Source organism: Lentzea sokolovensis (genome assembly GCF_033949975.1).
In the GTDB taxonomy this organism is placed as follows: domain Bacteria; phylum Actinomycetota; class Actinomycetes; order Mycobacteriales; family Pseudonocardiaceae; genus Lentzea; species Lentzea sokolovensis.
The window spans coordinates 1-57671 of the sequence record NZ_JAXAVU010000004.1 but is presented as its reverse complement, the minus strand read 5'-3'; the positions used below and the strand labels follow the sequence as shown (position 1 = coordinate 57671).

Below are 57671 nucleotides of genomic sequence, written 5' to 3'. Positions count from 1 at the left end.
TGCGCGAGTTCTTCGCCGCCCACGTCGTCCGCGACGCCGACACCGCCTCGTCCTTCCTCACCGAGGACGCGGTGATCGTCGACCAGGACGAGACCTTCCGCGGCAAGGAGAAGGTGCACGCGTTCCTGCGGGACGCCGGCTCCGAGTTCGAGTACACGACCGAACAGATCGGCGCTCGCCGCATCGACGACAACCACTGGGTGGTGACCGTGCGGCTCGAGGGCACCTTCCCGGGCGGCGTCGCCGAACTCGACTACCGGTTCGCGTTGCGGGACGGCCTCGTCGCCGAACTCGTCATCGCCAACCACACGGCCTGACCGAACCCACCTCACGCCAACCATCAAGGAAGAGAGAGAAATGTCTGGTTCGGATCGCGATCGTCTCGACGGTCGCCGGGTACTGGTCACGGGCGGCTCGAAGGGCGCGGGCAAGGCCGTCGTGCAGAGGCTCCGGGAACTGGGTGCCGACGTGTACGTGACGGCCCGGACGATGCCCGACGGGTACGAGTACCCAGACCGGTTCATCGAAGCGGACACGACGACGGTCGAGGGCACCGACGCGGTGGTCGCTCGTATCGCCGAGGGCGGCGCGCTCGACGTCCTGGTGCACGTCGTCGGGGGCGCGTCGACGCCGGCCGGCGGGTTCGCGGTCATCACCGATGACCAGTGGTTCACCGAGCTGAACCTCAACTTCCTCGGTGCGGTGCGGCTCGACCGGGCCCTGCTTCCGGCGATGATCGAGGCCGGGGCGGGCGTGGTGCTGCACTTCACCTCGATCCAGCGTGAAATGCCCCTGCACGACGCGTCACTGGCCTACGCGTCGGCGAAGGCCGCTCTGCGCACGTACAGCAAGGGACTTGCCAACGAGCTCGCGCCGCGCGGCGTGCGGGTCAACGCGATCAGCCCCGGCGGCATCGAGACCGAGGCCTACGAACAGTTCGTCGACCGGATCGCCGAGGGCAACGGACTGACCCGCGAAGAAGCGAAGCAGAGCATCTTCGACTCCCTCGGCGGAGTGCCGCTGGGCCGGTTCGCGAACCCCGCGGAAATCGCGGACCTGGTCGGATTCCTGGTCTCCGACCGCGCCTCGGCAATCGTAGGCGCCGAGTACGTGATCGACGGTGGGACCGTCCCCACCGTCTGAGCCAGGAGCCGGTCGCGAGCAGCGGCTCGCCGAACAGTTCGACCGGCAGATGGTGGACAGCATCCGCCACTGACATTCATCGATCACCTGTGACCTGCGGCAGGCGGTCGTCCCGTCGCCTGCCGCAAGGAGAAGAAATGACCACACACGTCACTGACCGTCCCTCCGCCCAGCCGGTCGGGCCGCCACCCCCTTTCGACCCGGAGCTCGCTCCCGTCGTCGAGTCGCTGGCCACCCTGTTCCCGCCCGACGCGTACCGCCCGGACAACATCGCCGAGATGCGCAAGCCCGTCCCCGGGGTGGAAAAGCCGACCGACGAGGTCCTTTCGCGCGGCGGCGCCTACAGCGTGGAAGAACGGACGGTCCCAGGGCCGGACGGCGAACCGGACATCTCCCTGCTGATCTGCCTCCCGAAGCACGCGGCGACCCCGACCCCGGCGATGTACCACGTCCACGGCGGCGGCATGATCGTCGAGGACAACCGGTTCGGCATGGTCGAGATGCTGGACCTGGCCGAGCCGATGGGCATGGCCGTGGTCTCGGTCGAGTACCGGCTCGCCCCCGAGACACCCCACCCCGGTCCCGTCGAGGACTGCTACGCCGGCCTGGTGTGGGTGTCGGACCACGCCCACGAGCTCAACATCGACCCCGACCGCATCGTCATCGGCGGTACGAGCGCCGGCGGCGGCCTCGCGGCGGCTGTCACCCTGATGGCGCGCGACCGCAACGGCCCGGCCGTCCTGGCCCAGCTGCTCCTGTCGCCAATGCTCGACGACCGCAACGACTCGCCCTCCGCCCGGCAGATGCGCGGCCTCGGCATCTGGGACAGCTCCTCCAACGAGACCGGGTGGAACGCCCTGCTCGGCGCCGGCGTTCCCGGAGGACCGGACGTGTCCCCGTACGCCGCGCCTGCCCGCGCCACAGACCTCTCCGGACTGCCACCTACCTTTGTCGACGTCGGGTCGGCCGAAACGTTCCGGGACGAGGACGTCGCCTACGCGAGCCGCATGTGGCAGGCAGGCGGCCGCGTCGAACTGCACGTCTGGCCCGGCGGGTTCCACGGATTCGACGTCGTGGTTCCCCATGCCGTGATCTCCCAGGACGCCATCGCCGCCCGAGCGGCATGGCTGCGCCGTCAGCTGGGGCGCACCTCCCGGTGAGGCGCTGGTTCAGGCCTCTGGTTCGGACCGGCTCAGCCGCGTGCCGGGCGCGGTGGTGTAGACGTACAGCATCGTGTCCGGATCTCCTGCCAGCACGAAGGACTCGTAGTCGACGGTGAGGTCGCCGACCAGCGCTGGTGGATAGTCGGCCCGACCGCGCACCCGACCCATGCCTGGGTCACCCAGGCTGTCCGCAACTTGCTCATAGACCTTGAGGACACCGGATACGTCGCGCGGATCAGGTTCCTCATTCGCGACCGCGGCGGCAAGTACCCCGCACTGATCAACGAGATCCTCGGCGGCGCGAGATCGCGACGATTCTGACCGGCGGAACGCTGGGTCACGACGCTGCGCGAGTACGAGCGGCACTACAACCAGCATCGCACCCACCGATCACTCGCCGCCGGAGCACCCTTGCGAGCCCGGCTCCAGCCCCTTGGACCTGACTGGATCGAACGCCTCGCGGTACTCCGACGGGACCGTCTCGGCGGAGTCCTCCACGAGTGTCGGCATGCCGCTCGACCTGTACGGACGCAATTTTCGGCACGCACAGGCTCAGCGTGCCATGGTCGAGCGGATAGGATGACCTGTGGCGGATGCGCGGATAGATACCGCGGTGGACACCGTGTTCGAGCAACAGTTGGCCGACCCGTACCGGTGGATGGAGCAGGACGGCCCGGAGCTGCACGAGTGGCTCGACGCGCAGGCCGACATGGCGGCCCGGTATCTCAGTGGCCTGCCGGGGCGGGCCGAGTTGCGGGCGCGGGTGGCCGAACTGAGCGCGGCCGTAGTCACCGTGAGCCGGTTCGCGATGGCCGGCGAGCAGGTGTTCTTCCTGCGGCAGGACGGTGACGCCGCGGTCGCGGTCCTGATGGTGCGCACCGGGAGCGACGAGCGTGTCCTGCTGGACCCGGCCCGGTTCACCGCTGGGGAACACTGCCACATCGACTGGTACGTGCCGAGTCCGGACGGGCGGCGCATCGCCTGTGGTGTCTCGCAGGGTGGCTCCGAGCTGAGCGTGCTGCGGGTGGTGGACGTGGCGACCGGACAGTTGGACGATGTCGCGATTCCCGGGACCTTCCACGGTGTGGTCAGCTGGCTGCCGGACGGGTCCGGATTCGTCTACCACCGCTACCGGGAACCGGCGACGGACACCGAGACGGCGCTGCGCCGCCGGGACAGCGCCACCTACCTGCATCGGTTGGGGCGGCCCGAGGACACGCTCGTGCTGGCGCGCGGCCACAACGACCGGATCACGATGGCGCCGATCGACCGGCCGTTCCTGCTGCTGCCGGCCGGTTCGGACTGGATGATCGCGGTGATCTCGCACAGCTCGCTGACCGGATCGATCACCGAGCGGATCAGCGACTGTTCCCTCTACGTCGCGCCACGCTCGGCCTTGGCCGATCCGGTGTCGTGCCCGTGGCGCCGGCTCGCCGGCCCGGGCGACGGTGTGAGCGGGTTCGCTGTGCACGGCGACACGTGTTACGTCGTGAGCCATCGGGACGAGCCGCGCTCGCACGTGCTGGCGTGGTCGTTGGTCGAGGGCGGGTCGACTGTGGTGGTCCCGGGTGGTGAGCGTGCCGTACAAAGCGTCCGGGTCGTCGGTGACTGGCTGCTGGTCCAGGACATCGACGGTGGTATCGCGCGGCTGCGGCGCGTTCCGCTGGCCGGTGGCGCCGTCGAGGACGTGCCGTTGCCGGTCGAGGGCACGATTCTGGAGTGGACGGTCCATGCCGACGGAGTGTCCGCGCTGATGGTGCTCAGCTCGTGGACGACGTCACCGATGGCTTATCGGTACGACGAGACCTGGCAGGACACCGGCTGGATTCCGCCGTCCCCGGTGGATTTCAGCGGCATCGCGGTGACCGATCTGGCGGTGGTGGCCCGCGATGGCGTGCGGGTGCCCTTGACCGTGTTGCACCGCAAGGACATGGTGCTCGACGGCGACAATCCGACGCTGCTGACCGGATACGGGTCCTTCGGCTACGTGCGGCCACGCGCGTTCAAGCCGGAGTTGTTGGCGTGGTTGGAACGCGGCGGCGTGTACGCCGTGGCGGGTCTGCGCGGCGGCGGTGAGTACGGCCGAGAGTGGCATCAGGCCGGTCGCGGCGCGCACAAGGAACGCACGATCACCGATTTCATCGACTGCGCCGAACACCTCGTCGCGGCCGGCTACACGCGACCCGAGCGGCTGGCAGGGGAGGGAGCCAGCGCCGGTGGCATCCCGACCGGCGGTGCCCTGGTACGTCGGCCGCAGTTGTGGGCGGCCATGGTGATGCAGGTGCCGGTGACCAACCTGACCCGCCAGGAGTTCAGCGAGAACGGCCCGATCAACGTGCCGGAGTTCGGTTCGGTGACCACCGAGGACGGCCTGCGCGACCTGCTGATCGTGGACAGCTACCTGCGCGTGCGGGACGGAACGCCCTATCCCGCCGTGCTGCTGACCGCGGGCCGTAACGATCCGCGGCTAGCCGTGTGGCAGCCGGCGAAGATGGCCGCGCGACTGCGGGCGGCTACGAGTTCGGGCCAGCCCGTCGTGTTGCGTGTCGAGCGGCACGCCGGCCACGGCTTCGGTTCGACCAGAGCCCAACGCGACACGCTGACCGCGGATCTGTACGCCTTCCTGCTCACCCACCTGGCAGACCCGTGAACACCCTCGGTCAGGGTGCTCACCTGTGCGGTGATCGCCATACGCGTCAGTTCAGGTCCATTGAGGACTGTTCCGGTATGTTCAATGCGCAGAGTTGCTCCCAATCTGCTCCCACTCCGTGCTCCCAAGGCCCATCGGCTCTGTCTCGTCTGAGGCTGGTGTGGATTCGACGGATGATGGTGCCAATGTCTTTGACCACAAGCCACCCGTCCCGCACAGTCGGCGGACTGTCCATGCCGACCTGAGGGGCGTGTGAGCCTCTCGAAGCTCAACAACGATCGGCTTCATGTGTACGCGGCCTACTGCGCTGCGGCCGAGGCCGTGTTGAAGAGGCGCCTGCCGGTCCATGTGGTGGACGAAGGGCGCCGCTACCGCCTGAACGTCTACGGGAAGCTCGTGCAGGTGTTCAGCAAGCGCTCCACCGAGTGGCAACTGGCGGACGCCCTGATCGTGACTGGTGAAGGGGTGTTATTCGTGACTTGCACTATTCCCAACTAGAGCGGCGAGCAGCGTCCCCTTCGTCATCGCCAACACCCGTGTGGGGTCGAGACTGCGGAGCGCGCGGATCCTCTGGGACACCGTGGTCCGCGTGATGACCCGCCCGTCGGTGTCCAGGTGGAACAAAGTTCCGGCCGTGCCAGCGACCACGAGTCCGTCGTCTACCGGAATAACCTGATCAAGCAGAGGTTGCCGGACATCGACCCTGCGCAACACACGACCATCGACGGGATCCCTCATGATGAAACCTGCCCTACGGTCGTGCGTCCAGAGCAGATCGTTGACGTGCGCTGGCGCCGAGAATCCGAGATCACTTCCGGCGAGAATGAACTCGCGCACCGTCCCTTCCGAGGGCACGATTTCCACCACGGAACGCGAACCGCACCGCGCCAGGAAGCGGTGACCGTCGATAGTCGTGAACGCTGCCCGATTGTCGTGACCGACAAGCGGTTGCGGCAAGAACCACGAAGAAGTTTCCCGGAGCTCCTGTCGGTCAACCAGCCTCACCATCGGACCGTCAGGCTCACCAATCAGGAAGCCACCCTCAGCGACTCCAGGACGCACGGTGTGCACGCAGTGATCCGTTTCCCACCGCAGCTGTCCTGTAGCCGTGTCCAACAGTCGAAGGGGCGTGTATCCGCGCCAGCCACCGACGAGGACCGTATCGCCAGCCACCACGAGGTGCCCGGTCAACGGGTGGAGATCGCTGCTCCAGATACGTTCACCCGTATCCAGGTCCAAACACAGCAGCTGGTTGGTGTCCTGCGGCAGCACCAGGCAGCGCTGGTCGGCGATGGCGACCGCTCGGGGCCAGGTGCCGACGTGGACGTCCCATCGCGCAGACCCATCCGCTGGATCGACACCGACCAGCCTGGTGCATCGCTCATGGACCACCAGGGCGCCCGCAGCAACCGCGAGGCCGGCTTCCGAGCCGGCCTGATGCAGCTGCCTCGCCCATCCGATGTCGATCACCTCGATAGTGCACCAAACCGCCGCCGTTCAGGGCAATCTGCTTTTGAACTCCCACCCGCGCCCCCACGGAACCTGCGTTCGACAACTCATTCTCAGCTTGGAAGGGGTGCGCTATTCGGTGTCTGGCAGGTTGCGGGCGAACCATCGAGTGGTAGCGGGGCTCAGTGACCTGCTGCTGGATGAGTGCTGCAAGCTTGGGCAGCAGCAACACCGGATTCTTTCCCATGGTGAGGAAAGCCGCGTCCTGGCCGCGTTCGAACTTTGTCGGCGGCGGTGAGCGCGGCGGCCAGTGGACGCAACTGCGGGACGGGGTTGCCGTCGGTGTCGCTGAGCAGGTTGTGGACGCGAGTGCTGACTACGCAGCGGGCGCAGCAGCCGTCGGCGTGCAGGCGGCCCGGGGCGCCGCATCGCTGGCAGGTGAAGTCCACGCGCGAGCCCGAGCACGGGCCGCAGATGTCCTGTCTTTCTGGGGTGCGTCCCACGAGCACTCGGACGGTGCCGCATCGTGCGCAGGCGGCAGGGTGTCGCAGCCGGAGGTAGTAACAGGTGTCGCAGACCGTTCCTCGGGGCCAGTCGGCTCGGACAGCACCGACCGCGCCGCAGTCGTCGCGGCGCCCGTGCCGCCGCGGGCGGCATCGCGTGCAGTGGAACGCGCGGCCACGGCCGACTCCGCTGCCGCAGCCGACCCGGCCGCACTTGACGCAGGTGCCGGTCTGCTTGTGGCACTGTCCGCACATGTCCGGCTGGTCGCCGCGAGCGCGGACGCGGACCGGTCGGGTCTGACCGCAGATTCCGCACGGCCGGGCCGGGCACTGGTAGCAGTTGCGGCAGATCGGGCCGTCCTCGGTGACGGCCGCCGTGCGGCGGTGGTCGCCGCATCGGACGCATTGGCGCAGATGCTTGGGCGCGCAGGATTCGCACAACGGCGCGCCGTCAGCCCGACGCTTGTAGAGAAGCCGGTGGCGTCCGCATGTAACGCAGTCGTCGATCAGGTCCGTGTCCGTGCTGTAGCAGCGTCGGCAGATCGGACCTTCGGGGCGGCGTGTGGCGACAACGGCCTCCTGTCCGCGCCACGCGCAGGGGCGACGTTTCGTGCTGTGCTTGCACCAGTTGCAGCACCGGCCTTCCGGCGTCCGGCACTCCAGCGGCCGGTCCGAGCGCCCGCAGATCACACAGACGGGAACAGTCACCGAGTAGCCGGCGGCGGCGATCAACTGCAACAAGCGGCCCACGGCTGCTGGGCAGTCCGGCGGTGGGTCACTCAACGCGGTGGGAACCTGGGCGAGATATCGGTCCAGCTCGGTGGCCGGCTGGTTCTGCTCGGTCGGTCCTCGGCGGTCAAGGACGTCGGGTTGCTGGTGTTGCGGCATGAGGTTGCGGTGTTGCGTCGTGGCTGCGAGAGCACCGGTTGGTGTCTCCGGGCACTGTGCTGTGGTGGCATCGGCGCTTGGTTGCGAGGAAGTGGACCTACCCGAACCGGGCTGGGCGCCCGCGGGTCGATGAGACCGTCGGGGCGTTGATCGAGCGGATGGCGCGTGAGAACGACGTGTCGGCCGGACGGCTCGCCAGCAGGGCTGTTGACCGGTCCTCATGTCGTTGCGCAAGCGCAAGTAGAACAGTGCTATGAGTTGAGACGGTTCTATCGCATCGTCGGCCGCAGGCCCGACGTTAGACGCCGCGGGTCCAAAACTCCTGTGCCGACCCGGTGAACGGCTCCGGATCGCCGGCGAGGAAGAACTCGTCCCACGTCGGACCGTCCGAGAGCTCCCAGTGCTCGACGGCCAGGCCGTCCTTGAAACGCCACGCCCCCATGCCGACGCGGGTCCAGGTCCAGTCGCCGCGCGACGTGCGGAAAGTGCCGTGCACCACGCCGTAGTGGTCGTCGGCGAGGATTTGATCGAACTGGACCGGTTCCACGTTGGCGTCGGCGAGACCCGCTCGCCGCTTCATGTACCGGCGCATGAAGTCCATCCCGCCGGTCGCCGCCAGGCGCACACCGCCGGTGTGGATCACCATGTCCGGGGACATCTTGTCCATCACCTCGACGGTGTGCTCGTGCAGCCGCTGGATCTTCTCGTCCTCGCTCAGGCCTGGATCGGCCGAGATCGCCGCTCCGCCCCGGTACAGGTCGGCCAGCCACACGGCGTTGGGGTGGGTGTCGGACAGCAAGATGCGCCTCCTCAGGACTGAATTATGTGAGATGACTCTATCATTCAATATTGGGTTCTCATGGGTGTGATCAGGAGGGCGTCGAAAGGCACAGTTTGGCTCGACACGCCGTGCTCTGCGAGGAAGCCGAGCCACTCCGCGGCGGACACGGCCGTCGCCCGGTGCGGGCCAGGCGTGGTGCGGCCCACCGGCACCTTGGCCACGCTGCACGCCAGCGTCACCGACCGTCCGCGCCATCGCCGTCTCGCCGGACTCGTCGACGTACTCGCCTGACCAGCGCCGCCCGTCCCGGTCTCGACGGACAGAATGAGGGGAAGGGACCACGCGGTCCAGGTGACCGTCGTTCATCAGGTACTTCTCGGCCAGTTGCGCCCCCAGTGCGACGACCTGGTCGTCGTCACCGTCGCGCACCAGGATTCCGCCGGGTGTCGCAGGCGTCATTTCGTCATGGCGAACTCCGGCAACGTGAGAGCCGAGTGGGCGTCGCGTCCCTGCGCCGGAGGCAGGGCGCTGAGACCACGCAGCCTCTCGTTGCGCCGCTCGAGGTCCTGCGCGGTGGTGGGGAAGAGCGTGGCGCCGCCCTTGCCGACCAGGTCCTGGTTGAGGGTCACGAACTCGCGGGTGCTGTGCTCGTAGCGCCGGAAACCCTCGGCGTGCTCCTGGCCGGCGAGGCTACCGGCGAGCATGTACGCGCCGACGAGCGCGAGGCTCGTGCCCTGGCCGGTGAGGAACGACGGCGCGTACGCCGCGTCGCCGACCACCGCGACCCTGCCGGACGACCAGTGCGGCATGCGGATCTGGCTTACCGCGTCGAAGAACAGGTCCTCGGCGCCGCGGAGGGCGGTGAGCATGCCGGGGATCTCCCAGCCCGCGTCCGCGAAGACCGAGGTGACCAGGTCCCGCTGGGCCGCGAGGTCGCCGAACGCGTCGAACGGCGGCTGCGGCAGGGCGAAGTTGAGGAACGCGTGCACCTCGTCGTCGTCCCCGGTGGCGTAGAGCGCGGCCGCCTTGCCCGGTGCGTTCCACATGACGGTCTCGTGCGAGAGGCCGAAGGTGTTGCGCATGGTGAAGATGCCGAAGCAGTAGCCCAGGTACCGGTGGAACTGCTCCTCGGGGCCGAACACCAGCTCGCGGGTGCGGGAGTGCGTGCCGTCCGCGGCCACGACGACGTCGAACGTCCGTGCGGCGCCGCTGTGGAAGGTGACGTCCACGCCGTGGTCGTGCTGGTCGAGGGTCGCGATCGAGTCGTCGAACAGGAACTTTACGTCGTCGCGGACGGCCTCGTGCAGCGCCTCGGTCAGGTCACCGCGCCGCACCTCGAGGTCCCGCCCCTCGACGCCGCCGCTGATGGCGTGGGGGTGCAGCGCGGCGACCCGGCTGCCGTCGCCCTGCAGGAAGGTGATGCGGCGCAGGTCGATGTGGGCCTCCCGCAACCGGGGCAGGAGCCCCATCCTGCCGAGGACGTCGAGGGCGGTGCCGCGGACGTCGATGGGGTAGCCGCCGCTGCGCGGGGCGCTCGCCTTCTCCACCACGGTGACCGCGTCACCAGCGCGGTGGAGCCAGTACGCGAGGACCGGGCCTGCGACGCTGGCGCCGGAGATCAGGACGGTGCGGGTCATGAGCGGGTTCCTTTTCCGGTGGTGCGGACGACCAGGAGGGACAGTGCGGTGACGACTCCGGCGATCACGAAGCCGGTGACGAAGGCGGACTCGGCGGGGACGTCCGAGCCGGGAGGGGTGCCCGCGGTGAGGATCGCGCCGCAGACCTGGATGCCGACGGCGAAGCCGACCACACGCGTCACCAGGACCAGGCCGGTGGCGATGCCGGTGTCGCCCTCGTCGACGGAGGTGGCGGTGCTGGTCAGCATCGCGGTGATGCACAGGCCGTTGGCGAGCCCGACGAGCGCCTTGCCGACGATCAGGTGCCAGACCTCGGTGTGCACGGCGGCCATGGCGAGCAGTCCGACGGTCAGGAACACGGCGCCGGAGGCCACGACGGCACGCGAGCCGAAGCGCCGCGCCGCGAGCCCGCCGAGCGGTCCGGCCAGGGTCGCGGCCACCGCGCCGGGCAGCAGGTAGAAGCCGATCTGGGTGGCGCCGGCGCCGAACCCGTACCCGTCACCGGAGGCGGCGAACAGCTGCGGCACGAGGTAGAGCGCCCCGGAGGTGCCGACGCAGATCACGAACGTCAGCAGGCACGACCTCCACACCGCGGGCTGGGCCAGCATGCCCAGGTCGACCATCGGAGAGGCCGCGCGGCGCTCGACGGCGACCCACCCCGTCGCGAACACGGCCAGCAGGACGAGCAGTCCGACCAGCACCAGCGGCTGCGACGCCATCTCCGGTGCCAGCGCGAGGACGAGCATGAGCGTGACGAGCGTCAGGCTCAGCAGCGCGAGGCCCGCCCAGTCGATCCCGCCCTCGCGGGGGTGACCCGGCTCGTCGCCCGGCATCAGCTTGCCGAGCAGCGCGGTCGCCGCGATGACGGCGAACGTGGGCAGCGCGAACATCCAGTGCCGGGACAGCTGCTCGGCCACGGGCCCCGCGGACAGCATTCCCGCCATCCCGCCGCCCACGAACAGGCCGCTGACGACACCGATGGCCACTTTGGACCTGTCAGTGGGAAGGTGCTTGCGCACCAGGATGAACGACAGCGGCAGCGCCCCGACCATCGCGCCCTGCAGCACCTGGCCGAGCAGAAGCACGGGCAGGTTGGGTGCCAGCGCCGACACCAGGCCGCCGACGCAGACCACCGCCATCAGCCGGATCAACACGCGTTTGCCGCCGTAGCGGTCGCCGAGCTTGCCCGCGATCGGGGTGACGAGCGCGCCGGTGATCAGCAGCGCGATGCTGAGCAGCGCTCCCTGCGCGGGACTCATGTCCAGTTCGCGTTGCAGCAGCGGCAAGGTCGGCGACACCACCGACTCCAGCGCGCCGGTGGCGAGCGCCAGCAGGCCGAGCGCCCAGAGAGCCGACTTCCTCATCGTGGCTGGGGGGACCGGGGTGGTGGTCATGGGCGTCCTCCTGGTCGTTGTGCGGTGACGGGACTTCTCGTCGGGGACGAGGACGATCTGGTGGAGGCGGACACGTGGCCGAAGCCGGTGACGGCGAGCACGACTGCCGCCGCCGCGGTGACCGCGAGACTTTCGTGCACGAGGCACAGAGCCGCGCCTGTGGCGGCACCGAGCACGAGGAGCACGACCACGGCCACGCGCCGGCCCGCGCCCTGGCCGCGGGCCGCTCCCAGCCGGGAGTCGGCGGCGAGTCCGGTCAGGGTGGAGGTGACGACCACGGTGGTGACGTCCTTGACGCCCAGATGGCGGGCCATCGCCGCCTGCGTGCCCATGGCCAGCGCGAGAGAGGACGCCATCACCACGGAGGCGCTCGTCCCGATGAGGGCCAGGCCGAGCGCGGTGGCGGCCAGCACGAGGCCGACGCCGGCCAGCAGTGCCGTGCAGCGGTGGCCCCAGCCCGGCGCGGCGGTCCGCAGCACCCGTCCGCCCGCGGCCGCGCCGGCGAGGAAGAACACGAGCGCCAGGGCCGGACCGAGCACCGGGAGCCCGGTGCCTCCCACGGCCGCCATGCCGAGGATGACCACGTTGCCCGTCATGTTGCCGGCGAAGACCTGGTCGAGGCGCAGGTACCCGACGGCGTCGACGACACCGGTGGAGAAGGTGAGGGCCAGCACCAGGTGCACCGGCGTGACGCGGGCGGTCACCGGCCCACCGCGTAACCCTGGGCGCCACGGGGGTTCGCCGCCGCCCCGAGGGCGCCGGTGTCCGGATCGCGGGTGACCACCGACAGCCGGCCCTGGCTCCACGGCCCGGACACCGCCACGTCGTGCCCGCGTTCCCGCAGACCGTCGACGACGGCGGCACCGGCGCGCTCCTCGACGACGAGGCTGCCGGGACTCCAGGTCCGCGGCCAGAACGAGCTCGGGAACGCCTTGGTGTGGAAGGCCGGCGCGTCGATCGCCTCCTGCGGGCCGAGGCCGAACGCGAGCGTGCGCACCAGGTAGAGCAGTTGCCACTGGTCCTGCTGGTCGCCACCCGGCGTGCCGAGCGATGCCACCGGGCGTCCGTCGCGCAGCAGCAGCGTCGGGCTCAGCGTCGTGCGGGGCCGCCGTCCCGGCTCCAGGCGTGACGGCGCGGCGGGGTCGAGCCAGGTCATCTGGAGCCGTGTGCCCAGCGCGAAACCGAGGTCCGGCACCGCGGGCGACGACTGGAGCCAGCCTCCCGACGGCGTCGCGGAGATCATGTTGCCCCACCGGTCGACGACGTCGATGTGGCACGTGTCGCCGCGGGTCTCGCCGGTCTGCTGCACGGTCGGTTCCCCGACCCCTTCCGCGGGGACGGCGTCCTGCGCGGTGACGAGCGGCGGTGCGTACGGCGGGACGCCGATGTCGCCGGGCCGGAACGCGGTCGACGCGACCGGGCCGATCAGACGGGCCCGTTCCTCGCTGTAACCAGGGCGGAGCAGTTGCCGCACAACGGATTCCGCCCGCGCCGGGTCGAGGTGTCCGTAGAACGCCTCGCGGTCCGCCATGGCCAGCTTCACGGCCTCGGCGATCGTGTGGACGCCCTGCGCGGTCGACGGGTCGATCTGCTCGTCGTCGAAGTGGTCGAGCAGGCTGAGGGCCTGCAGCAGCACGGGTCCCTGCGACCACAGGCCCGCCTTCGCGACCGTGGTACCGCGGAACTCCGCGGTGACGGCGGGTTCGAGCGACGGCACGAAGTCGGCGAAGTCGGCGGCGGTGATCACGCCGGCGTGGTCGGTGCCGCTGGAGTGCCGGTGGGGGACCGCGGCGAACTCGGCCACGGCGTTGGCCACGAAACCGGTGCGCCAGGCCCGGCGGGTGGAACGGATGCGGGCCGCTCTCGACCCACCGGTGCCCGTGGCGCACAACCGGCGCAGGGTCCGGGCGTAGGTGGTGTTCACGACGGTCTCGTGCGCACGGGGCACCCGGCCTTCCGGCATCCACAACGCGTACGAGGTCGGCCAGTGCGTGCGGAAGAGGTTCTCGACGGTCGCCAGGACCCTTGCCAGCTGGGGCACGACCGGAACGCCGTGCTCGGCGTAGTGGATCGCGTAGGCCAGCACCTCGGGCAGGTCCCAGGTGCCGTGCTCGGCGAGCAGCCACAGCCACGAGTCGACGGCGCCCGGAACCGCGGTGGCCAGCGCGCCCGCGCCGGGCACGTGGTCCAGGCCCTCGGCCAGGAAGTGCTCGATCGTCGCCCCGCGCGGTGCGTGGCCCTGGCCCGCCAGCACGACGGGGGACGGGTCGCCCGCGGTGGCGAGCACGGCGACGAGGTCACCGCCCGGCCCGTTGAGGTGCGGTTCGGCCACGTGCAGCACGAAGGCGCCCGCCACTGCCGCGTCGAAGGCGTTGCCGCCGCGTTCCAGCACGGACTGGGCCGTCGCGGAGGCGAGCCAGTGCGTAGAGGCGCACATGCCGAACGACCCGCGGAGCGTGGGACGGGTGGTGTGCGGGTCGGTGTCGGTCTGGGGTGGACCGGCCATGGACGTCGTACTCCGTTCAGGGGTGGTGGGTGGCGTGGTGGGCGGCCAGGACGTCGCCGCCGAAGTCGGCCTCCGGGTCCCGCCACACGGCGTGCGCGTGGTTGGCGCCGCGGTGGACGTTGGTCCACTCGACGAGCAGCCGCGGACCGAGTAGGCGGTAGTAGTGCGGTTCGCCCGCCGCGGTGGAACCGGCCCAGGCGAGGTGCACGGCGTCCAGCGCCGCCGGGTCGTCGTAGCGGGACAGCGGGGAGACGCCGTCCGGGACGCGGCCGAGGTAGGTGCCCAGCAACGCCCGCAGCAGCTCCCGCTGCCCGGTGTCGAGCTCGCTGCCCGGCACGCCCTGAGGCTCCCGCGTGAGGGCCAGCGCCCGCTGGTCGGCGTCGTTCAGGCCGGTGACCGGGTGGTCTGCGCGGTCGGGCACGTGCCCGCCGGGACGCCACAGCTCGCGCCGCCGCAGCACGCGGTCCCCGACCCGGGAGCTGTTGCCCGCCACGACGTCGTTCGGGGCGGTGGGCAGCAACACCGTTCGGGCGGCGAGGTCGGGGTGCAGGGACCGGACCAGCTCACCGGCCAGGTCCTCGGCCGCTCCCAGCGGGCGCAGCGCCGTGCCGCCCAGCAACGGCGACGCGGCCGGGTCGGCGCCGAGGAAGCACGGCGTGGTCGCGACGACCCGCCCGTCCACCACGAGGTTGTTGAGCGAGACGTGGTGGCCGCCGAACCTCCACCCCCACGGCCGCGGCCCGCCGGGCTCGCCGAAGACCCGCAGGTAGTAGAGGCCGGGGTCGCGGGTGCGCTCCCGGCCCCAGTCCACCGAGAAGCCCTCGACGCGGTCGAGGACGTTCTCCAGGCCCAGCACGGTGGCGACGGTGGTGTAACCGGCCTCGGACAGTCCACTCGCGACCAGCCGCATCACCATCCGGTGCTGGGCGGGGCGTTGCTCGTGGAAGGTCAGGCCGCCGTGGTCGGTCGGCGTGTAGAACCACCGGGTCCGTTCGGCCTCGGTCTCGCCGTCGGCGCCCGGTGCCGGCCCGACCGCCACCTCGCGCTGGCCGGGGTCGAGGGAGTCGAGCCACGTGCCGGCCGCCCCCGCCATGCGCTGCGCGACTTCGGCGCTCGCGTCGCTCATGCGTGGGCCACGCGGACGTCGTGGTGGCGTGCGCTCTGCCCGGGAGTGCGCGCGGTGAGCGTCCGGGTGGCGAGGTCACTCGCTCGTGTGGTCGCACCGGACATGACGGCTCCTTCGTTCACGGATGGCAACTAACGTATTGATTGAGATGGTTCTATCAATTAAAGGGCGCGCGGAGGCTCAAGTCGGGGAACGGATCAGGTGGTGACGTGGGGCCGCGCGGGGGCGGTCAGCCGACGCGGGCCCAGCCGCGCAGCGCGCCGCAGAACGCCTCGGTCAGCCGGGTGACGATCTCCCGGGGGGACAGGCTCGTCTCGTTCATGAGGTCCAGGACCTCGCGCGGGTCGTAGATCATGTTGTTGAGGAACAGGGCGTGCTCGAGCATCTTCGCCGGCAGCTCCAGGTCGCCGAGCAGCGCGAGCACGGGCTCCGACCAGGCGTTCCGCATGGTCTCGATGATCTCGTTGCCGTTGTGCAGCCGCTCCAGGTAGCCCCGGCGGGACCGCAGCTGCACCAGGGCGGGACCGTGCTCGACCAGCAGGTCGAGCCACTTGTCCACGGCGGCGTCGAAGAGCGGCCTGCCCTGTGCGGTCGACTCGGTGGTGAACTCGTTCAGCTCTTCGACGACGCTGAGCACGTACGCCGCGAGCACCTCGTCCAGCGAGGAGTAGTACCGGTAGGCGGTGGCGGGACCGATCTCGGCGCGCGACGCGACGGCCTGCATCGTGAGCTCGTCGGGTGCTTCCCTGGCGAGCTCGCGCACGGCCTCGAACAGCCGCCGGCGGTTGCGCAGGGTGTCACTGCGCAGCTTGCGCCCGCCTTGTGGGGCGGCCTGCCGATCGGACACGGGCCTCCTGCCCTCGTAGAAGTGCACGCGAAGCCTATCGCCTTCGATCATGGCGGGCCCGGCCGCTCGGGTGCGAGGTGGCCGACGATGCGGTCCAGCCCGGTCCGCAGGTCGTCCTCGGAGGCCGCGAACGAGATCCGGATGTGCCCCTCGCCGGACGGCCCGTACTCCGATCCGGCGCGGACCAGCACCTTCCGTGCGGCGAGCGCGCGGGTGACCTCCTCGGACGGGCGGTCGGCGGTGTAGCGGAGGAAGCCGTAGAACGCGCCCTCCGGTGGCACGAGGTGCAGGCCGGCTACGCCCGTGAGGCGCTCGACCACGAGGTCGCGGCGCTGCCGGTAGGTGTCGACCATGGCGTTCACGACGCTGTCCGGCAGGGCAAGAGCGGCGAGTGCGGCGCGCTGGACGGCGGTGTTCACCGACCCGTTGAGGGTGCGGTGCACGTGCGCCGCCGCGTCCACGACCGCTCGCGGTCCGGCCAGGTGGCCGATCCGCCAGCCCGTCATCGCGTACGTCTTGGAGAACGTCTGGACCTGGACCGTCCGGTCCCGCAGCGACTCGACGGACAGCGCCGACCTCCACTCGTGACCGGGGTAGACCAGCCGGTGGTAGGCCTCGTCGCTGACGACCAGCGTGCCGGAGCCGCGGAGCAGCTCGCCGAGCGCCTCCAGCTCCTGCCCGCGGTGCACGACGCCGGTCGGGTTCGACGGGTTCGAGAAGATCATCATGGCGGCACCGGGCAGCGCGGCGGCCAGTGCGCCGAGGTCCCAGTGCAGGTCGGGGCCGAGCGGGACGAAGTCCACGGTGCCGCCCGCGAGGACGACCAGGTCGGCGTAGAGCGAGTAGGCGGGTTCCGGGATGACGACGCGGTCGCCGGGCCCGACCATCGCGAGCACCACCGCCGCCAGTGCGCCGGTGGCGCCGTGGGTGACGACGACGTCGTCCGCGCTCCACGTCCGGCCGGGGTGTTCCGGCAACCGGGACGCGAGCGCGGCGCGCAGCTCCGGCAGTCCTTTCTGGTCCGCGTAGTGGGTGTCTCCCGCCCGTAGCGCGGCCGCGGCGGCCTCGACCACCGGCGCCGGCGTGGGGAAGTCCGGTTCGCCCAGCGCCAGGGACACCGAGCCGGGGGAGGACTGGCCGAGGGCCGGGCGCCGGGAGAAGTGGCGCAGCTCGTAGACCCGGACGGCGGTCATCTCGCCACCGCCGGGCGACCGGGACGCGCGGCGAGGATGCGCTGCCGCAGCGCCTCTTCCTTCTCGCCGATGCCGTCCAGTGCGCCGACGGCCTCGCGCAGCCGGTGCCGCGGGACGACGACCACGCCGTCGGAGTCGCCGACGACGACGTCACCCGGCGCCACCACCACGCCGCCGACCGCCACCGGGACACCGATCGCGCCGGGCCCGTCCTTGAACGGACCGGCCGGGGTGACCGCCCGCGCGTACACGGCGAGCCCCATGCCGGCCAGCGCCTCGACGTCGCGGACCGCGCCGTCGACCACGGCACCGGTCACCCCGGTGTTCACCATGATCTCGCCGATGAGGTCGCCGACGAGCGCGCGCGTGATGTCGCCGTGGCCGTTGACGACGAGGACGTCGCCGGGCCGCGCCTCGTCGAGCGCCCGGTGGACGGCGAGGTTGTCGCCCGAGCGCACGTCCACTGTCAGGGCGGTGCCGACCAGCGGTGACCGGCCGGCGAACCGCCTGATTCCGCCGTCCAGCACCGTCATCCGCCCGAGCGCGTCCCCGACGTTGGCGGCCGGCACCTGCCCGAGGCGGTGTGTCTCCGCGGCCGCCGGGCGGAGCCAGTCGGGAGCGAGGGACACGCTGTCCGTCGCCGCAGCGATGTACATAGTGAAGGTCCACCTCTTAAATAAGAGACATCTATCATTCTGGGCGTGACGATAGCGGGTCGCAGGCCGGGCGACAACGGTTCGCGGCAGACTTGTTCAGCGGCGAGCGATCAGGCGGTGCTCGGCGACCGCCGCAGCTGCCGTTGCCGGGGGCGATGACGGCGGGAATCTGATCGGAGGGGCGGCCGGTCGGGGCGAACAGGTGCGACTCCGTACCCGTCGCCCGCTCGCGCTCGATGACCGGCGACGACGCCACGGGAACCGGGCTCGGCCCGGCGGTCGGCTCACCCGCGGTGAGCAGCCGAGCTGGGCGCTGGAGGCGGCAGACCACGGCGGCCGATGTCGCGCCGCCAGGGGGCTCGAACCGGCTCGGCACAAATCCGAAGACCCGGACCGCCGCCGCGATGGTGCGGCTCCAGGCCTCGCGAGGTTGGTCTTCTCAGGGTTGGCGTCCACTGTGGAGTTGCTCCGGTGGTCGACAGAGCCGGGGCCGCTTCTGCGTGAAGGCGGCCCCGGCCGTCATCACCGCACGAACGTGCCGACGGCCGGCACGGCCAGTCCCGGCATCAGCGCGGAGCGATCCCGGCGAGCGGGACGGCGAACACGATCCGCTTGTCGATCAACGTGTTCGCTGCGTTGAAGGCGTGCTCGGTGGCCGTCCACAGCAGCCCGCTGCCATGCTCGTAGTAGAGGTCCTCACCGCCGACCGCCCAGCTGTAGGTGTTCATGTCCGCAGATCCGGCGAACATGAAACTGTGCTTGTCGGCCGAGCTGCGGCCCAGGTAGTACTCGCCCTGCCACGTCTGCGCGCCCTGGACGTTGCTCTTCGGCGTGGTCACCGCCCTGCTCGGCACGGCCTTGCCCGAGGACACCGCGAGTTTGCGGGTGGACGCGTCGACGTCGTAGTGCACGACGCGGCCGCCGTCGATGGACAGGTCGGTGCTGCGGCCGTCCCGGTACTCGCCGACGACCAGCGTGTCCGGCGTCGTGCTGCGGTCCAGCGCCAGCGAGGAGTAGCACAGCGCGTTGGGCTGGGGCACGCACGGGGACGGCGGCGTGATCGCCTGCCGGTACGTTGCCACCTGCGGTACGACGTAACGGTAGCCGTAGGCGTAGTACTTGCTGCCGCTCTTGCCGATCACGTCGTCCTGGTCGGTGGCCACCTCCAGCACGCGTTCCATGTCGAACACCCGCAGCCCGCGCGAGGTGTCCGCGACGTAGAGGTAGCGCCCCAACCACGCCAGGCCGCCCGCGTGGATCGGCACCGCCCGGAAGTTCGACGAGCTGGTCGGCTCCACCAGTAGCACGTGCCGGTACTTGCCGCTCACTCGATCCACCAGCGACAGCCGCGCCCCGTGGTCCGTCTGCGTCCCTGCCTTCCCGGTGTCGTAGTGCCAACTCACGGCCATGACCTTGTTCGGTCCCCACTGGCCGTCATCGTCCGCGTCGGACGATCCGGTCACGCCCTGAGGCACCCAGTAGGACACCTTGCTGTCGCTGTCGTCCCAGCAGAACCGGTCGCTGCTGTGCAGGATCTGGTTTGCTTGCAACGGGATGTCCGTGCGGTCGTAGAACTCCGGCTGAGCCTGCTTGCGACTGGTGGAGCAGTCGTTCGTGGACCGGTTGGCCGCCGCCAGCACGTCCGACACCGGCAGGCGCGAACCGAGCGTGGACGCGAGCCCGGCGGCCTGCGTGTCCAGTGACCAGTCCGGCGTGAGCGAGAACGCGGAACCGTCCCGTTCCGTGATCTGGTTGGGCGCTGCTGCGGCCGGTGTGCCCGTTGTCAGCAACAACATCGCGACGATGAACCCGAGTCGTTTCACGGCGTCCACGTTCATCCGGAGGGAGTTGTCCAGCAACGGTTGATCGGTCTGGACAATCATTCGCAGTCGAACAGAGGAGGTGCGGGTGGGACGGCCAGAACGTCCGCTCGACCCGAACGAAGGCCCGGTCCAGCGCTTCGCGTGGGAGTTGCGCCTGCTGCGCGAGAAGGCCGGATCTCCGAGCTACCGGGAGTTGTCCAGAAGGGCTCATTTCTCGTCCACGGCGTTGTCCGAGGCGGCGGGCGGCACGCAACTGCCGACGCTGGCCGTGACGCTCGGGTACGTCGAAGCCTGCGAAGGGGACGCGGAGCACTGGGAACGGCAGTGGCGGGAGGTGGCCGCCGAGATCCTCGCGCCCGGTGACGAGAGCGCTCCCTATCTCGGCCTCGCGGCGTTCCAGCCCGAGGACGCGTCGCTGTTCCGCGGGCGCGAGGAACTCGTCGAGCATCTGGTGGGGGAGGTGGGGAAGCGGTCGTTCCTGGGGGTTTTCGGGGCGTCCGGATCGGGGAAGTCGTCGTTGCTGAGGGCCGGTCTGGTGCCCTCGCTGTCGTTGTCGTCGGTCGTGCTGACGCCGACCGCCCATCCGGTGCGGGAGCTGACGGCCAAGACCGCGGACCGGCCGGAACTGGTCGTCGTGGACCAGTTCGAGGAGACGTTCACGCTGTGCGCCGACCCGAACGAGCGCGACGCGTTCGTCGCGGCGTTGTTGGCGTGTGACGCCAAGGTGGTCATCGGCTGCCGGATCGACTTCCTGGACCGGTGTGCGGCGATCCCCGCGCTGGTCACCGCGCTGCGGGACGCGCAGGTGCTGGTCGGGCCGATGACGCCGGAGGAGTTGCGGCGGATTGTCGTCGAGCCTGCCACCTGCGCCGGGCTGAAGGTCGAACCGGACATGGTGTCGGCGGCGGTGATCGACGCGCACGGTCAGCCGGGCGCCTTGCCGTTGCTGTCCCACGCCTTGCTGGAGACGTGGCGAAGACGGGAGAACAACAGGCTCACCCTGGCCGGGTACCAGGCGAGCGGCGGGGTGTCCGGTGCGATCGCGGCCACCGCCGAGCAGGCGTTCACGGAGCTGGGTTCCGCTGATCAGGCCGCGGCTCGTTCGTTGCTGCTCCGGCTGGTGCAGCCCGGTCAGGGCGCCTACGACCTGCGGCGCCGGGTCGCGCTGGACGAGGTGATGGGGCCGGCGTTGAACGCCCTGGTCACCGCGCGGCTCGTGGTCGTCGCGGACGGCAGCGTGGAGCTGGCGCACGAGGCGTTGACCAGGGCCTGGCCGCGGCTGCGGACGTGGCTCGAGGAGGACCGCGAACGCCTTCAGCAGCACCAGGACCTCACGACGGCCGCGCACGCCTGGGACGCCGTCGACCGCGATTCCGGTGCCGTGTACCGAGGTGTGCGGCTGGAGGTCGCGCGGTCGCTGGCCGCGGACTCGCCGGTCGCGTTGTCGCAGCTGGAACGGGAGTTCGTCGCGGCGAGCGAGGCGCACGAGACCGCCGAACGTGCCGGCGTCCGGCGGCAGTCCCGGCGGTTGCGCACCCTCGTCAAAGCCCTGGCCGTGTTGCTGGTGGCGTGCCTGGTGATCACGGGTGTGGCGGTCGTCCAGCGCCGTGCCGCCGTTGCCGGGGAGAAGGTCGCGTTGTCCCGGCAGCTCGCGTTGCAGGCCCAGGACCTCAGCGGGTCGTGGCCGGACGCCGCGGAAGCCCTTGCCGTGCAGGCTTTCCGCACGTCACCGACGATCGAGGCGCGCGGTGCGTTGCTGAGCACCGCCGCCTACAAACCGCCGCGGGTGACGCTGAAGGATCACCGCGGTGCGGTGCGGGCGGTGGCGTTCAACCAGGACGGCACGCTGCTGGCGTCCGCAGGGGACGACCGATCCGTGCTGGTCCGCTCGCCTTCCGGGACCGCTGCGCCGATCGCGTTGACCCAGCACTCGAAGCCGGTGCGCGCGCTGGCGTTCCACCCTTCCGCTCCGGGGCTCGCCTCTGGTGGTGAAGACGAGCAGATCGTGTTGTGGGACCTGAACACGAACGCCGCCGCGCACGTTCTTCCCGTGGCGCACGGCAGGATCAACAGCATCTCCTACAGCGACGACGGCCGGCTGATGGCGTCCGCGTCGCAGGACGGCACGGTCATCCTGTGGGAAGGCGCTCGGGAGGTGCTGCGGATCCCGCATTCCCTCGGCGAGGTCCACGACGTGGCGCTGGGCGGTGACCTGGTCGCGGTGGCGGGGCAGAACGGCGTGCTCGTGCACAACCGGACCACGGGCGCGCAACAGGTCTACCAGGACCATCGCGGACCGGTGCTCGCGGTGGCGCTGAGCAGGGATGGCGGTGCGCTGGCCAGCGGTGGTGCGGACAGCCAGGTCGTGTTGCGGGCCGGGGGAGAGCCGAGTTTCCTGCGGCGGCACACCGCGGGGATCAGGTCCGTCGGGTTCGGACCGGACGGCCGGATGCTGATGTCCGCGGCCGACGACGGCAGCGTGCGGTGGTGGTCGGTGCCTGGCGGCGGCTGGCTGACCGGGCTGATCTCGCGCACCGGGGCCTTCTTCGCGGCGGGGCTGAGTCCTGACGGGACGAAGCTGGCGGCGGGTGGCGACGACAGCGTGAGCGTCTGGCAGGTCGCTTTGCCCGCGTTCACCGGACATGCGGCTCCACCGTTCGGTGTCGCCGCGGCGGCCGACGGGCGCATCGCGACTGGCGGCGCGGACAGGTCCATCAGGGTCTGGGACCCGTCCGGGACGCAGATCACCGAACTCGACGCGCCCGCGAGGGTGAAGTCGGTCGCGTTCCACCCCGACGGAACCCTGGTGTCGGCTGGGGAGGACGGCGCGGTCACCGCGTGGGACCTGGAGTCGCGAAAGCCGGTGCGCACCATTGCTGAGCACGACGGTCCGGTGACCAGCCTGGTGCTGGCGGGGAACGTGGTCGCCTCCGGCGGCGCCGATCGCACGATCAGGCTGGTGGACCCGGCTTCCGACGCGCCGCCGCGCAACTTCCCGGTCGCGCACACGGCCGAGGTGGAGGCGTTGGCCTTCAGCCCCGACGGCACGGTGCTGGCCTCCGGGGGCAACGACGGGCGGATCGTGCTCTGGGACGTCGAGCACTCCCGTGAGCTCGCGGTTCTAGGTGAGCTCGGGAACGCGTTGCGGGACATCGCGTTCACGCCCGACGGCCGGACGCTGATCACCGGGGACGCCAGTGGCGCGGTGATCTTCTGGAACGTAGCGGCCCGCCGGCAGAGCGCGACGCTGCCAGGCCAACGCGGTGCGGTGCGGGAACTAGCGCTCAACGGCACCGGAACACTCCTCGCGGTCGCCGGCAGCGACACGGTGATCACGTTGTGGGACACCACAACCCGCGAGCAGGTGGCCACGTTGACCGGCCACACCGGTCCGGTCAACTCCGTCGCGTTCAACGGCGACACCCTGGCGTCCACCGGCTCCGACCCCCGCGTGATCAGGTGGGACCTCGACCCGGACGCCGTGATCGCCCGCATCTGCGGCGCCCGCGTTGGCCGCTGTTGATTGGCCAGGGCGGTGACCTGCTGCTGGACAACTCCGCGACCCCTACGAATGGCGGTGCACAAACCCGTTCTACGGAAGGAAAACGGATGAAGCGCACCTTCACGGCACTCGCGGTCCTGGCCAGCACGATGGGTCTGGTGCTGGTGGGCGGCCAAGCCGGCGCGGCCCCGGAGTCGCAGGCGAGATTCGAGCTCGGCATCCAGTCGGCCGACGCCGGCATCAACGTCTACCGAGGATCGGACCTCGCGGGTTACGGCGACTTCAACGCCGACCCGGACGGCAGCGTGCCCGGCGACGCGATCCGGGCCTGCGACACGCTGGCGGACGGCTGGGGCATCGAGACCCAGCTGGACGTCAACCCCGGTGCGACCTGGGACACCGACCGCGTCGTCAACACTCGCGGCCACGCGTCGCCCTACTGCAGTGGCTGGGCGAGCGGCAACATCGGGGAGAACACCCCGGTGGCCATCCGGGTCTGCCTGGTGAAGTCGGGCGAGACCCCGATCTGTTCCGGCAGGGCGTTCGGCGAGTCCTGACGCGAACTTCTCGTGGGTGTTCCCTCGCAGGGAACACCCACGAGGATGGTCAGCACCACAAACCCGGCAGGGCCGAGCGTTCGTCCCGGCCGCGGCCTGCCGACGTGCTGGTCGCCGGGAGCGTCGTCAGCAGCTGAACGTGGTCGCGGGCTCGTCCAGCGCGATCGCCGCGTTCGGTCGCAGCGCTGGACGACCATCGAATCGGCGTGCGCGGATCAGTCGTCGAGGCCGGGCAGGTGGTAGCCGGTGTGGTCGTCCCACTCGATCTCGTAGTCGTCGAGGGTGAAGGCCCAGTCCGCGTCCGGCACAGTGCTGCGCAGCGCGGTGACCGCAGCCAGCCAGTGCACCAACGACGAGACCGCCCGGTCATCCGCGGCAGGCAGCTTGGTCGACCCGTCGAGCACTGTTCCCGGCTCCAGCTGGTCGTAGAGGTACAGCCCCTCTTCTTCCAGGGAGAACGGCGCGTTCGCGTTGCAGGTGTCGACGACCTGGCCGACCGCCGTGAGCTCGGCGTCGGACAGCGGGGCCGCGCGGCGAGCCGTGTAGTAGAGGGAAACGCTCACGCGAGCCACCCTAGCGGGCTCCGCTCAGGACAGTTGCGGTACGACAGATCCGCGCGGCCGGTCCGCGGGACGCGAGAAGTGCAGAACGCTTGGCTCTGCTGTGGACACCGGGTTGTTCCGAATCGATCCGTCTTCAAGGGTGCCCGCGGCTTGATCTTGTGGTCGGCGAACGGCGGACTCGGACTCCTCCACGGTGACATCGCCTGATCGGGGGAGCCGAGCAACGGGTGCGGCTAGGCGCGCGACGTGGTGCGCATTGGCCGCGAGATACTGTTTCCACCCAAGCAGTTCGTCGATCGTGTACACGGTTCGTGGTCATCGACGGGCTTGTGGTGCACTCCGCGCAGGAGCAGCAGGTTCTCCTCGGAGTTGAGCGTTCTGTCCGTGTACGTGCGCGGCATCCGAAGACCCTAGCGACAGGTATCGACGCGCGTGGTCGGATGCCCCGGTCGTGGCCCACCTGTCCGGGTGACTACGTTTTGCGCTCGACTGATCACCATGTGTAAATGCTCGGTGTTCTGATCATGAGCGAAGGGCCGTCAGCGTGAACAAGCAGGAACTGATCGACCTCGTGTCCGAGGGTGCGGAGGCGAACAAGGCGGATGTGGCCAAGGTCCTGGACACGATGCTGCACACGATCAAGAACACCGTGGCCGAGGGGGACACCGTCAACCTGGTCGGGTTCGGGTCGTTCTCGATGGGCGAGCGCGCGGCCAGGACCGGGCGCAACCCGCAGACCGGCGAGCCGATCCAGATCGCGGCATCGAAGGCCGTGAAGTTCTCCGCGGGCAAGGCGTTCAAGGACTTCGTCAACGCCAAGTGACGCAGGGCCGGGCGTGGTCCGCTGACCACGCCCGGCCCTGGTCGGCATGCACTGCGTGCTGGGGTATTCGAAGGAAGCGCGGATCCGTGACGAGGTGAAGAAGCCCGGCTCGCAGTTCGTCAGCTCCCGCGTCGTGGTCGGCGAACGGTGTCAGCCGACTAACCACCTTCGGAGCTCGCGTGGTCGGCAGCGTGCGGATCGGCCCACGCGGCTACATCGCCGCGGGCGCGGTGGTGACGAAGGACGTGTCCGCTGAGCATGTCGTCACCAGCGTCAACGTCCGCACTGGCGGACCCGTGGCCCGGTGAGCGTCGACCTGCGCACCACCACCCACACGGACCCTCAGATGGGGCTCAGTCGTTTTAGACCGCATCTCGTTTAGGTGTCGTGGGGTGACGGTCTGGCGCCCGGCGGACTCGACCTGCCGCCGGGCGGCGTGGATCTACGGTGTCGAAGTCGCAATGCTGACGCCCTGGCTGCTCGCGATGAGGCTCCACTTCTCGGCGTAGTAAGTGGTGCCGACGATCCCGATGTGGATGCCGCGGACGACGACCGCGCTCCGGTCAGAGTTGTAGGTGTAGAGCGGTGCGCCGGAGTCACCACCCAACGACGCCGCGCCCTGGTCGTAGGTGACGAGGTTCTGGGTGCAACCGGCGGCGTCGCACAGCTGGCCGCTCGTGCCGACGACGCGGTTCCCGCACTGCTCGAAGCTGGAGACCCCACTGCGGCAATAGCCGGTACCGCCCACGACGGGGTCCGAAGCGCCGCTCACCCGTTTCACGGTGCCGGTCGCGTTGCCGACGTAGATGTGATGGCCGTAGACGCCGGCGGAATTGAGGCGGCTGATCAGGCCGATGTCTCGCGTGGGGTAGTTCCAGTTGTAGAAGTAGCCCATGTTCTCGCCACTGCCGGTGTTCGACACCGGTCGACCCATCGGCACCCCCTGCACGTACCCGCAGTGCCCCGCGGTGAGCAGGTAACGGTCCCCTTGCGGTGATTTGACGGTGAACCCGCTGCTGCACTGTGCAGTCCCGACGGTGACGGCCGCGCCTCCCCGGAACGGGATCGAGTCGTACTGCCTGGAGTTCCTGCCTCCAGTGCCGTGCCGGTGCTCCACCGTGATCGGCAGGCCGGCGGACAACGAGCGGACGACGTCCTGTGGTGCGTCAGTGGTCACCGCCATGACGTCGCGAACGAGGTCGAAGGCCGAGCCGAACACGTGGCCAGCGGCTTTGTCCCGCTGCGCTTCGGCGCGGATTCGCCGGTCGAACTCGTCGATCGCGGCCTGGGTGGTGCTGCTGCGTTTCACGGTGGGCGCGGAACCATTGAGGGTGAAGTCGGCGGCAACGCCGACGCTGCCGTGGCCAGTGGCCGGCAGCACCACGACGTAGTCATCACGCCGCTCGTCGTAGTAGAAGCCCAGAGCCGCCTTGTCCTCGACCAGCTCCTGGAGGCGGCTTTCGGTGGCGGAGATCCCGCTTTCCTGTGCTGAACCGTCCGCATACGCCGGAATTCCTCCAGGTAGCAGGACCATGATCGCCAACAAACCGGCTAACGCGCCTCGGCGAGAGGTGGACACGTCGCTCCTCCATGCGGTCGACTTTGAATGAGACTGGTCAACGAGGTGTACTCGGGCGGGCGCTACGGACGTCACGTCGTGTGCGTCGTTCGCGGTGTCCTAGGCCTCGTGCACGCCGCCGGTGTCGGAGAAGTGCATCGCGCCGGTCACCCGGAAACGGCCGCCGAGCAGGCCACCCTCGTCGTCGTCCGCGGGCTTCCAGTCGGTGAACGGCCACCACCTACCGTGAATTCCGGCTGAAGGGGCTGGAGCTTGAGCACACTCATCTGGTTCACCTCCTTGACGATTTGTGCAATGACCGCCGGATCTGGCGACCGCGGCAACTGCCAGCGGGCTACCCAGGGAGCAGCGGAACGGTCGGTTCGACCCGCCGAGTGACGAGAGTGCCAAGCGCGACAGTGGTGATGCTTTGGCAGCTCTTGAGTCGCCTGGTCAGGCCCCGCCCGGCGGCCTCCGCCAACACCGTGTCACGCACCGGATGCCCGGCATCCCCGAGCACGTCGACGCCTGCGCTCCTCGTCGTCCCGGCGATCGACGCCGATGCCGAGCACCGCAGCTTGCCTGGCTGCGACCGCACCTTCGATCTCGACCACGAGATCCTGCCTGGCAGCGAGGAGATCGCCTGATGACCCACCAAGGCCACGAAGACCAAGGACCGCAAGTCGTTGGAGGACTTCGACTTCGGTCACCAGCGCTCGCTCTAGCGAGAGGCCATCACGCCTCTCGGCACGCTGGATCGTTGGACTCGGACGTGTTCTCCCGACTGCACCAGATGATGCTGGATCTGCTCGGCTCGGCCGGGGCAAGCCCGGCAGCAAGATCCACGCGATGTCGGGAACGGTGCTGCTGTGCTGGGCCGAGGCGGCGGCCGCGCACGCCGCGTTCCGGGCTGGGGCACGAACACCCGGTCGGCGTCGTGTCCGGCGCGTGCCGCCGCTTCGCATCCTTCTGGGTCCTGCAGGTCGACGCTGTCGAAGTGGAGCCACACCTGGCCGATCTCGAACTCCTGGCCGTTGAACGTGGGGGGCAGGTTGTCGATGCTCGTCCAGAGACTGACGCCACGAGGCGAAGTCGGCCTCACGTCGTGCAGATGTTCCTCTGCGGACCGGTGACTGGTCGGTCGTATCAGCCAGGGGAACGGAGTGTGTTCGTCGCGAAGAAGTTGGGCGGCGAACCGGATGACGCGCTGATCCTGCGCCGCCCATACGTCCGGGATCGGCAGGTTGAGCCCCAACTCGTCTCTGACCATCACGAGATCCCGCAACAGGTTCCTCAGATCTGCGAACGCAGGATCGGCCGCTACCGAAACGGGGCACGAGATCCGCGTGGTCGGCAGGCTGATCTCGATGACCCTGTCGGTGTCGACACCTGCGAAGAACTCGGAGAGCCTGAGGACGGCCACAGGGTCGCACGAGGCGACGGAGACGCCTGGATCGGTGCCGTCCTTCAGATTCAGGTTGAGGTTGAACCGGATCGGGCCTTCTTGTGTGCGCCTCGTGACCAGGTGCAGGGCGAGAAGTTCGGTCGCGTCGACGCCGTGCAGCGTCATGCCGTGAGTTCCCACCTCCCTGCGGGTCAGGGTGACGTGCAGCGGTGGCGATGCTGTAGACCGGTGCGAACGGCTGCGGGACGAATGCCCCGCCCGAGGTGACGTTCACGATCTGGCCGCTGCCGGTGAGCAGTGGCGTCAGCAGCGCCACGAGGTCGATCGGCGCGCCCAGCAGCAGGTCGATCTCGCGCTGCCGCTCCTCCCACGGCGGCTCGTTCCGGGCGATCTCGACGCGCCGCTGGATTCCGGCGTTGTTGACCAGGACGTCCAGCGCCCCGAACTCCTCCGCGACGACGTTGGAGAGGTGTTCGCGGTCCTGCGGCCGGGCGAGATCACCCGCGACCACCCGCGCGCCCGGCAGGTCGAGTCGGCGTGCGGAACGCCCGGTGACGAGGACGCGGTTCCCCCGTGCCGCATAGCGCCGCGCAAGGCCCAGGCCGATCCCCGAGGCGACGGGGCTCTCCAGCGTCGATTTCTCGGTGCTCACGCGAGTGGTCGAGGAGGGCGGCGGCAGCAACGCCTCTCCGACGACCTGGGCTGGGAGCGCAGCCGGCTGTCCCGCCACCTCGGCCGCATGGGGGAGCGGGGACTCGTCACCCGCGGCGGCACGGTCGCCGAACGCCTCGTCAGGGCCACCCGCCGGGGCCGTGAGCTGACGCCGGCGCACGAGCCGTCCACGCGGACGGTGTGCGCCGGCATCTCCTCGACGTCGTGCCCGCGGAGGACGCCGACGCGTTCTGGCGAACCGTCACGCTGCTCGCGGGCTCACGTTCCGAGAACTGAGCAGCAATGCCAGGTTGGTGGCCGCGACGGCGCCGACGATGGCGGTGGCCGGTGCGGTGAGACCTGGCAGCGCGTACGTGCCGAGCAGAGCGCCCAGCAGTGCCGCACCGACCGCGGCGACCAGGCTGGTTCGACGGGCTCGGGCAGTCCACTCAGGACGGACGCAGGCGAGGTGGGCGCCCAGCCCGATCAGCACACCGGTTCCGGGAACGATCACCGTGGCGCTGACGAGGAAGTCGTCCGGGTTGAGCGTCCACGACACCAGCACGCCCAGCAGCCAGCCACCGAGGCCGAGTGGAAGCGCAGCGGCGACACGGGTCCAGACGCTCGCCCGGGCGGTGAAGCCCTGGCGACGCGACCTGCGGAAGAGCCAGGCGAGCACGAGCAGGCCGAGCACCGCGCCACCGACGACGGCACCGATCAGCAGCCGGGCGAGGGTCGACATGCTCAGCGGCACGTCGTCGAAGGCGATCGGGCGGCGGTCGAAGCCGGAGCTGTCCACCTGGCCGGAGCCGAAGAACGTGGTGAGGAGGTGCTTGCCGGCGTCCGGGCGGTGTTCCCAGAAGTCGTAGGTGTGGCCGAGACCGGGCAGGACGACCTGCTTGCCGCGCGAGAGCGCCGGGAGCAGCTCCTTGGTCGCGTTCTGTGACGGGGTCGAGAAGTCGACCTCCCCGCTGATCACGAGGGTCTCGACGTCGCTGGGCCGCATGGTGCGGTACTCGGCGTTGTCTGGGCTGTCCGGCCACACCTTCTGCACGCCGGCCCCCGCCCAGAGGAAGTCGGTGGAGACGTTGCCCAGGATCGAGCCGGGATCACCGCCCGCGTCGTGGTACCGCTGGTTGAACTCGGCGTCGAGCATGGCGAACGAGGCGAACTCGCCCCACACGAGCGACTCCGGCAGGACGACGTCGCCGAGCACGGACATCGCCCACAGCGCACCGGTGTCGCCGCTGAGATAGGCGTCGAGGACGGTCGGGGCGTTGTTCGGCGCCGAGACGTGTCCGTTGTGGTGCATGGCGTACTGGCTCACCACGCGGACGTTTGTGTCCTTGATGGACAGTGGTCCCCAGCTTTCCGGCATGGCCGTGGCGACGGAGCGGACCGAGGCCGCGAGGTCGGAGGTGCGGGCCGAGCAGCCGGCGTCGGCGCGGCAGAGCTCCGCGTACTGCCCGAACTGCGAGTCGGTGGTGGCAGGGTCCCAGAACAGGTGGCCCGGCGGGTTGACGGCGATCATGGCGGACCGGTTCAGCGACGCGGGGTGGCGCCACGAGTAGATCATCGCGGTGCGGGTGCCCGCGCTGGTGCTGAGCAGGTTGATCTTCTGGTAGCCGAGGGCGGTGCGGGCGTCCTCGAGGTCGTCCACCCGCTGGGCGACGGAGTACCCGGTGAGGTCGGCGCCGTCCGCGGTCAGCCGCTTCGCGCACAGCTCGAACGCCTTGGTGGTGGCGGGCAACGTCTTCGCGGCGGCGATCCCGTCGCCACCGCGCATCGACCCCACGACCTCGGGGCAGTCCAGGCGGCGCGAGCCGTCGACGCCGCGGTACCCGACCATCACCACGTCGTGGTCGGCGATGAGTCTGCTCGCCTGCGGGAAGTTCATGTTCGTGGCGCCGGGGCCGCCGCCGAGCCGGAAGATCGGCTCGCCGGGGTTCGGCTCGGCGGCGCGGATCCTGGTCACGGGCAGGGCGATCATCTTCGTCGCGGGGTCGCGCCGGTTCTCCGGCACGACGAGCGTGCCGCAGTCGGCGGCGACGGGACCCGTCTCCGTGTCGAAGTCGCAGGGTCGCGTCGTCAGCGAGCCGGGCGCGGCGCCGTCGGGCACGGCGAGCACCGGCTCCGGGCGCACGGCCAGGTAGGCCAGGCCGAGGAGCACGGCTCCGGCGAGCCCGGCGGCGACCACCCGGCGAGAAGGCTTGAACGAAGGCATGGCGAAAACCTAGGAACTCCGCAGCCGCGGATCTTCCCCTCGCCGAGCGGGTCCGTCTCCCTCGCGCGAGGGATGTCGCGCGCCCGCCGCCCTGACATCGTCTGCGGGTGATCAACGTCGCCTCGCTGTCCCGTGCCAGGACGAACCTCCAGCGGCAGTCCCTCCTGGTCGCCGGGGTCTGCGCGGTCGCCGACGTGCTGTCGTTCCTCGTGCAGGACCTCCCGGTCGACGGCGCCTGGACGGCCGCACTGCTGGGGATCGTGGTGGTCGACGCGGCGCTCGCCTCGCGGACGAAGTGGTCGGGAGCGGTCGCGGTCGCCGCCGTCGTGTTCAACGCGGCGGTCGCGTTGCTGCTGGGCGGGCCGCGTACTCTGCGGCTCAACGAGACGGGGATCCTCGTCGCGTCCTACCGGGCCGGTGCCTGGCTGCGCGGGCGGTGGGCGGTCGCCTCGCTGCTCGGGGTGATCGGCGGGCTCGTGCTCGCCCACCTCACCCGCGGGTACGCGCTCGACTGGTACGTGCTCGTGTCGGCGGCCAAGACCGGGCTGATCTCGTGGCTCGTCGGCCGCTACACCACCTCACGCCGCGCCTACCTCGACGAGATGAGACGGCAGGCCGAGCAGGAGGAGCGCGAGGCCCAAGAGGCCGTCGACGCGGCCATCGCCGAGGACCGCGCCGCCATCGCCCGCGACCTGCACGACGTCATCACCCACCACGTCAGCGCCATCAGCGTGCACGCGGGCGCGGCGCGGTTGCGGCTCGCCCGCACCAGCGGTGACGAGTCGGCGCTGCGGTCCGTCCGGTCGGTCGAGGACTCCAGCCGCACGGCGCTGCACGATCTGCGGCAGATGCTCGACCTGCTGCTCGGCCAGCGTCCCCAGGCGGACCGCGATCCCGGCCTGGCCGACATCGGCGCGATGCTGGAACGCTTGCGGGAGACCGGGTTGGAGGTGCGACTGGACGCCTCCGGCACACCGCGCGACCTGCCGCCGCAGCTCGACGCCGCGGTGTTCCGCATCGTCCAGGAGATGCTCACCAACGCGTTGCGCCACGGCGACGGCGGGCCGATCGAGGTCTCGGTACGCCACGACGGCGGGCGGTTCGACGTCGAGACCGTGAACCCGCTCCCGGCCGAGCACCCGGTCGAGGTCCCTGCCCGGGAAGGGCGCGGACTGGCGGGCATCCGCGCCCGCGCGGAGGAGTTCGGCGGGGTGCTCACCCGAGGCGCCGGGCCGGACGGGAAGAATTGGCGGACCGCAGTCTCGTTCCGCCTCGGAGGCCCGCAGTGACCATCACCGTCCTGGTCGCCGACGACCACGCGGTCTTCCGCTCCGGCCTGCGCGCCATCCTGGACACCGAGGACGACATCGAGGTCGTGGCCGAGGTCGCCGACGGCGAGCAGGCCGTGGACGCCGTGCTGCGGTTGCGGCCGGACGTCGCGGTGCTCGACATCCGCATGCCACGCCGCGACGGGCTCGGTGCCGCGTCGGCGATCCTCGCCGCTCCCGGCAACCGCACGAAGATCATCGTGCTGACGACGCACGACACCGACGAGTACGTGCACCGGGCGATGAGCGCCGGGGCCCGCGGGTTCCTGCTCAAGTCCATGCCGCCGGAGGAGATGATCGCGGCGGTGCGCATCGCGGCGCGCGACGACGTGCTGATCGACCCGTCGATCGTGCGGCGGCACCTCGCCCGCTTCGCCGGCACCCTCAGCGCGCCCGCTCTCCCGACCGACCTCGACCGCCTGACCGCCCGCGAACGCGAGGTGCTGCTCCTGCTGTCGCGCGCCCACACCAACTCCGAGATCGCCGGGCTGCTGCACGTCGGCGAGGAGACGGTGAAGTCGCACGTGTCGAGCATCCTGCGCAAGCTCGGCCTGCGGGACCGCACGCACGCCGTGGCCTACGCCCACCTCACGGGGTTCGCGAGCCAGGAGCGGCGCTGAGCCGCTGGTAGGCCCCGGCCGCCGCGTCGGTCATCCTCGCCAGGAACGTCGCGACGGCGTGCAGCTCGTCCGGCGGGGTCGTGCGGAGGATGTGTGCGATCTCCGCCCCTGTCACGACCAGGGACTGCGAAGCCTGGGCGACGATGTCGGAGAGCGAAGGGGGTACAGGGCGCGAACTCCACGTCGGGTCCGAGGGCGACGTGGGCTGCCACCTTGTCGGCCTGTTCCGCTTCCGCCCAGGGCGACTCTGACATGGGGTGACGCCTCCTGGTTCACCGAACGACGGCGCGACTCGGCCGTCCTGGTGGACATTCGATCTGTGCGTCGCATTCGTCCAGACCGCCCCTCTTCATAAGCCGCACTGCAACGGCCACTCCGCAGGACGCACTGGCGCCTGTACGGGCCGCATGACCACTTCTCATTCCTCCTCATTTGTAATGCAGTAACGGCCGGGTCTTGCCGATCGACAAAGTGTCGTCGTATCCGCGGAACTAGTGGGAAGAGTGTGGAACTGATGACAGAGCCGCCGCCAGAGAGACCAAAATGGCGTCCAGTGCTGTCTTTTGCGTTGCTCACGGCTTCGTTGTTTCCGGTAGCCTTTCTGGATCTGGATGAAGCTGGGAAAATTGCCGCTGCAGTGGCGTTGCCGCTCTCGGTTTTCGTGTACGTATTTCCTTCCATCCCGTCCGTTTCAGCGCGCGGGGTGCCGTGGCGTCGTTACAGTATTGTCGCGGCTGTGGTGATCGCGTTGTTCGGCGCGGGCGGGCTCGCCTATGCGGCCTGGCAGCAGCTGAAGGACATCGACTTCACTTCTTCGATCGACGAGTCGGACAAAACGTGGACAGACGGAAGTCAGCTGGTGTTGCCTGTTCCGGGTAACCCTCCAGAGCGTCGACATGTCAGGCTAATCGTGTCTCTGGCCAATGCAAAGACGACGGGCGACTGCGTGTACACCGCAAAGGTGGAATTCGTTCCCGTGGTCGACGGAAAGGAGCAGCCATCGATGCAGAAGGCTCCAGGTGAGGTCGCCGATGTTCCCCTGAACGGCGCCGTTCGCAAGGCGGAGGTCAAGCTGGTTCTCCGCTACACCATGATCAATTCCAAGTGTGAGGTTCGCTTGAAGATCGACAAGGCGGTGCTGCATGACTAGGGGACATGCCCGATTGCGCGTTTCCGCTCTGCTGACGGTAGCGTTGATCACCGGCTGCTCCGCGCCTGCGCCGCTGTTCGACAAAAAAGTCTACGTGGGGCAGACGTCCAGTTCTCCCGGCTGGGGCTATCGAGACCAGGCGGGCTACACCACCGGTTTCGACTTCGACTTCTCAAACTGGCTGGGCGACCAGCTGGAGTTCACCTCGGTGCCGGTCGATGTCCTCGCAAGCAACCGCGAAAGCCAGCTTCAGAACGGCTTGGTCAATCTGGTGGTAGCGACCTACTCCATAACCGACGAGCGCCGCAAGAAAGTCGACTTCGCGGGCCCGTACATGGTGGGGCATCAGGGCGTGATGGTGCGCTCCGAGGACAAGGACGAATATCTCAAGGCGGCGGACCTGCAGGGAAGAAGCGTCTGCGTCACTTCGGGTTCGACCTCCGAGAAGCAGGTGGCGGCCGATCTCGGCGTCCAGGTGACGACTCGTCACGTCAGCACCTACGAGGAGTGCAGAACGTTGTTGCGCGAAGGGAAAGTCGACGCGGTGTCCACCGATCAACTGATCCTCTACGGGATCCAGCGCCTCGACAAGGAGGTCCACGTTCCGCCGGACATCGTGTTCGGCCAGGAGGAGCGCTACGGCATCGGGCTTCCCAAGGGGAGCAAGGCCAAGTGCGAGGCCGTTCGCGCGAAGATCGTCAAGTTCATCTCGGACGGCACCTGGTACACGCTGTTCAAGCACAACCTGCCCGACGTCCCCGTGGGCAACCACAAGCCCGACCCCAGCCAGCTAGACCCTTGCGTGTAGACGGTTTCAGGCAAGATCGACGCAATACCCATCGCGTAAACGATCTGCCGTTACCGGTTCGACTCCCCGAGTCCGGTTCGGGCCGGGCATCGTGCTCGACCAGCCGATTCTCGTCCCGGACGGGTACCTGCACGGCGTAGCCGAGAAGCTCGCCGCCCCCGGCTACGACGTGGCCGTCTCCGAGACTTTCCACCGCTTCCAGCCGGGTTGGGTCGGCGAGCACAACGAGGCTGGCATCCAGCGGTCCATGGAAGTCCGTCCAACAGCTCGACTTCCCGCTGGCCGCAGCTCGATGCCCTCAACACCACGCACTGCCGCCTAGTAGTGCTCATCGCGCGGGACGTCATGTCGACGGCGATGTGCGTCCCAGTCGGCGAGGACCGGATGCTCGTCGCGCTGTGGGAGATCGTGCAGCAGGTCGCGCCGCCGCGGATTGACGCCTTCTGGGTGGTGCTGATCCAGCACAGCATGGAGACCGTCCGGCCGTTCCTCGCCGTCTACGGCGACGAACTCCTCGCGCGCCAAGAGCGACGAGGCGGTGCGCAACGCCGCATACGGCTACCGCCAGCAGGAGCGCCGCGAGAAGCTCCAGGCGTGACCCCGCAGGTCTATGGCCTGCCAGGGTTTCCGCCCCTGGACCGAAGCGTCGCACGCGTGCGGTGCGGCACTGTCCTCACCTCGAAGATCTGCTGGAGGTGAGCAAAGGTGGTTCCCGTCGCCGTCGCGAGTACGACCAGAGTCCGTGTGATCCGTCTGAGTGGAGAGATCGATGCGTCCACTGTAGACCTGCTGGTCCACGCGATCGAACCGCATCTGGACCTGACACAGGGGACGATCATCGTGGACCTGAGGGCGCTCGTACGGGCCGAGCGACACGCGAACCGGATGGGGTCGACACTCTGCCTGGTCAGTGGGACCACCGCGGTGAAGCGCTCCCTAGCGGTGCTGGACATGCTGCGCGGGTGATCCGGCTGGGGCGTCAGGGTTTGAGGACGACCTTCTCACAGTCGTTCTGCTTGTTCTTGAACATCTCGAAGCCGCGCTCCGTCTCCTCCAACGGGAGCGTGTGGGTGATGATCCGGGTGGGATCGATCTCCCCGCGCTCGATGCGCTCCAGCAACGGCAACATGTAACGCCGCACGTGGCACTGCCCCGTCCGCAGGGTCAGCGACCGGTTCATCCACGCGCCGGCCGGGAACTTGTCGATCAGTCCGCCGTAGACGCCGATCACCGAGACCGCGCCGCCACTGCGGCACGACATGATCGCCTGACGCAGCACGTGAGGACGGTCGGACTCGGACCGCACAGCTCTACGTGTGACTACCGCTGCCTCGACTAAGTGGGACGTTGTCCCGTATTGTTAACGGGACAACGTCCCACTTAGCGTGAGGAGAGATCATGCCGGTGACGTACGTGCTGGTGCACGGTGCATGGCACAGCGGTCAGTGCTGGTCGAAGGTGGTACCGCGGCTGGCGGCGAACGGGAGTGCGGTGTTCACGCCGACGCTGACCGGGTACGGCGAGACCAGGCATCTGTTGAGTCCCAGTACCGGCCTGGGCACGCACACCGACGACGTCGTGCGGTTGCTGGTCGAAGAGGACCTGCGCGAGGTGGTGCTGGTCGGGCACAGCTACGCGGGCATGGTGATCTCCGGCGTGGCGAACGAGGTGCCGGAGCGGATCGCCCGCCTCGTCTACCTCGACGCCATGGTCCCCGAGCACGGCGAGAGCGCGCTCGACGCCTTGCCGGCCGCCCGCGGCATGCTCGGCGACGGCTGGAGGGTGCCCCCGCCGCAGGAGCCCTTCGGTCTGTTCGGCCTGACCGAACCCGCGGACATCGCGTGGCTGCGCACCATGGTGTCCGACCAGACGACGCGATGCCTGACCGAACCGGTCGCGATGGACAACCCGGCTCTGGCCGCGATCCCGCGCACCCACATCCACTGCACGCCGAAGCCGGAAGGCGTCGAACCCCGCCCCGTGCCTGCCGTGCAACCGGACGGCGAGCCTGCGGACGTGCGCGAGCTGGTGTCGGGCCACGACTGCATGATCACGGTTCCGGACGAGCTGTCCAAGATGCTGCTCGACGTGTCTTCAGCGGTGGGAGCCGGTCGATAGGATGAGGCGATGAGCGACTCTCCCGGTGCGGCGACGCGGACTCCGAGGCGAGCCGACGCGCTGCGCAACGCCGGGAGCGTGCTCGAAGCAGCGGCCGCGGTGTTCGTCTCCTCCGGGGTCGAGGCCCCGATCCGCGAGATCGCCGCCCGCGCAGGGGTGGGCACCGCCACGATCTACCGCCACTACCCGACGCGGGCCGATCTGATCCTGGCCGTCTACCGGTCCCAGGTGGACTCGCTGCGCGCCGCCGGACCCGCGCTGCTCGCGAGCGAACCGGATCCTCATCAGGCGCTGACGAAGTGGATCGACCAGTTCGTGGACTTCGTGATCACCAAACAGGGCCTGGCGTCCGTGCTGCAGTCGAGCGAGCCGTGTTACGACCCGTTGCACGACTACTTCCTCGAACACCTCGTACCCGTGTGCACGCGGCTGCTGGCCGAGGCCACGAAAGCCGGCGAGATCGTTGCGGGACAGGACGCCTACGAGCTGATGCGCGCGGTGGGCAGCATCTGTGCCGGAGCGAAGGCCGGCGACGGGTTGCGCTACGACGCTCGCCACCTCGTGCGCGTGCTCGTCAACGGCCTGCGCTCCCGCTAGTCGGCAGAACCTGTTCAGCAGAGCGGCCAGGAGCACAGTGAGGTGTCCGCCATCTCCTGGAGTTCCTCTGGGCTGACGCCACTCGCCGCCTGCACGGCGAGACCCGCCTGCAGGGTGTGGACGTAGCGTCGATCAGTCCTCCGCCGGAGCGGGGGTGTACCAGGCCCACAAGAACGTGGTGATGATGAGCATCCCCAGGATGACCAGTGGGGCGTCGGCGAGGAAGTGCCCGCGCGCGGCGCCGAACACTCCTGCCGGAATCGGTACGAGCCACACCGCCAGCGGTGGGCGCGGCGGGTCGGCCCAGCGGGGACGCGACCGGGCGTGCTGCATCGTGTAGACGATGCCCCAGCGCGACTTGGCACGGAGCCCTCCCGCGGGCCAGATGCGGACGTGTGGCTCGGGCTCTATCACAGCACGCGCGCCGAACCCGTCCTTCAGTCGCGCCGTCACGTTCTGACCTGGGGGGAGACGCTCGAGCGCGGGGTGCCAGTAAACGCGCTGCCATCGCGCTCCCGGAACCACACGGGGCACAGCCGGCAGCTCGGCCAGCGCCTCCGGCTCCGGCAGGGCCTCGGGGGGCGCGAGCAGCAGTGCCATGCTCCTGTTGGCGCCCAAGTTGTCGCTGTGACCCCGCACTACCACCACACGCATCGGCTCGGAACGCCCGGCTGCGGCCGAGCGGTTGAGCCAGCCGCGCATGGCCCAGGCGAGCAGCACCAGGAACACCAGCGCACCGATCACTGCGGTAGGCCACCAGTAGTCCCATCCCGCGGCCTCTCCGGCGTTGTGAGCGCCGGCTTCCGCCGACACCACCGCCTCCCGGTCCAACGCTGGCAGGTACGGTCCTCTCTCCTCCGGGTTGCCCTCGTCGGGGTCGTACCGGAGGCGGAACGGACGTCCCGGCGCCCATTGCTCGGGCTCGTCCAGCTCGAACCATGTCGTCTGCTCGTTCCCCTCCTGGTCGTTCCACACGACCAGAGCCTCCTCGTCGGGAGCCCGGTACCCGTCGACCACCTGGCCCACGACCTCGATAGTCGCTCGCGCGTGCGACGAGTTGGTCGCCAGGACCCGAATCAACCCGATCCCCATGACCAGACAGAGCGCGCCGATCGCCGTGAAAACCGAGAACCGCACAACATTCCAGGTGAAACGCCCAGAACTCGCCATCACGACCCTCCGCCATCCCCTCGTACCGGACAAGCCGTACACCAAGCGCCGCGAGCCGACGACCCGTTGATCGTGATTGCCTGCTTTCACCGGAATCCGGTGTCGAGGGCCTAGCCCGAAAGGGGTATCAACGGTGGCGGATCGACACCATCGGCGGTAGTCATCCCGATCGCAGATCTGGGACGGTCCCGGTTCAGGGCGTTTCGGCACGCACAGCGTCGAGCAGTGCCAGTGCGGCGGTGGCGTCGGCACGCGCGTGATCGGCCTGGTCCGGGTCGCCTGTGCTCACCCTGGCTCGCAGGATCAGCTCGGCGGCCGACTCGTCGCGCGTCTGCGAGAGGTCCGACCTGCCGTCGTTGCTGCTTTCTGGCCACGTGCTTAGAGGTCGTCCGCGTCGAGCTTTCGGCGGACATCGACCGCATCCGGATGCCACAGCTCGTCGAGGATGGCCAACGACTCCACGCGCAGTTCGCGCGATCGCACCATGTCGCCCTGGGACGCGCGGATGTCAGCGAGCCGATCGAGCGCGTGCGCCTCCCAGTAGCGGTCGCCGAGCCGACGGTCCAGCTCAAGTGAGCGCTCATAGGTGAGGATCGCGTCCTCGGGCCTGCCGGACCGCAGTTCGGCGTACGCGATGTGCATGAGGACGTCCGCTTCGCCCTCGGTGTGGCCAAGCCCTCGGTACAACGCCAGCGCGCGCACGCCGTGAGCCAGCGCGTCGGTGTAGTCGCCCAGGGCACAGTTCTGCTTGGCCACGGAAGTCAGGCCGTCGGCGAGCGCGAGCCCGTCAGGGGTTTTCGTCGCGAGCAACAGCGCGTTCTCCGCGTGGTCGAGTGCTTCCGTGTGCCTGCGCTGGGCGTCGTAGACCCGTGCCAGGGACAGGTGGGCCTGGCGGACACCGTCGTCATGACCCAGCGCGTGGAACTCCGCCATCGACGTTTGCAGGAGGTCGACCGCGTCGTGGCGCTGGCCGAGTCGAGCGACGGCGTCGCCCAGCAGGCGAAGCGTCGTCGCATGGGCGAAGGCGTCACCGGCGCGCTGTGCGGCCGCCAGCGCGGTTCGGTGCACCTTCGCCCGGTCGGCGCGCCTTCCACTGCGCCGCAGGAACACGGTGCAGGCCCAGGCGAGTCGCCACGCGTGCGACTCGAACCCGTTCGCCGCGGCGTGTTCGATCATCGACAGCAGTGCGGGGAGTTCGTCGACGAACCACGCGACAGCTCGGTCGTAGTCGGTGATGGTCGGCAGTGTGCATGTGTATGCGGGCTGCGACTGGCGGAGCTGGTCCACCGAGCAGGGCTGGAGGTGCTCGTTCGCGAGTGTTGCGGCCGCCAGGTGGTGGTCGAGTGCGCGCCGGGTGGCAGCGCGGAGTGAACCAGGATCGGTCTCGGCCAGTTCTCGTGCGTAGACCCGCAACAGGTCGTGCATGGCATAGCGGCCGATGGTCGGTTCGGTGACCAGGTTGGCTGCGGACAGTGCGGCGAGTTCGGTTCTCGGAGCACCGGTCGTGCCGAGCAGCGCGGCGGCGGTCCACCGGTCCACGGTCGGGCCGGGGTGGCTGCCCAGCAACCGGAACAAGTGCTGAGCACTGTCCGGCAGCACGGCACAGGACCAGTGGAAGAGGCTGCGGAGATCGAGGTCGGCGTTGCCTGGCGTGAGGAGGTCGAGTCGTTCCCGCCGCAACTCGGTGACGAGGCTGCGAACGGGAGTGGTGGGCAGAGCGGCCGCGCGGGCGGCCACGACCGCCAGTGCCAGCGGGAGGCCCGCGCAGAGGTGCGCGAGCTCGGCCACGGCATCGTCCTGACCGCGAAGCCTGTCGGCGCCGAGGCATTCGGCGAGCATCGTCACGGAGTCGCCGGGCGACAGAGGGTCGAGACCGACGCGGTGAGCGCCCTCCAGAGCCACGAGGCTGTCCAACCTCTGGCGCGAAGTGATGATCACGCCGCACGCACGTGAACCAGGCAGCAGCGGACGCACCTGGTCCGCGGACGATGCGTTGTCCAGCACGACGAGGACCCGTTTGCCGGACAACAGACTCCGGTAACGCGCGGCCTTGGCGTCGAGGTCATCGGGGATCGACTCGGCGGCGACACCGAACGCCTCCAGGAACCGGTGCAGCACCTGCGCCGGATCCATCGGCGATCGTGAGCCGAAGCCGCGAAGGTCGAAGTACAGCTGTCCGTCGGGGAAGCGTTCGGTGGCCCGATGAGCCCAGCACAACGCGAGGGTCGTCTTGCCGACACCGGCTGTGCCGTCGATGGTGGTGATCGGGTTGTGGTCGAGGCGAGCCAGTTCGGCCGCCCTGCCGGTGAAACAGCTCGTGAACGTGGGCAGCTGACGAGGCTGCACGGGCGCCGGGTCCTTGCCGCGTTCCGTCAGCTTGGTCATCTCGGCCGCGTCTCGCAGGTTTCCCAGCCGACCGGCTTCCGGCCCGGTGACGCCCAGCTCGGCGATCAGGCGATCGAGCGTGGAGCTGCCCGGCACCGTCGAGCCGTTGAGGTAGTTGTAGATCGTCCCGCGGGCGACGTTGATCCGCTTCCCGAGGTGGACGCGGTTGATGCCCTGGCCCAGCCGTTTCTCCGCCCGCAACACCGCCGCGTTGAGTGCTTGGGCGAACCGCCTTCTGGCAGACGAGTCATCGGACAACGCATTCCCTCGCTGTGCAGACCATTCCACTGTTTTCCAGCTACGCACGCATCTCGGTGCTGCCGGTGGTCCCGTTACAACAGGGGCCGACCGGCCCCGCGGTTGATGCGAGGTGACCGATGGCCAACCGGCGTACACGCTGGTCAGATGGCGTCGCCGCTCAGGTGACGGCGACGTTCGAAGCCGTTCTCGGGGTTCCCATGCCGGTTGGACTTCGTGCGTGGGACGGCAGCCGGAGCGGTCCGGAGGACGGACCTGTGATGGTCATCAGGTCGCCTCGCGCGGTGCGGCACGTGCTGCGCAGCCCTGGAGAGCTGGGGCTGGCACGGGCGTTCGTGACCGGTGATCTCGATGTCGACGGCGACTTGAAGGAAGGGCTGCGGTCCTGCCGCGAGATGGTGCGAACCGCCAGGCGGCCGGGGTTCTCCGAGCTGCCTCGGATCGTCTCCCTGCTCGTGAGGCTGGGTGGCATCGGTTGCCGTCCGAGGGTGCCGAAGGAGGAGGCCCGGTTGTCCGGGGGAATCCACAGCGGTGCACGCGACCGTGCGGCGGTCGCCCACCACTACGACCTGGGCAACGACTTCTACGAGAAAGTGCTGGACCCGTCGATGTCCTACTCGTGCGCGCAGTGGGAGCCGGGAAACACCGACGACCTGGCGAGAGCGCAGCGCGACAAGCTGGACATGGTGTGCCGGAAGCTCGGACTCGCCGAGGGGAAGCGGCTGCTGGACGTGGGCTGCGGATGGGGCGCGCTCGTCCTGCACGCGGCTGAGCACTACCAGGCCGTCGCGACCGGCGTGACCCTGTCCGCACGGCAGGCCGAGTACGTCCGAACCCTCGCGCGGGAGCGGGGGTTGTCCCAGCGGGTGACTGTCCACGAACTCGACTACCGCGACATCGTCATGTCGGGCTTCGACGCCGTCGCGTCGATCGAGATGGGCGAGCACGTCGGTGACGAGAACTACTGGCGGTACTGCGAGGTTCTGGCGAAGGCGGTCCGGCCGAACGGCCTCGTCTACCTGCAGCAGATGAGCCGGGGCGAGGTCGCCCCGTCCGGTGGGGCCTTCATCGAGTCCTACATCGCGCCGGACATGACGATGCGGCCGCTGGACCGCACCCTCGCCCACCTCGAGCGGTCCGGTCTGGAGGTGCGGGAGGTCGTGTCGGCGCGGGAGCACTACGTGCGGACGATCGACGCCTGGGCCCGGCGACTCGAGGACAACTGGGACGAGGTGCTGCACCGGTACGGATCCCGCCGGGGCCGGATCTGGAGGTTGTACCTGGCCGGTAGCGCGCTCGCCTTCGAGGAGAGCCGGATGAGCGTCCATCGGATCGTCGCCAGGAGGACCTCGTGAAGATCTGCGTCATCGGCTCGGGGATCACCGGGCTCACTGTCGCGTTCCAGCTGAGCCGGCATCGTCACGCCGAAGTGGTCGTGTACGAGCGCGAGCACCACTTCGGTGGTCGAGCGGACGTGGCTTCGGGTGGGGAGCACTGCCCACGGTTCTTCATGGAGGACTACTCGGTGCTCTTCGACGTGCTTCGGCAGATCGACGGCCACGACGGGCCGACGGTCTTCGACGACCTCCAGTTGGTGCGCCGGTTCAGTCGCACCAGCAAGGGCTGGGTGGAGATCTCCCATCTCTACCGCGTCCTGGCCAGGGAGGTTCCCGTCAGGGACCGGTTGAGGGTGCTGCTCGACTGGCGGCCGTCGCCGCTGATCGCGGAGCCCGGGCTGAACGAGAACAGGTTCGCGTCGCCGCGCAACTACCGGCCCGCGTCGATACCGCAGTTGTTGAGCAGCATGCTGCGATCGAGGAAGGGGTACGTGTTTCCCGGCGCCACGGACGACTACCTGATCAACCCGTGGGTGCGGCACCTCGAGGGCCGCGGCGTGACGTTCCAGCCTGGCACACCGGTCTCGCGGATCCGGGGCGAGGACGGCGCGGTGATCGTCACCTGTCCGAGCGGCGAAACGGTGTACGACGCGGTCGTGGTCACAGCCTTCGTCCCGGACACCGTGAACCTCCTCAACGCGTCGAAGCTCGACCACACCGTCGTCGAGATGGATCACACGCACTGCGTGGCGTACACCATGCGACTCGCCCCCGACGAGCCCGTGCTGGACACCGATCAGCCGACCTTCTACTGCAACGGCGGCGTCAACGTGTTGGTGCAGCCGAGGTACGAACGGTGCGTCGTGCTGTGCACCAACACCCCTCGCACCGACCCTGGCCATGTCGTCGGAAAAGTGCGGGAGATCCTCGGCCTGCGCGGCGACGTGCTGGACGTGCGTGTGCGCACTAACCAACGACCCAACGAAGCGGTCTACGCGGGTGAACACCTCCACGCTGACCGCTTGCTCAGGCGAGCGGTTCCCGGCGTGTACTTCGCGGGCTCCGCCATGCGCACGGGCTACCCGGTCGACTCCGCCGAGTCCGCCGCGCGCAGCGCACTTGCCGCGGTGCAACAGGTTCGAAAGCACCTTGGCCTGCTGACGCCCGCGCCCGCGGTCGACTGTTCCATGACCGACACCGCGAGCTGGGGACGGGCGGAATGAACGCCGGGCGGATCGCGGTCGTCGGGTCGGGTGTTTCGGGTCTCACCGCCGCATACCTGTTGCGCCACCGGCACGACGTGGTGTTGTTCGAGGCCTGGGACGTGCTTGGCGGCCACACGGACACCAAGGTGGTTGCCGCGTCGGACGGTGCCGCGGTCGCCGTCGACACCGGCTTCATCGTGCACAATCCCGCCACCTACCCGAACCTGCTCAGGTTGTTCGGCGAGCTCGGCGTCCGCACGGCCGCGACCGAGATGTCGATGAGCGTGAGCTGTGCCGAATGCGGGCTCGAGTACGCGGGAGGCAACGGCGGCCGTGGCTTGACCACGCGCGCCGCGACGGGTGTGTGGCGCCGATACACGCGGATGCTGGCCGAGATCCCACGCTTCCACCGTGCGGCGAAGGCCGTGCTGAAGAGCGGGGATGACGAGCGGACGCTGAGCGACGTCCTGTCGTTCGGCGGGTACTCGCGTTACTTCGTCGACCACTACGCGTTGCCGCTGGTGTCGGCGGTGTGGTCGGCGGGCGAGCGTCCGAGTGGGAGGTACCCGGCGCGGTACCTCTTCTCGTTCCTGGAGAACCACGGTCTCCTCGACGTTCGCCGCTCGTGCGGCTGGCGAACCGTTGTCGGTGGCGCGCGCGGCTACGTGGACCTGATCGCCGAGCGACTGCCCGACGTCCGCACCGGTACCCCGATCCGATCGGTGCGCAGGCATTCCGACGCCGTCGAACTGGTGGACGCCGCGGGAACCCGCTACGAGGCGGACGGCGTGGTGCTGGCGACCCACGCTGACCAGGCGCTCGCGTTGCTCGCGGATCCGACCGATCAGGAAAAGGCGGCCCTGGGCGCTTTTCAGTACTCCCGCAATGAGATGTGGTTGCACACCGACCGCGCGTTGCTGCCTCGGTCCGCGCGGGCGCGGGCATCGTGGAACCACCGCAAAGCTCGCTGCCGTGGCGGTGACGAGGTTGTCGTCAGCTACCACATGAACAAACTGATGCGTTTGTGTGAGCCGTTGGACTACATCGTCACTCTCAACGGCGTGGCCAGCGTCGACGAGTCGGCGGTGCTCGCGAGAGCTGTGTACGAACACCCGATCTACACGAGGGAATCCGTTGCGGCACAACAGCTGCTGCCGAGCTTGACCGCCGGCAGGACGGCCTTCGCCGGTGCGTATCACGGTTGGGGCTTTCACGAGGACGGCTGTGTGTCGGGAGCCGAGGCCGCGCGGGCGTTCGGTGCGACGTGGTGAGCGGGCTTCCCGCGCTGTACGACGGCCACCTCGTGCACGTCCGGCGTGCACCGGTGCGGGTGTTCCGGAACAGGATCACGCTGTGGCTGGTCGACCTGGATGCCATGCCGAGACTTCCGCTGTGGATGCGTCCGCTCGCGCGGTTTCCCGCCGCCGATCACTTCGGGGCGCCGGACCAGCCGATCAGAGCGAACGTCGACGACTGGCTCGCGTCGAGGGACATCGACCTCGCCGGTGGGCAGGTGGTGATGCTGGCGGCCGCCAGGACGCTCGGTCACGCGTTCAATCCGCTGACCGTCTTCTGGTGCCATCACGCCGATGGATCGCTGGTGTGTGTCATCGCGGAGGTCAGCAACACCTACGGCGAGCGCCACTGCTACCTGTTGCCGCCAGCGGAGACAGCGCAGGTGGAGAAGGCCTTCTACGTTTCGCCTTTCCTCCCGATGCGGGGGACGTACCACATGCGACTCCCGGTACCGGGCAATCTCATGTCCTTGTCCGTGTCGTTGAGGGACGGTGACAGGACCTTGCTCACCGCGGTGCTGACGGGGAACAGACGTCCGGCGACACCGGCGGAAACACTGCGTACCGCGTGGAGAAGACCGTTGACGCCACAAAGGATCAGCGCGCTCATCAGATTCCACGGCGTCAGGTTGTGGATCAGCGGGCTGCCACGAACACCGAGGTGAAGGGAGCGACACCATGACCACGACCGCCGAGACCACGGCGTGGAGTCCGCCCGAGCTGCCGCGACCGGCTCCCGTCCGGGAATGGCTCATCGAGAAGATGTTCCGGTTCGGCGTGCGAACAATGCCGATCACCGCGGCACTCCCCGGAGGTGAGCGCTTTGGTGGAGGGGGTTCGACCGCGCCGGTCATGCGAATCGAGCGACCTGGTGCCTTCTTCCGGCGGCTCGCCGTGTGCGGGCCGATCGGATTCAGCGAGTCCTATGTGGCCGGCGAGTGGACGAGCAGCGATCCGGCGGCCGTGCTCGTACCGTTCGCCGAGAGACTGACGAAGCCGGTGAACCGGCCGATGGCGGTGTTCCGGCGCTGGGCCGACCAGCGTGTGCCCGCGTCCGAGCGCAACACCGTCGAAGGCGCCAAGGAAAACGTGCGCCGCCACTACGACCTGCCGTCCGAGTTCTTCGCGTTGTTCCTCGACGAGTCCATGACCTACTCGGCCGCCTTGTTCGAACCCGGTGCGGATCTGCACTCGGCCCAGCTTCGCAAGATCGACGCCGTGCTGGACCAGGCACGCGTCGGCGAGGGCAGCCGCGTGCTGGAGATCGGGTCCGGTTGGGGCGCGCTCGCACTGCGCGCCGCTGAACGGGGCGCCGAGGTGACCACGGCGACCATCTCGGCCGAGCAGCGGCGATTCGTGGCTCAGCTCGTCGACGCGGCCGGGCTGGCCGGGCGGGTGCGCGTCCTGGCGCACGATTACCGCGAGCTGGAAGGAGGCTACGACGCGGTGGTGTCGGTCGAGATGATCGAGGCGGTCGGGATGGAGTACTGGCCCACGTACTTCTCGGCGTTGGAGCGGCTGCTGGCACCCGGCGGTCATGTCGTGCTGCAGACGATCACGATGTCGCACGACCGCATGCTCGCGACCAAGGACGTTCACACGTGGATCCAGAAGTACGTGTTCCCCGGCGGCCAGGTCCTGTCTGTGCGGGCGGTCGAGGAGCAGGCGCACCAGGCCGGACTGACGATCACGGCCCGCCGCAGCCTGGGCGACAGCTACGCACGCACCCTGCGGTGCTGGCGGGATCGGCTGTACGCGAACCGCGACGAGGCGATGGCACTCGGGTTCGGCGGCACGTTTCTGCGCACGTGGGAGTACTACCTCGCCTATGCGGAGGCGGGGTTCCGAGCGGCACATCTGGACGCATGGCAGTTCCGGCTCAGCCGAGGATGTCCCACTGATGGACCAACTCGACCAACCGAGTGAAAGCCGTAACGAACCCGCTTGCAGCACCTAAGTAGTAGGCATCTCAGCGAGGAGTTGTTGCCCGTGGAGGCGCACAGAGATTGGAGCAGGAGCAACGGCCTGCTCGGGGTGGTCGCGCGTGAGGCGATGACTCGTGCGGCGCGCGGCACGCCACAGGGCCAGGTGCTCCAAACAGGACGTGTGCTGCTCGAACTCGCCAGGGCCGACATCCACGGCAACTGGTCACAGTTCTGGCTGCACACCGGATTCCCCAAGCCCTACAAGCTCCTGGACGCGGCGGATGGCGCGAGGCCGTCCGATTCCACCTGGAACGGCGTGCCGATGTCCTCCGATCTGCACGCAAGCCTGGCGCTTGCGCAGACCTTCACCCGCGTCTACGAGATGTCGCCTGTCGTACCAGGTGGCCTGGTACTCGCGCTGGTGTCGAAGCAGGATTCAGGAGCAACACGCGCGCTCCTCACCAATGGCGAGATCAGCCACCCCGAGTTGCTCGAGGTCGTTCAGCGAGAACTGCTCGGCGTGGCGCTGGAGAACCTGGACCAGGTGATCGCGGCTGCTCCGCGGCAGGAGGGAGTCCACCAGGACTGGACAGGTCTGGCCGCGGACGCCGCCGGCAGCCGGACTCCTGATGACCTGGACCTGCTCACGGTCATCAGCAGAGCCGGTCAGGTCCTGGCGTCGTCGAACGGGCCGTTGATCGCCAGGGTGCTCGACGAGTTCACCGACGAGGCGCGCGCGATGGGAACCCATGACGCACAAGAAGTTCTGCGATACGCGCGGACTGGGTTCGAGACCGTCGAACCGAACAACGGCCAGGTTCTGTTCGCGTTGACCGAGCGCCCGTCGCCGGCGGTGGCGGCAGTGCTGAGAACTGCCGGAATCTCGCCGCCCCTGGTCGCCGCTGGCGCGATGGAACAGCTCGACGCCGCCGCCGATCCGCCTTCGATCGGCGTGCCGGTTCTGGTGTGGACGGTCGCGAACCTGGTGCTGACGTTGATGGTCATCGGCCTCATCATCAAACACGCGGCCGGGCCGGGCAGCTGGTGGGAGCTCGGATTCGTCGCCGCCGCGATGCTCGGACCGCCTGCGGTCAGTGCCTGGGTTCCCGGAGTGCTCTCGCTCGGTCTGGCAGTGGTGAATCCTGTCGCCGGTCTGGTGCTCGCCGTCGAAGCCGTACTCGGCTGGGTGCGCGAACAGCAGGAGCGGCGGGCGCTGACAGCTCGCACCGGGGTGCCACTCTCCAACGCCGAGCACCGGGCCTGGTTGCAGCGCAGGCGTTACACCGCAGGGCAGCTCGCCGCCAAGGACCGGGCGCTGGTCCCGTTCAGGGCGATGCGGTCCGGGTTGTCGCAGGAGTGATCGATGAGGCCGGAACTGAGAACGCGCATCCGGGCCTGGACCAGGGTGCACACCTTCGCCGTGTTCGCCGCGGTCGCCACCGCGGTGCACGCGGCTGTGGTCACCCGGTGGGACTGGTTCGCCGCGTCCATGGTCGTGGTGATCGCGATGCAGATCAACACCACCCTCACCGTCGCGGCGCTGGCCGTCGCGGTGGTGCTGAGCGCGTGGCCCGCGGTGGTGGTGGCGGGGCTTGCCGTGCTGATCAAGCTGCTGGGCATGGCGGTCGGCTGGCACGCCCGCACCACCGCGCCGCTCGACGAGAAGGCCCTGGCCGACGCGGTGCGAGCCCTGCCCCGGTCGGTGTTGCACGCGATCCAGCCCGATGGCGTCAGCACGGTGGACACGGTGACGTTGCTGCGCGCCGCCGCCGCGCGGGCCCCGGAGAGGTGGCCGGCAGCCGCCGCTCTCGACCGGGTCGCGGCCAGCAGCGAGGGCGGTCTTGTCCTGAACACCGGGTGGACAGTCGTCGCGGCCGAAGCGGCCCTGGTCGTGCAGCATCGCCCTGACCAGCAGTCGCCGATCGACCTGTCCGTGCTCGCGGCGTTCGCGGCGATGCTGCCGCACTCCCGTGCGCAGGCGGCGTTCGCGCGGGCGGACATGAAGCTGGGGGCTGTCTCGGACATCGTCGGTTTGCCGCCGTCGGAGTGCGGCACTGTGTGGGCCAAGGCGAGCCGTCATTCGGGCGGCGAGTTCCTGCTGCGCCGAATCGTCCTGAGCGTTCAGAAGAAGCATCCGACCGGTGAACTGCTCACCGACGAGCACTGGTCACAGCTGACCGGCAAGCGAGGTGGCCGATGACAGTCGACGAACCAACCACGGCATGGAAAGCCTTTCTGGACCTCTGGCGGAACTGGCCGGTCTTTCCCCGGCTGCTGTGGCTGGTGGTGCGTCCACTGTGCACGGTCGTCGCGGTCGTCTGCTGTGCACTCGGCTGGATCGGCGGGGCGTCCGTGCTCGGGTCAGTGGGGGCAGCCCTGCTGGTAGCGCTCGTGCGTCCGGTGCGGCACCCGTGGATCGCGATTCTCCTCGCCGTGGTGGTCTTCCCGGTCTCCTGGGTCGCGGCGGCCGCCGTGCTGGTCCGGGCCGTCGCCGGCGTCGTCGCGATGATCCTCGCGGGCGGCACGTGGCGCGGAGGGCTGGACGTCGTGCGCCGTGGACGTGCCGCGTTGTTCGTGGTCGACTCCCCTGAACAGTTGGAGCAGAACCTCCGCGACGCACTGCGCTCCGGAGCGGACAGTCTCGACGCTCTGGACACTGCGTTCGAACTGTGGAGCGCCACCTGGGCATGTGCGGACGTCGTGCGCCTCGCCAGGGTCACCTGGATGCTGGCGAAGGGGTTGCTGCTGGGGCGGTGGCCGTGGACGGCTGCGCCGGCTTTGGAGGTTCGGTTGCTCCGTCTCGCCATCGCCGAGTCCTCGATCGACCGCGGACTCCAGCTGGCCGTGGTGACCATCGTCGTGGTCACGCTCCTGCTGACCGGCCTCACCACGACCGGGACGCTGTTCGGCTGGGTCCTGCCCGCCTGGGTGTCACTCCTTCCCGCCGCATGGGTGGCACGGTTGATCGCCAGTCGCCCGAAGATCAACACGCTCCCCATCACCGGCACGGTGCTGGTCGTCGTGGCAGGTTTCTGGTTGTACGGCTGGGAGTTCGTCCGTCTGGCCGGGTGCGGGATCGCGGTGGGACTTCCTCTCGGCGTGATGGCGGAGACGCTCAAGACGAGGATGCTCGGGCCCAAGGAGCCCGCACCGCGACTCCCCCTCGGGGTGGGCGGCAGCGCGGCGCGCGATGTCTGGGCGTCGGCACGGATCGCGATGGAGCAAGGGCGCCCGCGCATCGCCGCGAGGCTGTGGCGCACGCTCACCCACGACCACCACCCGCCCGCGGTCTCCGCGGCGGCCTTCGCCGCACTCGCGCACGTCAACCTCGCCGACGGTGCCGTGCAGGCCGCCGTCAGCGACGCCCAGCAGGCTCGCGATCGGCTCAGCCACGCGAAACGCGTGCGACCGCAGGTGGTCGGAACCGCCGGGCGGGTGCTGCTCGCCGCAGGCGACACGGACGCCGCCACGGAGTTGCTCGGCGAAGCGTTCGCTGCCGGGCAACACCGACGTGATCCGCTGATCAGCACCGCGATGGCCAGGGTGCTGGCACTGCACGACAACGCCGACGAGGCCCTGCGGCTGCTGAACGAGTCCGCCGGTGGTCTGCTGCGCAGCGGGAACCTGCGCGAGATGGTCGACTCGGAGCTAACGGTCATCGCGTTGATCTCCACGCGTATTGGTCCTGCGGAGACAGAGAACCGGCTGCAGCAGCTGCTCTCCTTCGACATGAACAAGTTGGACGGGCTCGGCGACCAGCAGGTGATCGCGTTGCGCTCGACGATGGGCCGGATCTATCTCTTCCTCGGTCGTGTTCAACTCGGCATGACCAAGTACGGCACCGCCGCGGCCAATCTGCGCACGGCGATCAACATGCTGACCCTGCCCTCGGACGGGTTCGACCAGGCGGTCGCGCGCATCCTGCTCGGGACGGGGCTCAACCGTGCCAACCGCTACCACGGCCTGCCCGAGGTCACGGCGGGTGTGCGTCAGCTGGAGTCGTTGCGCGGACAGCTGGCGGCGGGTGCGCACCGGAGCCGGCTGATCATCCGCCACGACGAGGTGTACGACCGGGCGTTCGACACGTTGGTGCGCCTGCAGAACAACGACGGCACCGTCGCGGTGCACGCGTTCGAGCTGGCTGAGTCGCTGAAACGCAGCGCGCTCGCGACGATGCTGCGGGAACCCGGCATCGAGCTGAGCGATCGGGTCCGGGAACTCAAACACCAGATCTCCGAGGTCGAGGAACGCGGCCAGGTCGCGTCGGACGGGCACCGTCGCGAGCTGACGGAGGCTCTGTCGGACCGGTTCGCGTCGGCATATCTGCCCGAACCCGTCGATGTCACGGCATTGCGTGCCGCGCTGCACGACGTGCATTGCGTCGTGTACCACATGAGCGAGGTCTCGGCGGAACGTGCTGTGGGCCACGTGGTGTGGATGCCGCCGACCGGGCTTGGCGTCGTGCGTCGCATCGAGGTGACTGATCGCGCCGTGCTCGCGATCCTCAACACGGAGGATCGCGATGCACGGCACGGCGTGATGGCCGCGCTGGAGTCCCCCGAGGAGATCGTCCGCTGGCAGCTCGCGGCCAAAGCCCTTCTGCCCACGGAACTTCGTGCGGCGATGATGGCGGCGGCACACCCGCTGACCCTCGTCGTGGTACCGGGAGCGGAGCTGTCCGCGTTGCCGTGGGCAGCGTTGCGGCTCGACGACGGCCGGACCGCACTGGAGGCCGCCGTCATCCAGCTGACGCCCACACTCGCCATGCTCCAGCGCCGCGTGAACCGGGCGTCTCCGGGAGGGGAGGTGCTGGCCTATCTCAATCCCTCGGTGGACCGTCGCGCTGTCGGCGAGGTGCTACCCGACCTCACGCATCGGCCGATCAGTTCCCGTAATGCGATGCTCGCCGCGCTTCGAGCGCGCACGGCCGCCGGTGTCTACATCGCCGCGCACGGCGAAGGCACCGGACTTGAGCAGCACGTGGCCTTTCACGACGGAAGCCTCTCAGCGGCCACCTCACTCGAGGAGCCATGGCCGACCTGGGCCGTCTTCCAGTCCTGCTTCGTCGGTGAGGTCAGGGTCACCACGGGCGACGACCCGCTCGGGCTGCCGGTGAGCTGCCTGCTGGGTGGCGCCGAAGGCGTGATCGGCGGTGTCATCGCCATCAACATGATCGCCGCGAGGGAGCTTTGCCCCGCCGTCGTGCGTGGTCTCGCAGGCGGCAAGCACCCGGCTGTGGCGTTGCGGGACGCGCAGCTCGACTACTTCACCTCCTCCCGGTTGCGCAGTCCTGCTCGCTGGGCAGGTCTGGTCTGCCTGAGCCGTACCCTCGCCCGCCCGTGACACCTCAGGAGGCTGACATCGAAGACAACAGCAGGCTCACCGCGCTGGCCGTGCTGCGCGAGGTGCCCGAGTGGTATCTGCCGGCGCACCGCTGGGAACTCGTCGCGCAGGTGCTCGACCGCGTGGCGATCGCCCACGACATCGGTGACGCGGCGGCGTTGTTCCGCGCGGCCGCCGAACTGGACGCGATCAGCCCTGTGCTGGTCAAGCGGATCGGGGAGGAGCCCGTCGGCCCACCACCGCCGCCGACGCGTGATCGCCTCAACCTGCTGATCCACACGCTCGAAGATGACGACGACACCGAACCGGCCGAGGCGGAGGAGTGAGCGCGCGACTCACCAGCCCGAACGTGATCGCGCATGTGTTCACCTTCGCTGAAGGCCCGCTGGCCGAAGCGGGAAGCGAACTCGTGTGGGACGTGTGGAACCGGAGCCGTGACCTGCTCCACACGACCGCGCCGATCGGCTCACTCGGACTGCCGACCGAACCCCCGGCCGCGGGCTTCCGGTCGGGTCACACCCGCTCGACACCGCTCGCAGGGGCGGAGAGCACAGGCGGATCCGCACAGCTCGTCCTGCGCGCAGAGCATGACGTGCTGGCACTGTCCGTCCTGCTCAAGCACCCCGATCAAACCTGGATCGAGCTCGACCGACTCTTGCGGACGGTCCTCGGCGCCACCGCCTCCTCCGTCCTCGGCTCGGCGATCGTGCACGTGGCCGAGGCAGAAGGGCTCGACCACGGAGCCGGGTTCGGCGGCGATCTGCGCGAACTTCTCCCGTCCGCGTCGCAGGCTCCCGACTGGTGGCACCGCGGAGGCAGGCTCGGGAACGGGCTCGCGCTGTGGGAGAGCTCTGCCGTCGACGACCACCGAGCGCACCGCGAGCTCGTCGTGCTGGCGCGGCTGGGCGAACGCCACGTGCTCGGCAACTGGACCTGGTCACACGACGGCCGCCCGGAGATGCCCCCACTCGCGCGGTATCTCATGCACTTGGCCAAGATCCGCTACCAGCTGCGGGTCTGGTCCAGGCTGCCTGCCGCGGCGGAGCTGTGCCGACGAGCCGATGCGAACGAGCTCGGCGAGACGATGACCACCATGACCGCGATGCGCCACACCGTGGACATCGCCGAAGCCAACGCTGTTCGGGCACTCGCCGACCTGCCGCTGCCGGACAACGGCGTCGACCCGGTCACCGACGACCGTGCGCTCGCGTCGTGGTTCGCCCAGCAGCTCGACGACGACATCGTCTACCTGACCACCTTCCACGAAGGTGCCTTGCGCCGCCCCGCGAGCCCGGCCCCGCGAGGCGGGCCGCGCACGGTGCCGGGCGGGGAACGTGTTCTCGTGGTCGCGGATGAGTGGTTTCCCCGTCGTGGTGGGCTGAGCGCGTTCAACCGCTATCTCTGCACGGCGTTGGCCGCGGAGTCCGCGGCTGTCTTCTGCTACCTCCCCATGGCGTCGGACGACGAGCGGACGGACGCGGCGTCGGCGGGCGTGACACTCGTCGTCGCGCCCAAGGTGCCAGGTGGTTCGGAGAAGGTCGCGTTGATGCGCAAACCCGCTCTGCCGGCAGGCATCGTCCCGGACGTGATCATCGGCCATGGCCGCGTTACCGGCCCGATGGCCCAATGCCTCACCGATGACCACTTCCCCAACGCGGCACGTGTCCACTTCGTCCACATGGAACCGGACGAGGTGGAGTGGCAGAAGCTCGACCGCGAGGAGGACTCCGGAGTCCGCGCCGACGACCGCTGCCGGGCCGAGGTCGACCTGGCCGAACACGCGAGCCGCACGGTGGCGGTCGGGCCGAGGCTCGCGGGCTGGATGGAACGGGATCTCCTGGCTCGCAACAGCTCGGCGCCGCGGGTGCACCAGTTCGATCCCGGCTTCGACAGCCCCGACCCCGTCCGGAGGTCGCCACTGCCTGGCGATCCTCAGATCCTGGTGCTCGGCCGGATGGAGGACGCCGAGGTGAAGGGTGTCGACATCGCGGCGTGCGCGGTGGGCCAGGCCCGCAGGCTCGCGCACGTGGACGGCAAGTGGGAGCTACTTGTGCGCGGCGCGAACGTTGGCGAGTCGCTACCGCTCTGGACGAAGATCAACAACTGGGTGAGCCATCCCTCCATCGGGGTGAGGATCAGGCCGTACTCCACGGAGTTCGCCCGCATCGCGGAAGACCTCCGGCGGGCGAGCCTGGTGCTGATGCCGTCGCGGGCGGAGGGCTTCGGCCTGGTCGGCCTCGAGGCGGTGGTGGCGGGCACGCCGACGCTGGTGAGCGGCGAAAGCGGGCTCGGCCTGCTGTTGCGATCGGTGCTCGACCGTGAGCTGGCGGCACGCGTCGTCGTGCCGGTGACGAAGGATCTGGAGTCCGACGCCCGCACCTGGAGCACCATGATCACCTCGGTGCTGTTGAACAAGCAGGCCGCTTTCGACACCGCCGAGCGGGTGCGAACCACGATGGCGACGGCGAGGTCGTGGTCGTCGGCGGTCTCCGCGCTCCTGGTCAGTGTGCGGGATGCGCGCCGGCGCGGGCGGTGACATCCGCCGGCAGCTCAGCGGCCAGTGTCGCCGCCACCAGGGCCGGGACGCCAGTGCCGCCAGCCCGGCACCGGCGGCGTTGAGCAGCACGTCGTCCACTGAGGACACTCGGTCGAGCCACAGGTACTGGACGACCTCGAACGAGCAGCCCGCCGCGAGCGTCACGATCCGCCGCACCGACGCGAGCGCCGCGAACCGTTGCGGGCCGAAAAGCCCAGGGCGGCGAACACCGTCAGGTTGCCGAGGATCTGGCCGGTCGCGCCGCCCTGTTCGTCGGTGAGGACGGAGATCTGAGCCCGGATACGGTGCTGAGGTGGCATCGCGACGTGATCAAGCGCCGTCATGCCGGCATGAGCGTGAACCGTAGGCCTGGGCGTCCGCGCACTGTCGCTTCGATCCGCCGTCTCGTCCTGCGCCTGGCAACTGAGAACCCCTCGTGGGGTTATCGACGCATCGACGGCGAACTGGCGCTGCTCGGTGTCGCGATCGCCGCATCGACGGTATGGGAGATCCTCAAGACTGCCGGCATCGATCCGGCCCCGCGCCGGACAACCGTTACCTGGTCTGATTTCCTGCGGTCGCAGGCGGAGGCGATCCTGGCGCTGGACTTCATTGAAGCGGTCACGCTGATCGGTCAGCGTCAGTACGTTCTCGCCGCCATCCGCCACGCCAGTCGGCGTGTATGGATCGTCGGCGCGACCGCGCATCCGACCCATGCCTGGGTCACTCAGGCAATCCGCAACTTGCTCATGGACCTCGAGGACACCGGATACGTCGCGCGGATCAGGTTCCTTGTTCGCGACCGCGACGGCAAGTACCCGGCAGTGATCGACGAGATCCTCGGCACCGCGGGGATCGCGACGATCCTGACCGGCGTCCGGGTGCCTCGCATGAACTCCATCGTCGAACGCTGGGTGAAGACGCTTCGCGCCGAACTGCTGGACCGGACACTGATCTGGAACCACACCCACCTACGGCACGCGCTGCGCGAGTACGAGCGGTACTACAACGAGCACCGCACCCACCGATCACTCGCCGCGGCAGCACCCCTGCGAGCCCGGCCCCAGTCTCTTGAGCCCGCCCAGATCGAGCGCCTCACCGTAGATCGACAGGACCGTCTCGGCGAAGTCGTCCATGAGTATCACTATGCCGCTTGACCTGCATGGATGAGGTTTTCGGCGCGCACAGGGCTGGCGAGGGCGTGTCGGGCCTCGGCGTTCTGTTCGCGCACGTTGCGCGCAACCGTGTCGGCGTACAGCCGCGCGCCGAGTTCATGCCGGCACTTTGACGATGAGCGCTCCGGGGTTCACCTCGACCTTCAGTGATCTGGTTGTCCCGCAGACTTCTCCGTCGACCTCGAACGGCTTGGTGCGGCTACTGCGCAACTCCAAGCGTCGGAACCGGAACCGCTCCACCGCCGGCCCGTCCACTCGGCGGGAACCGATCAGGCGACCTGCCGTGACCAGCCAACCCCTGGTGTGCACGTCATGCAGCAACGCCAGGTCCAGGAGCCCATCGGCGGGATCTGCCTCCGGCAGCAGGGAAACCCCGCCCTGCAAGGCGCCTATGTTGCCGACGACCGCCCCGAGGACGCGGCGGGTCAGCCAGCCGCCGTCGTCCAACCGGACAGTCACCCGGCTGGCGCCCGACCTCAGACCCTTGAGGACCGCTGGTACATACGCGGGCCATCCCAGGAGGCGCTTCATCTTGGGCGAGGTGTCGCGGACCATCTCCGCGTCCAGACCGATCCCACCCATGCCGACGAAAGGGCGTCCGTCCAACAGGCCCATGTCGACGCGGCGGTCCGCCCCGTCGAACGCCGACGTGACGGCGTCCTCCACCTCACTGCCGATTCCCAGGTTCCGGGCCACGAGGTTCCCCGTGCCGATCGGCACGATTCCCATCGCCACCCCGGTGTGCGCCAACCCTGCGGCCACCGCGTTCACCGTGCCGTCTCCACCACATGCCAAAACCAGCCGCGGGTGGTCGCGCAGGGCGAGTGCTGTCACCCCCGTCCCGGCATCGTCGCGGGTGGTCTCGAACCACTGCGGCTCGCACCAGCCGCGGTCCTGGGCGGTACGAGATATCAGGTCCCGCAATCCGGAGTGGTTCACCACGGCGACCGGATGAACGACCACCGCCACACGAAGCCTGTCACGCCATGGATCCACCCGAACCGCCTTCACGAGGTCGACACCGGACCGGATGCCCTGCGACAGGCGAACGCACACGTGGGACGCGACACGCAAAGCGTTGTGGACCCGGCCGGGCCGGGTCCACAGTCACGCCCCGTATCACCAGCGCTGGTGCGGCAAGGGCCACAGGGATGTCCGACCGGCTCCTGTGCCTCGCTCTACCAGCGATGATTACTTTCGAGCGGTACAGGCGCGGTGAACGCCTGCCCGCCGCCCTTCTGCTGCCGGGCAGTGGTCCCACCGACCGCGACGGCAACCAGCCGCCGTCGCTCACGCCCAACACCCTCCGCGATCTCGCCACCGCGCTCGACCGCGATCGGGTGGTGACCCTCCGGTTCGACAAGTACGGAACGGGCCGC

The 57671-nt window shown here is 69.3% G+C and carries 50 protein-coding genes and 2 pseudogenes (1 of these 52 running past the window's edge); 30 read left to right on the top strand and 22 right to left on the bottom strand.

The features are described from left to right. The 3 genes from SK854_RS05765 to SK854_RS05755 all read left to right on the top strand — a co-directional run. Positions 1 to 317: the 3' portion of a nuclear transport factor 2 family protein gene (locus tag SK854_RS05765; protein WP_319973933.1), read on the top strand. Its footprint begins 46 nt before the window's first position; only the last 317 of its 363 coding nucleotides appear in the window; its start codon lies beyond the left edge, outside the window; its stop codon occupies positions 315 to 317. Positions 318 to 357: 40 nt separating this feature from the next. Then, positions 358 to 1143: an SDR family oxidoreductase gene (locus tag SK854_RS05760; protein ID WP_319973932.1), complete on the top strand. Its 786-nt coding sequence runs from the start codon at positions 358 to 360 to the stop codon at positions 1141 to 1143. Positions 1144 to 1280: 137 nt separating this feature from the next. Continuing rightward, positions 1281 to 2303, top strand: coding sequence for an alpha/beta hydrolase (locus SK854_RS05755; protein ID WP_319973931.1), 1023 nt, complete (start codon positions 1281 to 1283; stop codon positions 2301 to 2303). Between the two features lie 9 nt (positions 2304 to 2312). On the opposite strand, the gene SK854_RS05750 is transcribed toward SK854_RS05755, so the two are convergent. Next, positions 2313 to 2474, bottom strand: coding sequence for a hypothetical protein (locus SK854_RS05750; protein WP_319973930.1), 162 nt, complete (start codon positions 2472 to 2474; stop codon positions 2313 to 2315). A gap of 27 nt (positions 2475 to 2501) precedes the next feature. Here SK854_RS05750 and SK854_RS05745 point away from each other — a divergent pair, with 27 nt between their 5' ends. The 3 genes from SK854_RS05745 to SK854_RS05735 all read left to right on the top strand — a co-directional run bounded on the left by SK854_RS05745 (position 2502) and on the right by SK854_RS05735 (position 5454). After that, a complete protein-coding gene (locus SK854_RS05745) occupies positions 2502 to 2627 on the top strand; it encodes a hypothetical protein (protein ID WP_319973929.1) in 126 nt (41 codons plus the stop codon). 265 nt (positions 2628 to 2892) lie between these two features. Then, the gene (locus SK854_RS05740; protein ID WP_319973928.1) at positions 2893 to 4956 is read left to right on the top strand and encodes a prolyl oligopeptidase family serine peptidase; all 2064 of its coding nucleotides are present in this window, start codon (positions 2893 to 2895) and stop codon (positions 4954 to 4956) included. A gap of 252 nt (positions 4957 to 5208) precedes the next feature. After that, positions 5209 to 5454: a hypothetical protein gene (locus tag SK854_RS05735; protein ID WP_319973927.1), complete on the top strand. Its 246-nt coding sequence runs from the start codon at positions 5209 to 5211 to the stop codon at positions 5452 to 5454. Here the strand turns inward: SK854_RS05735 and SK854_RS05730 are convergent. The 11 genes from SK854_RS05730 to SK854_RS05680 all read right to left on the bottom strand — a co-directional run bounded on the left by SK854_RS05730 (position 5425) and on the right by SK854_RS05680 (position 19759). Next, complete coding sequence (locus SK854_RS05730) at positions 5425 to 6426, bottom strand: outer membrane protein assembly factor BamB family protein (protein ID WP_319973926.1); 1002 nt, start codon at positions 6424 to 6426, stop codon at positions 5425 to 5427. The genes SK854_RS05735 and SK854_RS05730 overlap by 30 nt on opposite strands. Positions 6427 to 8094: 1668 nt before the next feature. Next, positions 8095 to 8595, bottom strand: a complete 501-nt coding sequence (locus SK854_RS05725) for a hypothetical protein (protein WP_319973925.1) — start codon at positions 8593 to 8595, stop codon at positions 8095 to 8097. Between the two features lie 437 nt (positions 8596 to 9032). Next, complete coding sequence (locus SK854_RS05720) at positions 9033 to 10214, bottom strand: FAD-dependent monooxygenase (RefSeq protein WP_319973924.1); 1182 nt, start codon at positions 10212 to 10214, stop codon at positions 9033 to 9035. Further along, positions 10211 to 11608, bottom strand: a complete 1398-nt coding sequence (locus tag SK854_RS05715; protein ID WP_319973923.1) for an MFS transporter — start codon at positions 11606 to 11608, stop codon at positions 10211 to 10213. The genes SK854_RS05720 and SK854_RS05715 overlap by 4 nt, the downstream gene beginning before the upstream one ends. Then, the gene (locus SK854_RS05710) at positions 11605 to 12312 is read right to left on the bottom strand and encodes a YoaK family protein (protein WP_319973922.1); all 708 of its coding nucleotides are present in this window, start codon (positions 12310 to 12312) and stop codon (positions 11605 to 11607) included. Before SK854_RS05710 ends, SK854_RS05715 begins: the two co-directional genes overlap by 4 nt. After that, entirely contained in the window at positions 12309 to 14114 is a 1806-nt protein-coding gene (locus SK854_RS05705; protein WP_319973921.1) for a gamma-glutamyltransferase family protein, read from the bottom strand. Before SK854_RS05705 ends, SK854_RS05710 begins: the two co-directional genes overlap by 4 nt. 16 nt (positions 14115 to 14130) lie before the next feature. Next, positions 14131 to 15240: a DUF3500 domain-containing protein gene (locus SK854_RS05700; protein ID WP_319973920.1), complete on the bottom strand. Its 1110-nt coding sequence runs from the start codon at positions 15238 to 15240 to the stop codon at positions 14131 to 14133. Between the two features lie 229 nt (positions 15241 to 15469). Further along, a complete protein-coding gene (locus tag SK854_RS05695; protein WP_319973919.1) occupies positions 15470 to 16087 on the bottom strand; it encodes a TetR/AcrR family transcriptional regulator in 618 nt (205 codons plus the stop codon). A gap of 47 nt (positions 16088 to 16134) precedes the next feature. After that, positions 16135 to 17280 (bottom strand): pyridoxal phosphate-dependent aminotransferase, encoded by a 1146-nt coding sequence (locus SK854_RS05690; RefSeq protein WP_319973918.1) that lies wholly within the window; start codon positions 17278 to 17280, stop codon positions 16135 to 16137. Then, the gene (locus SK854_RS05685) at positions 17277 to 17936 is read right to left on the bottom strand and encodes an RraA family protein (protein WP_319973917.1); all 660 of its coding nucleotides are present in this window, start codon (positions 17934 to 17936) and stop codon (positions 17277 to 17279) included. Before SK854_RS05685 ends, SK854_RS05690 begins: the two co-directional genes overlap by 4 nt. Positions 17937 to 18502: 566 nt before the next feature. Then, positions 18503 to 19759 carry a hypothetical protein gene (locus SK854_RS05680; protein ID WP_319973916.1) on the bottom strand — a complete coding sequence of 419 codons (1257 nt, stop codon included), beginning with the start codon at positions 19757 to 19759 and terminating at the stop codon, positions 18503 to 18505. A gap of 85 nt (positions 19760 to 19844) precedes the next feature. Between SK854_RS05680 and SK854_RS05675 the strand changes: the two genes are divergently transcribed. Beyond that, on the top strand, positions 19845 to 23282 hold the full coding sequence (locus SK854_RS05675; RefSeq protein ID WP_319973915.1) for an nSTAND1 domain-containing NTPase: 3438 nt from the start codon (positions 19845 to 19847) through the stop codon (positions 23280 to 23282). An 86-nt stretch (positions 23283 to 23368) separates the two neighbouring features. Further along, complete coding sequence (locus tag SK854_RS05670) at positions 23369 to 23818, top strand: hypothetical protein (RefSeq protein ID WP_319973914.1); 450 nt, start codon at positions 23369 to 23371, stop codon at positions 23816 to 23818. Between the two features lie 215 nt (positions 23819 to 24033). Here SK854_RS05670 and SK854_RS05665 read toward each other — a convergent pair whose 3' ends face one another. After that, positions 24034 to 24381 carry a hypothetical protein gene (locus tag SK854_RS05665; RefSeq protein WP_319973913.1) on the bottom strand — a complete coding sequence of 116 codons (348 nt, stop codon included), beginning with the start codon at positions 24379 to 24381 and terminating at the stop codon, positions 24034 to 24036. 544 nt (positions 24382 to 24925) lie between these two features. On the opposite strand from SK854_RS05665, the gene SK854_RS05660 reads away from it, so the two are divergent. Further along, positions 24926 to 25204 carry an HU family DNA-binding protein gene (locus SK854_RS05660; RefSeq protein ID WP_319973912.1) on the top strand — a complete coding sequence of 93 codons (279 nt, stop codon included), beginning with the start codon at positions 24926 to 24928 and terminating at the stop codon, positions 25202 to 25204. A 442-nt stretch (positions 25205 to 25646) separates the two neighbouring features. Here SK854_RS05660 and SK854_RS05655 read toward each other — a convergent pair whose 3' ends face one another. Further along, positions 25647 to 26738 carry a S1 family peptidase gene (locus SK854_RS05655; RefSeq protein ID WP_319973911.1) on the bottom strand — a complete coding sequence of 364 codons (1092 nt, stop codon included), beginning with the start codon at positions 26736 to 26738 and terminating at the stop codon, positions 25647 to 25649. 464 nt (positions 26739 to 27202) lie between these two features. Here SK854_RS05655 and SK854_RS05650 point away from each other — a divergent pair, with 464 nt between their 5' ends. Next, positions 27203 to 27409, top strand: coding sequence for a hypothetical protein (locus SK854_RS05650; RefSeq protein WP_319974922.1), 207 nt, complete (start codon positions 27203 to 27205; stop codon positions 27407 to 27409). Between the two features lie 74 nt (positions 27410 to 27483). On the opposite strand, the gene SK854_RS05645 is transcribed toward SK854_RS05650, so the two are convergent. From SK854_RS05645 to SK854_RS05635, 3 genes and pseudogenes are all read right to left on the bottom strand, one after another. Next, positions 27484 to 28332 carry a hypothetical protein gene (locus SK854_RS05645; RefSeq protein ID WP_319974921.1) on the bottom strand — a complete coding sequence of 283 codons (849 nt, stop codon included), beginning with the start codon at positions 28330 to 28332 and terminating at the stop codon, positions 27484 to 27486. A 97-nt stretch (positions 28333 to 28429) separates the two neighbouring features. After that, positions 28430 to 28819, bottom strand: a pseudogene (locus SK854_RS05640) (SDR family NAD(P)-dependent oxidoreductase); the annotation flags it as partial. Between the two features lie 261 nt (positions 28820 to 29080). Beyond that, positions 29081 to 31042, bottom strand: coding sequence for an alpha/beta fold hydrolase (locus tag SK854_RS05635; protein ID WP_319973910.1), 1962 nt, complete (start codon positions 31040 to 31042; stop codon positions 29081 to 29083). A gap of 107 nt (positions 31043 to 31149) precedes the next feature. Between SK854_RS05635 and SK854_RS05630 the strand changes: the two genes are divergently transcribed. The 5 genes from SK854_RS05630 (at position 31150) to SK854_RS05610 (ending at position 35647) form a co-directional block, all read left to right on the top strand. Further along, on the top strand, positions 31150 to 32331 hold the full coding sequence (locus tag SK854_RS05630; RefSeq protein WP_319973909.1) for a sensor histidine kinase: 1182 nt from the start codon (positions 31150 to 31152) through the stop codon (positions 32329 to 32331). Next, complete coding sequence (locus tag SK854_RS05625; RefSeq protein WP_319973908.1) at positions 32328 to 32990, top strand: response regulator transcription factor; 663 nt, start codon at positions 32328 to 32330, stop codon at positions 32988 to 32990. Before SK854_RS05630 ends, SK854_RS05625 begins: the two co-directional genes overlap by 4 nt. Positions 32991 to 33543: 553 nt before the next feature. Further along, the gene (locus SK854_RS05620; protein WP_319973907.1) at positions 33544 to 34140 is read left to right on the top strand and encodes a hypothetical protein; all 597 of its coding nucleotides are present in this window, start codon (positions 33544 to 33546) and stop codon (positions 34138 to 34140) included. 13 nt (positions 34141 to 34153) lie between these two features. Beyond that, positions 34154 to 34948 carry a transporter substrate-binding domain-containing protein gene (locus SK854_RS05615; protein ID WP_319973906.1) on the top strand — a complete coding sequence of 265 codons (795 nt, stop codon included), beginning with the start codon at positions 34154 to 34156 and terminating at the stop codon, positions 34946 to 34948. Positions 34949 to 35332: 384 nt separating this feature from the next. Then, positions 35333 to 35647, top strand: coding sequence for a hypothetical protein (locus tag SK854_RS05610; RefSeq protein ID WP_319973905.1), 315 nt, complete (start codon positions 35333 to 35335; stop codon positions 35645 to 35647). Positions 35648 to 35927: 280 nt separating this feature from the next. Here the strand turns inward: SK854_RS05610 and SK854_RS05605 are convergent, their stop codons facing one another. Continuing rightward, complete coding sequence (locus tag SK854_RS05605; protein ID WP_319973904.1) at positions 35928 to 36227, bottom strand: MDR/zinc-dependent alcohol dehydrogenase-like family protein; 300 nt, start codon at positions 36225 to 36227, stop codon at positions 35928 to 35930. Between the two features lie 119 nt (positions 36228 to 36346). Here SK854_RS05605 and SK854_RS05600 point away from each other — a divergent pair, with 119 nt between their 5' ends. Then, entirely contained in the window at positions 36347 to 37066 is a 720-nt protein-coding gene (locus SK854_RS05600; RefSeq protein WP_319973903.1) for an alpha/beta fold hydrolase, read from the top strand. A gap of 9 nt (positions 37067 to 37075) precedes the next feature. Further along, positions 37076 to 37663: a TetR/AcrR family transcriptional regulator gene (locus SK854_RS05595; RefSeq protein WP_319973902.1), complete on the top strand. Its 588-nt coding sequence runs from the start codon at positions 37076 to 37078 to the stop codon at positions 37661 to 37663. Positions 37664 to 37795: 132 nt separating this feature from the next. Here SK854_RS05595 and SK854_RS05590 read toward each other — a convergent pair whose 3' ends face one another. Further along, positions 37796 to 38755 carry a hypothetical protein gene (locus SK854_RS05590; protein WP_319973901.1) on the bottom strand — a complete coding sequence of 320 codons (960 nt, stop codon included), beginning with the start codon at positions 38753 to 38755 and terminating at the stop codon, positions 37796 to 37798. Here SK854_RS05590 and SK854_RS05585 point away from each other — a divergent pair. Further along, entirely contained in the window at positions 38754 to 38903 is a 150-nt protein-coding gene (locus tag SK854_RS05585; RefSeq protein WP_319973900.1) for a hypothetical protein, read from the top strand. The two genes, SK854_RS05590 and SK854_RS05585, sit on opposite strands and share 2 nt — an antisense overlap. A gap of 308 nt (positions 38904 to 39211) precedes the next feature. On the opposite strand, the gene SK854_RS05580 is transcribed toward SK854_RS05585, so the two are convergent. Beyond that, the gene (locus SK854_RS05580; RefSeq protein WP_319973899.1) at positions 39212 to 41476 is read right to left on the bottom strand and encodes an NB-ARC domain-containing protein; all 2265 of its coding nucleotides are present in this window, start codon (positions 41474 to 41476) and stop codon (positions 39212 to 39214) included. 260 nt (positions 41477 to 41736) lie between these two features. Between SK854_RS05580 and SK854_RS05575 the strand changes: the two genes are divergently transcribed. From SK854_RS05575 to SK854_RS05530, 10 genes are all read left to right on the top strand, one after another. After that, positions 41737 to 42831 carry a cyclopropane-fatty-acyl-phospholipid synthase family protein gene (locus SK854_RS05575; RefSeq protein WP_319974880.1) on the top strand — a complete coding sequence of 365 codons (1095 nt, stop codon included), beginning with the start codon at positions 41737 to 41739 and terminating at the stop codon, positions 42829 to 42831. Further along, on the top strand, positions 42828 to 44036 hold the full coding sequence (locus SK854_RS05570; protein WP_319973898.1) for an FAD-dependent oxidoreductase: 1209 nt from the start codon (positions 42828 to 42830) through the stop codon (positions 44034 to 44036). The genes SK854_RS05575 and SK854_RS05570 overlap by 4 nt, the downstream gene beginning before the upstream one ends. Then, positions 44033 to 45289: an NAD(P)/FAD-dependent oxidoreductase gene (locus SK854_RS05565; RefSeq protein ID WP_319973897.1), complete on the top strand. Its 1257-nt coding sequence runs from the start codon at positions 44033 to 44035 to the stop codon at positions 45287 to 45289. Before SK854_RS05570 ends, SK854_RS05565 begins: the two co-directional genes overlap by 4 nt. Further along, a complete protein-coding gene (locus SK854_RS05560; RefSeq protein ID WP_319973896.1) occupies positions 45283 to 45978 on the top strand; it encodes a DUF1365 domain-containing protein in 696 nt (231 codons plus the stop codon). The genes SK854_RS05565 and SK854_RS05560 overlap by 7 nt, the downstream gene beginning before the upstream one ends. A 13-nt stretch (positions 45979 to 45991) precedes the next feature. Beyond that, positions 45992 to 47239 carry a cyclopropane-fatty-acyl-phospholipid synthase family protein gene (locus SK854_RS05555; protein WP_319973895.1) on the top strand — a complete coding sequence of 416 codons (1248 nt, stop codon included), beginning with the start codon at positions 45992 to 45994 and terminating at the stop codon, positions 47237 to 47239. A 63-nt stretch (positions 47240 to 47302) separates the two neighbouring features. Beyond that, positions 47303 to 48598: a hypothetical protein gene (locus SK854_RS05550; protein ID WP_319973894.1), complete on the top strand. Its 1296-nt coding sequence runs from the start codon at positions 47303 to 47305 to the stop codon at positions 48596 to 48598. Between the two features lie 3 nt (positions 48599 to 48601). Continuing rightward, a complete protein-coding gene (locus SK854_RS05545) occupies positions 48602 to 49438 on the top strand; it encodes a hypothetical protein (protein WP_319973893.1) in 837 nt (278 codons plus the stop codon). Beyond that, positions 49435 to 52581, top strand: coding sequence for a CHAT domain-containing protein (locus tag SK854_RS05540; protein WP_319973892.1), 3147 nt, complete (start codon positions 49435 to 49437; stop codon positions 52579 to 52581). Before SK854_RS05545 ends, SK854_RS05540 begins: the two co-directional genes overlap by 4 nt. Further along, a complete protein-coding gene (locus tag SK854_RS05535) occupies positions 52578 to 52907 on the top strand; it encodes a CATRA system-associated protein (protein WP_319973891.1) in 330 nt (109 codons plus the stop codon). The genes SK854_RS05540 and SK854_RS05535 overlap by 4 nt, the downstream gene beginning before the upstream one ends. Next, positions 52904 to 55117: a CATRA conflict system CASPASE/TPR repeat-associated protein gene (locus SK854_RS05530; RefSeq protein WP_319973890.1), complete on the top strand. Its 2214-nt coding sequence runs from the start codon at positions 52904 to 52906 to the stop codon at positions 55115 to 55117. Before SK854_RS05535 ends, SK854_RS05530 begins: the two co-directional genes overlap by 4 nt. A gap of 161 nt (positions 55118 to 55278) precedes the next feature. Here the strand turns inward: SK854_RS05530 and SK854_RS05525 are convergent, their stop codons facing one another. Continuing rightward, on the bottom strand, positions 55279 to 55461 hold the full coding sequence (locus SK854_RS05525; RefSeq protein WP_319973889.1) for a hypothetical protein: 183 nt from the start codon (positions 55459 to 55461) through the stop codon (positions 55279 to 55281). On the opposite strand from SK854_RS05525, the gene SK854_RS05520 reads away from it, so the two are divergent. Continuing rightward, positions 55444 to 56274 carry an integrase core domain-containing protein gene (locus SK854_RS05520; RefSeq protein ID WP_319973888.1) on the top strand — a complete coding sequence of 277 codons (831 nt, stop codon included), beginning with the start codon at positions 55444 to 55446 and terminating at the stop codon, positions 56272 to 56274. The two genes, SK854_RS05525 and SK854_RS05520, sit on opposite strands and share 18 nt — an antisense overlap. Before the next feature lie 114 nt (positions 56275 to 56388). Here SK854_RS05520 and SK854_RS05515 read toward each other — a convergent pair whose 3' ends face one another. Beyond that, on the bottom strand, positions 56389 to 57255 hold the full coding sequence (locus tag SK854_RS05515) for a diacylglycerol/lipid kinase family protein (protein ID WP_319973887.1): 867 nt from the start codon (positions 57253 to 57255) through the stop codon (positions 56389 to 56391). A gap of 224 nt (positions 57256 to 57479) precedes the next feature. Here SK854_RS05515 and SK854_RS05510 point away from each other — a divergent pair. Then, positions 57480 to 57671: pseudogene (locus SK854_RS05510) on the top strand (hypothetical protein); the annotation flags it as partial.

Coding starts and splice junctions, on each gene's coding strand:
- SK854_RS05760 (WP_319973932.1), top strand. CDS start 358: ATGTCTGGTTCGGATCGCGATCGTCTCGACGGTCGCCGGGTACTGGTC.
- SK854_RS05755 (WP_319973931.1), top strand. CDS start 1,281: ATGACCACACACGTCACTGACCGTCCCTCCGCCCAGCCGGTCGGGCCG.
- SK854_RS05750 (WP_319973930.1), bottom strand. CDS start 2,474: ATGGGTCGGGTGCGCGGTCGGGCCGACTATCCACCAGCGCTGGTCGGC.
- SK854_RS05720 (WP_319973924.1), bottom strand. CDS start 10,214: ATGACCCGCACCGTCCTGATCTCCGGCGCCAGCGTCGCAGGCCCGGTC.
- SK854_RS05715 (WP_319973923.1), bottom strand. CDS start 11,608: ATGACCACCACCCCGGTCCCCCCAGCCACGATGAGGAAGTCGGCTCTC.
- SK854_RS05705 (WP_319973921.1), bottom strand. CDS start 14,114: ATGGCCGGTCCACCCCAGACCGACACCGACCCGCACACCACCCGTCCC.
- SK854_RS05700 (WP_319973920.1), bottom strand. CDS start 15,240: ATGAGCGACGCGAGCGCCGAAGTCGCGCAGCGCATGGCGGGGGCGGCC.
- SK854_RS05690 (WP_319973918.1), bottom strand. CDS start 17,280: ATGACCGCCGTCCGGGTCTACGAGCTGCGCCACTTCTCCCGGCGCCCG.
- SK854_RS05685 (WP_319973917.1), bottom strand. CDS start 17,936: ATGTACATCGCTGCGGCGACGGACAGCGTGTCCCTCGCTCCCGACTGG.
- SK854_RS05670 (WP_319973914.1), top strand. CDS start 23,369: ATGAAGCGCACCTTCACGGCACTCGCGGTCCTGGCCAGCACGATGGGT.
- SK854_RS05655 (WP_319973911.1), bottom strand. CDS start 26,738: ATGGTCCTGCTACCTGGAGGAATTCCGGCGTATGCGGACGGTTCAGCA.
- SK854_RS05645 (WP_319974921.1), bottom strand. CDS start 28,332: ATGACGCTGCACGGCGTCGACGCGACCGAACTTCTCGCCCTGCACCTG.
- SK854_RS05635 (WP_319973910.1), bottom strand. CDS start 31,042: ATGCCTTCGTTCAAGCCTTCTCGCCGGGTGGTCGCCGCCGGGCTCGCC.
- SK854_RS05610 (WP_319973905.1), top strand. CDS start 35,333: ATGCTCGTCGCGCTGTGGGAGATCGTGCAGCAGGTCGCGCCGCCGCGG.
- SK854_RS05600 (WP_319973903.1), top strand. CDS start 36,347: ATGCCGGTGACGTACGTGCTGGTGCACGGTGCATGGCACAGCGGTCAG.
- SK854_RS05595 (WP_319973902.1), top strand. CDS start 37,076: ATGAGCGACTCTCCCGGTGCGGCGACGCGGACTCCGAGGCGAGCCGAC.
- SK854_RS05585 (WP_319973900.1), top strand. CDS start 38,754: ATGACCAGACAGAGCGCGCCGATCGCCGTGAAAACCGAGAACCGCACA.
- SK854_RS05590 (WP_319973901.1), bottom strand. CDS start 38,755: ATGGGGATCGGGTTGATTCGGGTCCTGGCGACCAACTCGTCGCACGCG.
- SK854_RS05575 (WP_319974880.1), top strand. CDS start 41,737: ATGGTCATCAGGTCGCCTCGCGCGGTGCGGCACGTGCTGCGCAGCCCT.
- SK854_RS05565 (WP_319973897.1), top strand. CDS start 44,033: ATGAACGCCGGGCGGATCGCGGTCGTCGGGTCGGGTGTTTCGGGTCTC.
- SK854_RS05555 (WP_319973895.1), top strand. CDS start 45,992: ATGACCACGACCGCCGAGACCACGGCGTGGAGTCCGCCCGAGCTGCCG.
- SK854_RS05545 (WP_319973893.1), top strand. CDS start 48,602: ATGAGGCCGGAACTGAGAACGCGCATCCGGGCCTGGACCAGGGTGCAC.
- SK854_RS05540 (WP_319973892.1), top strand. CDS start 49,435: ATGACAGTCGACGAACCAACCACGGCATGGAAAGCCTTTCTGGACCTC.
- SK854_RS05525 (WP_319973889.1), bottom strand. CDS start 55,461: ATGACGGCGCTTGATCACGTCGCGATGCCACCTCAGCACCGTATCCGG.